Source organism: Escherichia sp. AM3 (assembly GCF_032029835.1).
GTDB lineage: Bacteria > Pseudomonadota > Gammaproteobacteria > Enterobacterales > Enterobacteriaceae > Escherichia > Escherichia coli.
The window spans coordinates 1-50,903 of record NZ_JAVUPQ010000025.1 but is presented as its reverse complement, the minus strand read 5'-3'; the positions used below and the strand labels follow the sequence as shown (position 1 = coordinate 50,903).

The following is a 50,903-nucleotide window of genomic DNA, read 5'->3' as shown; positions in this document are numbered from 1 at the left end:
CTGATAAGACGCGCCAGCGTCGCATCAGGCAACCGGCTTGGGCGTTAGATGTCGGATGCGGCGTAACCGCCTTATCCGACCTACGGGGTGGAGCACTTCACAGCGGTGTAGGCCTGATAAGACGCGTCAGCGTCGCATCAGGCAACCGGCTCGGGCGTTGGATGTCGGATGCGGCGTGACCGCCTTGTCTGACCTACGGGGTGCCGCACTTCACGGCAGTTTAGCGAACTACCGCGTTGTCAATTTTCTCTTCCGCCTTCCAGACGCGGTACTTCACATCTACATTGTCTGGCGTATACACCACGATCGGCAGCTTGCTGTTGTAACGCAGCATTCCAGCATCGCCCAGATACGCGGTGACAAATTTCTTCTCTTTCTTGCCATCCGGGCAGGCCATCATCGTCGAAACCGGGGAACTGACTTTATCAAAGACATAATAATCATAGCCCCAGCCTTCCAGCGTTTTGTTTTCCAGCTTCCCGCCGAGACGATGCAAATTGCAATCGACTTCCAGCGTCTGACCGATTAACAGTTCTACTTTCAGGGTAGATTCATCTTCTTGCGGGGTTAACTGAATCACCTGACGCTTCATCCCTTTTTCAGCTTGTGGATAAGGCGCGATTTTTTCCAGTGGCTGGACGCTTTCTGCCGCCCAGGCGGAAGTGGTAGCGAAAGCGGCAAACAATACTGCAGGTAGAATGGTCTTCATTTTTTTGCTTTCCTTCTTCATTTATAGGTTTTCACCGATGATGTCGCTGAAGGTTAACATATTCATCAGATTTATTAATTTGCTTTATGAATAACTTAAAGAACATTCAGACAATTTTACCTGCTCTTTTAGTGTTAAATTCTAATGAGAGAGCAAACCAGCAGAAATATCTCTGGTGAATTAATCGCTATATAAATATATTTATAACCATTTGAAATGTGAGCAAAAGCCCGTTTTTGCCACGCTTCCCGCCACTCTTTTGATCCTGCTACAGGTTTTACCCCGATCGGGGTATGCATCTTTGACACATCCTTTAATATCTTAGCGGCTATAAAAATGGCTTATTAATTATGCGGTTTATTTGGTCGCTCTCAATTTTCAGAGCGCGTTAATGATGGAAGGTCAATGTGAAGATTGATGCATCCCGTCGGGGCATACTCACTGGTCGCTGGCGCAAAGCCAGTAACGGTATCCGTCCGCCCTGGTCCGGTGATGAATCTCATTTTCTGACCCATTGCACCCGCTGCGACGCCTGTATTAATGCTTGTGAAAACAACATTCTGCAACGCGGCGCGGGCGGCTATCCGAGCGTTAATTTCAAAAATAACGAGTGCAGCTTCTGTTACGACTGCGCGCAGGCTTGCCCCGAATCGCTATTTTCTCCGCGCCACACCAGGGCCTGGGATTTGCAGTTCACCATTGGGGACGCGTGCCTGGCGTATCAGTCTGTTGAATGCCGCCGCTGTCAGGATAGCTGTGAGCCAATGGCAATTATCTTTCGCCCGACGCTCTCCGGGATCTACCAGCCGCAACTTAATAGCCAACTTTGCAACGGATGTGGAGCATGTGCAGCCAGCTGTCCGGTATCAGCCATAACTGCGGAGTATCTCCATGCACACTAACTGGCAAGTTTGCAGCCTGGTCGTGCAGGCCAAAAGCGAACGAATTTCAGACATCAGCACCCAACTGAACGCCTTTCCCGGCTGTGAAGTTGCTGTCAGCGACGCGCCGAGCGGTCAGTTGATTGTGGTGGTGGAAGCAGAAGACAGCGAAACGCTGATCCAAACCATTGAGTCAGTACGCAACGTAGAGGGCGTGCTGGCGGTGTCGCTGGTTTATCACCAGCAGGAAGAGCAAGGTGAGGAAACACCATGAAACTCAGTCGTCGTAGCTTTATGAAAGCTAACGCCGTTGCGGCCGCTGCGGCGGCTGCCGGTCTCAGCGTGCCGGGCGTTGCCCGCGCCGTTGTTGGTCAGCAGGAAGCCATCAAATGGGATAAAGCGCCGTGCCGTTTCTGCGGTACTGGTTGCGGCGTTCTGGTCGGAACGCAGCAGGGACGTGTGGTGGCCTGTCAGGGCGACCCGGACGCACCGGTTAACCGTGGCCTGAACTGCATTAAGGGCTATTTCCTGCCCAAGATCATGTACGGTAAAGACCGTTTGACGCAGCCGCTGCTGCGTATGAAAAACGGTAAATATGACAAAGAAGGCGAATTTACCCCAATCACCTGGGATCAGGCCTTCGATGTGATGGAAGAGAAATTCAAAACCGCCCTGAAAGAAAAAGGACCGGAATCGATCGGTATGTTCGGTTCTGGTCAGTGGACTATCTGGGAAGGTTATGCCGCGTCCAAGCTGTTCAAAGCGGGCTTCCGTTCGAACAACATCGACCCGAACGCACGTCACTGTATGGCGTCGGCAGTAGTTGGCTTTATGCGTACCTTTGGTATGGATGAGCCGATGGGCTGCTATGACGACATCGAGCAGGCTGACGCGTTTGTGCTGTGGGGCGCTAACATGGCGGAGATGCACCCGATCCTCTGGTCACGCATCACTAACCGTCGTCTCTCTAACCAGAACGTCACCGTGGCGGTGCTTTCTACCTACCAGCATCGTAGCTTCGAGCTGGCGGATAACGGCATCATCTTTACGCCGCAATCTGACCTGGTGATCCTGAACTACATCGCCAACTATATCATTCAAAACAATGCGATAAATCAGGACTTCTTCAGCAAGCACGTTAACCTGCGCAAAGGGGCGACGGACATCGGCTACGGTTTACGTCCGACCCATCCGCTGGAAAAAGCAGCGAAGAATCCGGGTTCTGACGCCTCCGAACCGATGAGCTTTGAAGATTACAAAGCCTTCGTTGCCGAGTATACGCTGGAAAAAACTGCCGAAATGACCGGCGTGCCGAAAGACCAGTTAGAACAACTGGCGCAGCTGTATGCCGATCCGAACAAGAAAGTCATCTCCTACTGGACGATGGGCTTCAACCAGCATACTCGTGGCGTGTGGGCCAACAACCTGGTCTACAACCTGCACCTGCTGACCGGCAAAATTTCCCAGCCGGGTTGCGGTCCGTTCTCCCTGACCGGGCAGCCTTCCGCGTGTGGTACTGCGCGTGAAGTGGGCACCTTTGCTCACCGTCTGCCTGCGGACATGGTGGTGACTAACGAGAAACACCGTGATATTTGCGAGAAGAAGTGGAATATCCCGAGCGGCACCATTCCGGCGAAAATCGGTCTGCACGCGGTGGCACAAGACCGTGCACTGAAAGACGGCAAGCTGAATGTTTACTGGACCATGTGTACCAACAACATACAGGCCGGGCCGAACATTAATGAAGAGCGTATGCCGGGCTGGCGCGATCCGCGCAACTTCATCATCGTCTCCGATCCGTATCCGACAGTCAGTGCGCTGGCAGCCGACTTGATCCTGCCGACCGCAATGTGGGTAGAGAAAGAGGGCGCTTACGGTAACGCCGAACGCCGTACTCAGTTCTGGCGTCAGCAGGTACAGGCGCCAGGCGAAGCGAAATCGGATCTCTGGCAGTTAGTCCAGTTCTCCCGCCGCTTCAAAACTGAAGAAGTATGGCCGGAAGAGCTGCTGGCGAAGAAACCGGAACTGCGTGGCAAAACGCTGTACGAAGTTCTGTATGCCACCCCCGAAGTGAGCAAATTCCCGGTATCCGAACTGGCGGAAGATCAGCTGAACGATGAATCCCGCGAGCTGGGCTTCTATCTGCAAAAAGGGCTGTTCGAAGAGTACGCATGGTTTGGTCGCGGTCACGGTCACGATCTGGCACCGTTCGATGACTACCACAAAGCGCGCGGTCTGCGCTGGCCGGTGGTGAACGGTAAAGAAACGCAGTGGCGTTACAGCGAAGGTAACGACCCGTACGTGAAAGCGGGCGAAGGCTACAAGTTCTACGGTAAACCGGATGGCAAAGCGGTGATCTTCGCGCTGCCGTTCGAACCGGCGGCGGAAGCACCGGATGAAGAGTACGACCTGTGGCTCTCTACCGGACGCGTCCTGGAGCACTGGCACACCGGCAGTATGACTCGCCGTGTGCCGGAACTGCACCGCGCCTTCCCGGAAGCGGTCCTGTTTATTCACCCGCTGGATGCGAAAGCGCGCGATCTGCGCCGTGGCGACAAAGTGAAAGTGGTTTCTCGCCGTGGCGAAGTGATCTCGATTGTTGAAACGCGCGGTCGTAACCGTCCGCCACAGGGCCTGGTGTACATGCCGTTCTTCGACGCCGCACAGCTGGTTAACAAACTGACGCTGGATGCGACCGATCCGCTCTCGAAAGAGACGGACTTCAAGAAGTGCGCGGTCAAACTGGAGAAGGTGTAAGCCATTATGTCCCGGTCAGCGAAACCTCAAAATGGTCGCCGCCGCTTTCTGCGCGATGTTGTTCGCACAGCAGGCGGGCTGGCTGCCGTGGGTGTGGCGCTGGGGTTACAACAGCAAACCGCACGCGCATCTGGCGTGCGGTTGCGCCCGCCCGGAGCCATAAACGAGAACGCCTTTGCCAGTGCCTGTGTGCGTTGCGGTCAGTGTGTTCAGGCTTGCCCTTACGACACCTTAAAACTGGCGACGCTGGCCTCTGGTCTGTCGGCGGGCACGCCATATTTTGTCGCACGGGATATTCCTTGCGAAATGTGTGAGGACATTCCGTGCGCCAAAGTGTGCCCGAGCGGTGCGCTGGATCGTGAGATCGAATCGATCGACGACGCGCGGATGGGGCTGGCGGTACTGGTGGACCAGGAAAACTGTCTCAACTTTCAGGGGCTGCGCTGCGATGTTTGTTATCGCGAATGCCCGAAAATTGATGAGGCCATCACCCTGGAGCTGGAGCGCAACACGCGTACCGGTAAGCACGCCCGCTTTCTGCCGACGGTTCACAGCGACGCCTGTACCGGTTGCGGTAAGTGCGAAAAAGTATGCGTGCTGGAACAACCGGCAATCAAGGTGTTACCGCTGTCACTGGCGAAAGGGGAGTTAGGTCACCATTACCGCTTCGGCTGGCTGGAGGGGAACAATGGCAAATCGTAAACGTGACGCCGGGCGCGAGGCGCTGGAGAAAAAAGGCTGGTGGCGCAGTCACCGTTGGCTGGTGTTACGTCGCCTTTGTCAGTTCTTCGTGCTGGGGATGTTTTTGAGCGGTCCATGGTTTGGTGTGTGGATCTTGCACGGCAACTACAGCAGTAGCCTGTTATTCGACACCGTTCCGCTGACCGATCCGCTGATGACGCTGCAAAGTCTTGCCAGTGGTCATCTGCCTGCCACGGTGGCGTTGACCGGTGCGGTGATTATCACCGTGCTCTACGCCCTGGCGGGAAAGCGATTATTTTGCAGCTGGGTCTGCCCGCTGAACCCGATTACCGACTTAGCGAACTGGTTACGCAGGCGCTTTGACCTCAATCAGTCTGCGACGATCCCTCGCCACATTCGCTACGTGCTGTTGGTGGTCATTCTGGTGGGATCAGCCTTAACTGGCACGCTCATTTGGGAATGGATCAACCCCGTTTCTCTGATGGGGCGTAGCCTGGTAATGGGCTTCGGCAGCGGCGCGCTGCTTATTCTCGCGCTGTTTTTATTTGATCTACTGGTCGTTGAACACGGCTGGTGCGGGCACATTTGTCCGGTTGGCGCGCTGTATGGCGTGCTGGGTAGCAAAGGTGTGATTACCGTTGCGGCCACCGATCGGCAGAAATGTAACCGCTGTATGGATTGTTTTCATGTTTGCCCGGAACCGCATGTGCTACGTGCCCCGGTGCTGGATGAACAAAGCCCGGTGCAGGTCACCAGCCGCGATTGCATGACGTGCGGTCGCTGCGTGGATGTCTGTTCTGAGGATGTATTTACAATAACTACACGATGGAGTTCGGGAGCGAAATCATGAAAAGCCATGACCTGAAGAAAGCGCTGTGTCAATGGACGGCGATGCTGGCCCTGGTGGTAAGCGGCGCGGTTTGGGCGGCTAATGGCGTCGATTTTAGCCAGTCGCCGGAAGTATCCGGGACACAGGAAGGGGCCATTCGGATGCCAAAAGAGCAGGAACGGATGCCGCTGAACTATGTGAATCAGCCGCCAATGATCCCGCATAGCGTTGAAGGTTATCAGGTAACGACCAATACCAACCGCTGCTTGCAGTGCCACGGTGTCGAAAGCTATCGCACCACTGGCGCGCCGCGTATCAGCCCTACTCACTTTATGGACAGCGACGGCAAAGTGGGCGCGGAAGTGGCTCCGCGTCGTTATTTCTGTCTGCAATGTCACGTACCGCAGGCCGATACCGCGCCAATCGTGGGGAATACCTTTACCCCATCAAAAGGTTACGGGAAATAAGAGGTTATTATGGGAAATTCTGACCGTAAGCCTGGTCTGATTAAGCGCCTGTGGAAATGGTGGCGTACCCCCAGCCGTCTGGCGCTGGGGACGCTGCTGTTGATCGGTTTTGTTGGCGGCATCGTCTTCTGGGGTGGCTTTAACACCGGGATGGAAAAAGCCAATACCGAAGAGTTCTGCATTAGCTGCCACGAAATGCGCAACACGGTGTATCAGGAATACATGGATTCCGTGCACTACAACAACCGTAGCGGCGTCCGTGCGACCTGTCCGGATTGTCACGTTCCGCACGAGTTTGTGCCGAAGATGATACGCAAGCTCAAAGCAAGTAAAGAGCTGTATGGTAAAATTTTTGGCGTTATTGACACGCCGCAGAAATTTGAAGCTCATCGTCTGACGATGGCACAGAATGAGTGGCGGCGCATGAAGGACAATAACTCGCAGGAGTGCCGTAACTGTCACAACTTCGAGTATATGGATACAACCGCCCAGAAATCGGTTGCCGCGAAGATGCATGACCAGGCGGTGAAAGATGGGCAAACCTGTATTGATTGCCATAAAGGGATAGCGCACAAGCTGCCCGATATGCGTGAAGTCGAGCCAGGTTTTTAACAGGGTTATTGCGTGGGTATGCTTGAAGCCAGAGAGTTACTTTGTGAGCGGGATGAACGAACCTTATTTAGTGGCTTGTCATTTACGCTGAACGCAGGAGAGTGGGTACAAATCACCGGTAGCAACGGCGCGGGGAAGACAACGCTTCTCCGTTTGCTGACGGGGTTGTCTCGCCCTGACGCAGGCGAGGTTCTCTGGCAAGGGCAGCCCTTGCATCAGGTACGCGACAGCTACCATCAAAACCTGTTATGGATAGGCCATCAGCCGGGGATCAAAACCCGGCTGACGGCGTTAGAAAATCTGCACTTTTATCATCGCGATGGCGATACCGCACAATGTCTGGAAGCCCTGGCGCAGGCCGGGCTTGCCGGATTCGAAGATATTCCTGTAAATCAGCTCTCGGCCGGGCAACAACGCCGCGTCGCTTTAGCGCGTCTGTGGCTGACCCGTGCCACGTTATGGATCCTCGACGAGCCTTTTACCGCGATTGACGTTAACGGCGTCGATCGTCTGACCCAGCGTATGGCGCAGCATACGGAGCAGGGGGGGATTGTGATTCTGACTACCCACCAGCCGCTCAACGTTGCTGAAAGTAAAATTCGCCGCATTTCACTGACGCAAACGAGGGCCGCATGATGTTCTGGCGCATTTTCCGTCTTGAGCTGCGTGTAGCGTTTCGCCATAGCGCCGAAATCGCCAACCCGCTGTGGTTCTTCCTGATTGTAATTACCCTTTTTCCGCTCAGTATCGGTCCGGAGCCGCAACTGCTGGCGCGTATTGCACCGGGCATTATCTGGGTTGCTGCGCTGCTTTCATCCTTGCTGGCGCTGGAACGACTGTTCCGTGACGATTTGCAGGACGGCAGTCTTGAACAATTGATGTTGTTGCCGTTACCCTTGCCCGCCGTTGTGCTGGCGAAGGTGATGGCGCACTGGATGGTAACCGGTCTGCCGTTACTCATCCTTTCGCCACTGGTAGCAATGCTACTGGGAATGGATGTTTATGGCTGGCAAGTGATGGCGCTGACGCTGCTGCTGGGAACGCCTACGCTTGGCTTTCTCGGTGCACCGGGTGTGGCGTTGACAGTGGGACTTAAGCGCGGTGGTGTGCTGCTCAGCATACTGGTGTTACCGCTGACTATCCCATTACTCATCTTTGCCACCGCCGCGATGGACGCGGCTTCCATGCATTTGCCCGTTGACGGGTATCTGGCAATTTTAGGCGCGTTGCTGGCAGGCACCGCGACATTAAGTCCTTTTGCGACGGCGGCAGCGTTACGAATCAGCATTCAATAACGCTGGATTACTGATTTTTGTTCGAGTCTGGTATCGAAACTATGTGGAAAACACTGCATCAACTGGCGATCCCACCACGGCTGTATCAAATCTGTGGCTGGTTTATACCGTGGCTGGCAATTGCCAGTGTGGTCGTGCTTACCGTCGGCTGGATCTGGGGATTCGGCTTTGCTCCGGCTGATTATCAGCAGGGAAATAGCTACCGCATTATCTACCTGCATGTGCCTGCGGCGATCTGGTCGATGGGCATTTATGCATCAATGGCAGTGGCAGCGTTTATTGGCCTTGTCTGGCAGATGAAAATGGCCAACCTGGCGGTGGCGGCGATGGCCCCCATTGGTGCCGTGTTTACCTTTATTGCCCTGGTTACCGGCTCTGCATGGGGAAAACCGATGTGGGGCACCTGGTGGGTATGGGATGCACGTCTGACTTCTGAACTGGTGCTGCTGTTTTTGTATGTGGGTGTGATTGCCCTGTGGCACGCCTTCGACGACCGCCGTCTGGCGGGCCGTGCGGCAGGTATCCTGGTGCTGATTGGCGTGGTGAATCTGCCGATTATTCATTACTCCGTGGAGTGGTGGAACACCCTGCATCAGGGATCAACGCGGATGCAGCAAAGTATCGATCCGGCGATGCGTTCGCCGCTGCGCTGGTCGATTTTTGGCTTCCTGCTCCTGTCTGCCACGCTGACGCTGATGCGGATGCGTAATTTGATTTTGCTGATGGAAAAACGCCGTCCGTGGGTGAGTGAACTGATACTGAAAAGAGGCCGTAAATGACCCCTGCATTTGCTTCCTGGAATGAATTTTTCGCAATGGGCGGTTACGCCTTTTTTGTCTGGCTGGCGGTGGTGATGACCGTTATTCCGCTGGTGGTTTTGGTCGTGCACTCGGTGATGCAACATCGCGCAATTCTGCGTGGTGTGGCGCAACAGCGGGCGCGTGAGGCGCGTTTACGTGCTGCGCAACAGCAGGAGGCTGCATGAATATTCGCCGTAAAAACCGCTTGTGGATTGCCTGTGCCGTGTTGGCAGGGCTGGCGCTGACTATCGGTCTGGTGCTATATGCGCTGCGCTCGAATATCGATCTCTTTTATACGCCGGGGGAAATTCTCTACGGCAAGCGTGAAACTCAGCAAATGCCGGAAGTCGGTCAGCGTCTGCGCGTTGGCGGGATGGTGATGCCGGGTAGCGTGCAGCGCGATCCCAATTCGCTAAAAGTAACTTTCACCATTTACGACGCTGAAGGTTCAGTAGATGTCTCTTACGAAGGCATTTTGCCGGATCTGTTCCGTGAAGGGCAGGGCGTTGTGGTGCAGGGCGAACTGGAAAAAGGCAATCATATCCTCGCAAAAGAAGTGCTGGCGAAACACGACGAAAACTACACGCCGCCAGAAGTTGAGAAAGCGATGGAAGCCAATCACCGTCGCCCGGCGAGTGTTTATAAGGACCCAGCATCATGATGCCGGAAATTGGTAACGGGCTGCTGTGTCTGGCGCTAGGAATTGCGCTGCTGCTGTCCGTGTATCCGCTATGGGGCGTAGCGCGCGGAGATGCGCGCATGATGGCGTCTTCCCGCTTGTTTGCCTGGCTGCTGTTTATGTCTGTGGCTGGCGCATTTCTGGTACTGGTCAATGCCTTCGTGGTCAACGACTTCACCGTCACCTATGTTGCCAGCAACTCCAATACCCAGCTTCCGGTGTGGTATCGCGTGGCGGCTACCTGGGGCGCGCATGAAGGCTCGCTCCTGCTGTGGGTGCTGCTGATGAGCGGCTGGACCTTTGCGGTAGCGATTTTTAGTCAGCGTATTCCGCTGGATATTGTGGCCCGCGTACTGGCGATAATGGGGATGGTCAGCGTCGGCTTTTTGCTGTTCATTCTCTTTACCTCTAACCCGTTCTCACGCACGTTGCCGAACTTCCCGATTGAAGGGCGCGATCTTAACCCGCTGTTACAGGATCCGGGGCTGATCTTCCATCCGCCTCTGCTCTATATGGGGTACGTGGGGTTCTCGGTGGCGTTTGCTTTTGCCATTGCTTCTTTGCTGAGCGGGCGTCTGGACAGCACTTATGCGCGTTTTACTCGCCCGTGGACGCTGGCGGCGTGGATTTTCCTGACGCTCGGCATTGTGCTCGGTTCCGCATGGGCCTATTACGAACTCGGCTGGGGCGGCTGGTGGTTCTGGGATCCGGTAGAAAACGCCTCGTTTATGCCGTGGCTGGTGGGGACTGCGCTGATGCACTCACTGGCGGTCACTGAACAACGCGCCAGTTTCAAAGCGTGGACATTACTGCTGGCAATCAGTGCCTTCTCGTTGTGTCTGCTGGGGACCTTCCTCGTGCGTTCCGGCGTGCTGGTATCGGTACACGCGTTTGCGTCTGATCCGGCGCGCGGTATGTTTATCCTCGCCTTTATGGTGCTGGTGATTGGCGGTTCGCTGCTGCTGTTTGCCGCGCGTGGACACAAAGTTCGCTCACGCGTAAACAATGCGCTGTGGTCGCGGGAATCTTTGCTGTTAGCGAACAATGTTTTGCTGGTCGCTGCGATGCTGGTGGTGTTGCTGGGGACGCTGCTGCCGTTGGTGCATAAGCAACTGGGACTGGGCAGTATTTCGATTGGCGAACCGTTCTTCAACACCATGTTTACCTGGCTGATGGTGCCGTTTGCGCTACTGCTTGGTGTCGGTCCTCTGGTGCGCTGGGGGCGGGATCGCCCACGTAAGATCCGCAATTTATTGATTATCGCCTTCATCTCTACGCTGGTGCTGTCGCTGCTGTTGCCGTGGCTGTTCGAAAGCAAAGTTGTGGCGATGACGGTGCTCGGCCTGGCAATGGCCTGCTGGATTGCGGTGCTGGCAATTGCGGAAGCTGCGCTACGTATTTCACGCGGCACGAAAACCACCTTCAGTTATTGGGGGATGGTGGCGGCTCACCTTGGGCTGGCAGTGACAATTGTTGGCATTGCCTTTAGCCAGAACTATAGCGTTGAGCGTGATGTGCGCATGAAGTCCGGCGATAGCGTCGATATTCATGAATATCGCTTCACCTTCCGTGATGTCAAAGAGGTGACTGGCCCGAACTGGCGTGGCGGTGTGGCGACTATCGGCGTAACGCGCGATGGCAAGCCGGAAACGGTGCTGTATGCGGAAAAACGTTATTACAACACTGCCGGGTCGATGATGACCGAAGCGGCAATTGACGGCGGCATCACGCGTGACCTGTACGCCGCGCTCGGTGAAGAGCTGGAAAACGGCGCGTGGGCCGTGCGTCTTTACTACAAACCATTTGTTCGCTGGATTTGGGCGGGCGGGCTGATGATGGTGTTGGGCGGACTGCTGTGTCTGTTTGATCCTCGCTATCGTAAGCGCGTGAGTCCGCAAAAAACTGCGCCGGAGGCCGTATGAAGCGCAAAGTATTGTTAATTCCGTTGATTATCTTCCTGGCGATTGCCGCGGCGCTGCTGTGGCAGCTGGCGCGTAATGCCGAAGGGGATGATCCGACCAATCTGGAATCGGCGCTCATTGGCAAGCCTGTGCCGAAGTTTCGTCTCGAATCACTGGACAATCCGGGGCAGTTTTATCAGGCGGATGTGCTGACTCAGGGCAAACCAGTACTGCTTAACGTCTGGGCGACCTGGTGTCCGACCTGCCGTGCGGAACATCAATATCTGAATCAGCTTTCAGCGCAGGGCATTCGCGTGGTCGGCATGAACTATAAAGACGATCGCCAGAAGGCAATCAGCTGGCTGAAAGAGCTGGGCAATCCTTACGCGCTAAGCCTGTTTGATGGCGACGGCATGTTAGGGCTGGATCTCGGTGTCTATGGCGCGCCAGAAACCTTCCTTATTGACGGCAACGGTATCATTCGCTATCGCCATGCGGGCGATCTCAATCCTCGCGTCTGGGAAGAAGAGATCAAGCCGCTGTGGGAGAAATACAGTAAGGAGGCCGCACAATGAGGTTTTTATTGGGCGTGCTGATGCTGATGATCTCCGGCTCAGCACTGGCGACCATCGACGTGTTGCAGTTTAAAGATGAAGCACAGGAACAACAGTTCCGTCAGCTCACTGAAGAACTGCGCTGCCCGAAATGCCAGAACAACAGCATTGCCGATTCCAACTCGATGATTGCCACCGACCTGCGTCAGAAAGTGTATGAACTGATGCAGGAAGGTAAAAGTAAAAAAGAGATTGTCGATTATATGGTGGCGCGTTACGGCAACTTCGTCACTTACGATCCGCCGTTAACGCCGCTGACCGTGCTGCTGTGGGTGCTTCCGGTAGTGGCTATTGGCATTGGCGGTTGGGTCATATACGCCCGCTCGCGGCGTCGGGTACGCGTAGTGCCGGAAGCGTTTCCTGAACAAAGCGTGCAGGAAGGTAAGCGTGCCGGATATATTGTTTATCTGCCGGGTATTGTGGTGGCGTTAATTGTGGCTGGCGTCAGCTACTACCAGACTGGCAATTATCAGCAGGTGAAAATCTGGCAGCAGGCCACGGCACAGGCTCCGGCGTTGCTGGACAGGGCGCTGGATCCGAAAACCGATCCGCTCAACGAAGAAGAGATGTCGCGTCTTGCGCTGGGGATGCGTACTCAACTGCAAAAAAATCCGGGAGATATAGAAGGCTGGATTATGTTGGGCCGTGTTGGCATGGCGCTGGGTAACGCTAGTATCGCCACCGATGCATACGCTACTGCGTATCGCCTCGATCCGAAAAACAGCGATGCCGCACTGGGTTATGCTGAAGCGTTGACACGTTCATCTGATCCCAACGACAACCGCCTCGGTGGTGAACTGCTGCGCCAGTTGGTGAGAAGCGACCACAGCAATATCCGTGTGTTAAGCATGTATGCGTTTAATGCCTTTGAGCAGCAGCGATTTGGCGAAGCCGTTGCCGCGTGGGAGATGATGTTGAAACTCTTACCTGCCAACGATACTCGCCGTGCGGTGATTGAACGTAGTATCGCGCAGGCGATGCAACATTTGTCGCCGCAGGAGAGTAAATAAAAAGAGGCCCGATGGTGATGCCATCGGGCTAGACTGTTGACAAAGTGCGCTTAGTTTATGCCGGATGCGGCGTGAACGCCTTATCCGGCCTACAAAATTGTGTAAATTCAATAAATTGATCGATCCACGTAGGCCTGATAAGCGTAGCGCATCAGGCAGTTTTGCGTTTGTCATAAATCTCAGCCCGATGATAAATCCATCGGGCTATTTTTATTGTGCCCCGCGTTGTTGCAGGAACAGAATGGTGGCCGCCACGCGTGAGCGGACATTGAGTTTGCGCAGCAGATTGCGAATATGTACTTTTACTGTCTGCTCTGAAATATTCAACACCGAGGCAATCTGTTTATTTGACAGCCCCTGTGCCAGCTCGTGCAGAACATCCAGCTCGCGCTCCGTCAGCACGCTGAAGGGATCTTCTTCCGCGCCAAACATTTCACGTTCACGTAAGTACTGATTGACGCGTTCGCTAAAGACTTTGCTGCCTTTCGCTCCAGCACGAATTGCTTCCAGCAATACTTCCGGGTCGCTGTCTTTCAACAGATAACCGTCTGCGCCTGCGTCTATCAGCGCAAAGACATCGCTGGAGGCATCTGATACGGTCAGGATAATAATTTGCGCGGTAACGCCATCCCTGCGCAAGGCATTGAGGGTATCCAGGCCACTCATACCTTTCATATTGAGATCCAGCAAGATCACGTCGATATCCAGTCTATTCGCCAGATCGATCGCGCTCGCGCCGTCGCCCGCTTCGGCGACCACTTCAAAGCCAGGATCAAGCTCCAGTAACTGACGAACACCGCGTCGCATAAGTGGATGATCATCCACAATCATCACCTGAAAAGGCGTTGCTTCAGGCATAGTAGTCTCCTGAGGTTTTATTAGAATCATTATGTTTGAGCGTAGCGTTGGTAACGCTACCAGGCGCGTGAATGTTACCCCATTTTATGTATGGACATGTAGTGAAAACTACAACCTTGTCGTTCGCTTTGGCATCATTTTCATTATAAAGACGGAATTTTGCATCAGCTTCTCATCAAGAAAAACAACTAAAAAATCAATCACAATACTTGTGCATTTCTTTAAACAGTTTTTAAAAACTGACTCCGGGTATGGAGCTATGGGTATTTTCTGTACCCAATGCTTTTAACTGCAATTAATTTCATAGGATGAAAGCTCAATGCATCAATCTGGTTCTGTTTCTCTTTGTCGTTCCGCAATATCTGTTCTGGTGGCTACAGCGTTATATTCACCCATAGCATTGGCATCAACAGTTGAGTATGGTGAGACAGTTGATGGTGTTGTCCTGGAAAAAGATATCCAGCTGGTTTATGGGACCGCCAATAATACGAAAATCAATCCTGGCGGAGAACAGCATATAAAAGAATTTGGTGTAAGTAATAATACTGAAATTAACGGAGGGTATCAGTACATTGAAATGAATGGCGCCGCAGAATACTCAGTATTAAATGACGGTTATCAAATTGTTCAAATGGGTGGCGCGGCAAACCAGACTACGCTCAATAATGGTGTGCTACAGGTTTATGGCGCAGCGAATGATACCACGATTAAAGGCGGGCGCTTAATCGTTGAAAAAGATGGGGGGGCCGTCTTTGTCGCTATCGAAAAGGGAGGACTACTGGAGGTTAAAGAGGGGGGATTTGCATTTGCGGTAGATCAGAAAGCAGGCGGTGCTATTAAAACAACCACGCGGGCCATGGAGGTATTCGGAACAAACCGTCTCGGTCAGTTCGATATCAAGAATGGTATTGCTAATAATATGTTGTTGGAAAACGGCGGAAGTTTGCGAGTTGAAGAAAATGACTTCGCTTATAATACCACTGTAGATAGTGGCGGCTTACTGGAGGTTATGGATGGCGGGACTGTAACTGGCGTTGATAAAAAAGCAGGCGGAAAATTAATTGTCTCAACGAATGCGCTGGAAGTGAGTGGTCCAAACAGTAAAGGCCAATTTAGTATAAAAGATGGTGTGTCAAAAAATTATGAACTGGATGATGGTTCCGGGCTCATTGTTATGGAGGACACGCAGGCCATTGATACTATCCTTGATAAGCATGCCACTATGCAATCGCTGGGAAAGGATACTGGTACGAAAGTGCAGGCAAATGCGGTATATGATCTCGGTCGATCATATCAGAATGGAAGTATCACGTATTCCTCAAAAGCCATCTCTGAAAATATGGTTATCAACAATGGCCGCGCTAACGTCTGGGCTGGCACAATGGTTAACGTTTCAGTCAGAGGGAATGATGGCATTCTTGAGGTCATGAAGCCGCAAATAAATTATGCACACGCAATGTTGGTGGGTAAGGTAGTGGTTTCTGAGGGCGCTTCTTTTAGAACGCATGGTGCCGTGGATACCAGCAAAGCGGACGTTTCGCTCGAAAATAGCGTATGGACCATCATTGCCGATATCACTACGACGAACCAAAACACCCTCCTCAACTTAGCCAACCTTGCGATGTCTGACGCAAATGTGATTATGATGGATGAGCCAGTGACTCGTTCATCAGTGACGGCAAGTGCGGAAAATTTCATTACGTTGACCACCAATACCCTGTCGGGAAACGGCAATTTTTATATGCGTACCGATATGGCTAATCATCAGAGCGATCAGCTCAACGTCACCGGTCAGGCAACAGGTGATTTCAAAATATTCGTGACGGACACCGGTGCCAGCCCGGCAGCAGGAGATAGCCTTACACTGGTAACAACGGGCGGCGGTGATGCTGCATTTACGTTGGGCAATGCCGGAGGCGTTGTTGATATCGGTACGTATGAATATACCTTGCTGGATAATGGCAACCATAGCTGGAGTCTGGCAGAGAATCGCGCGCAAATTACCCCTTCAACCACTGATGTGCTGAATATGGCGGCCGCACAACCGCTGGTATTTGATGCAGAACTGGACACCGTGCGTGAGCGTCTTGGTAGCGTAAAAGGCGTTAGTTACGATACGGCGATGTGGAGTTCGGCAATTAACACCCGCAACAACGTGACCACTGATGCGGGAGCTGGTTTTGAGCAAACATTGACGGGCCTGACGCTCGGTATCGATAGCCGTTTCTCCCGTGAAGAAAGCAGTACAATTCGCGGCTTGATCTTTGGTTACTCTCATTCTGATATTGGTTTTGATCGCGGCGGCAAAGGTAATATCGATAGCTATACCCTGGGGGCTTATGCCGGTTGGGAGCATCAGAACGGTGCCTATGTTGATGGGGTGGTGAAAGTTGACCGTTTTGCCAACACCATCCATGGCAAGATGAGTAATGGGGCAACAGCGTTTGGCGATTACAATAGTAACGGCGCGGGTGCTCATGTTGAGAGCGGGTTCCGTTGGGTTGACGGATTGTGGAGTGTTAGACCCTATCTGGCCTTTACCGGCTTTACCACAGATGGTCAGGACTACACGTTATCAAACGGCATGCGCGCGGATGTGGGAAATACCCGGATATTACGCGCTGAAGCGGGAACGGCGGTAAGCTATCACATGGACCTGCAAAACGGTACGACGCTGGAACCCTGGCTGAAAGCGGCCGTGCGTCAGGAATACGCCGATTCTAACCAGGTGAAAGTTAATGACGATGGCAAATTTAATAATGATGTGGCTGGAACCAGTGGCGTTTATCAGGCTGGGATAAGGTCATCGTTTACCCCGACGTTAAGCGGTCATTTGTCAGTCAGCTATGGCAATGGCGCAGGGGTAGAATCGCCGTGGAATACTCAGGCGGGTGTGGTCTGGACGTTCTGATAACAGAAAATAAACAGGCTGTGATGTGTCACGGTCTGTTTATCGAATTAATTGCAGATATAAAAAAACCAACCGTAAGGGTTGGTTTTTTCTTGGGATTTTTGGTCGGCACGAGAGGATTTGAACCTCCGACCCCCGACACCCCATGACGGTGCGCTACCAGGCTGCGCTACGTGCCGACTCGTGGCTGCTAATACTACCGTTTTCCACACCGATTGCAAGTAAGATATTTCGCTAACTGATTTATAATTAATCAGTTAGCGATAAAACGCTTCTCGTCTGTCAGCACTTGCAATAACAAACTTAACTGTGGTTTTTCATCTTTCACTCTTTCACCACGTAAGTTGTAAGTGCGGTATTTACCGTTATTGTTCAGCACCAGCGTCTTTTTCGGGGTGGTAATTGCCAGCGTATCGTTATCCGCTGCGGTAACCCAGTAATGACGGCGTTGAGGGTTGAACAAATCCTGACCTTGCGAATATTCGCTGGCAGGTGTGCTGACATGTAGCAGGCGTTGCATCAGCGTCGTCATCAGATCGGTATGATCCGTCAGAGCATTAATACGCTGCGCCGGCGTGCCTGGCCAGTGAATCACTAATGGTACCTGCAGATGACCGTGGGACCAGTCAAAGGTTTCTTCCTCTTCGCTCAGTGGAATACCCCGACCGGCAGTGATAATCACTACCGTATTGTCCAGTTTGCCAGAATCACGCAGTGCATTGAGCACGCGGTTGATCTGGTCATCGACATTGCCTGCCGCCCGGCTATATTTCCGTGCAAATGCCTGCTGATTGCTGTCGTCAATGTTAGTACCATTGAAAGAAACCCACGAGAACCAGCGGTTATCTTCTTGTGCGTAGCGTCCCAGCCAGTTGATCCACTGCGTGGCGGTCTGCTCGTCGGATTGGGTGCGTACGCTCGGCATCGAGAAATCTGACAACAATGCCTGGCGATACAGCGGGCTGGTAAAGCCATCTGATGAGAATAACCCCAGCTGATAGCCTTGCTGATTAAGCGCAGTAATTAATGCCGCAGGCGTACGGGTCGACAGAATGCCGTCCATATAGCTCGGCGAGATGCCATAGAACAGGCCAAAGATGCCGTTGTCTGTAGTGTTGCCGGAGCTCATATGGCGCGTGAACGAAATATTTTGCTCAGCAAAACCTGCCAGCGCAGGCATCTGCTTCTCGAAGCGTGAGTAGTTCAGGCCATCGACAGTAATCAACAGCACATTCTGCCCGGTGCCCATATCGCGATAGCGCAGTTCGCTTAACGGATACTGAACGGAAACGGCGTCTGGATTACCTTGCTCAATAAGACGGCGTTGATACTCCTGCGCATCAAGCAGACCATGCTTCTCAAGAAAACGTCGCGCCGTCATCGGGTACGAAAGCGGCAGGTTAGCGCGCTGCATGGTGATCGGGCGATAGAAGTTGGCATCGGCCCAGATATACACCACATGCGAGGCGATAAAGGCGATAAATAAGAATGCGGCCAGCGGGCGCGCGAAGCGTCGACGACGCGTCAGGCTGCGCAGCTTTTGCCAGCTCCACGTCGCAAACACCAGTTCAAGCAATAAAATAACCGGCACGCTGATGAACATCAGCTGCCAGTCGCGCGCCATCTCATTTTCGTCTGGGTTGATAACCAGTTGCCAGACGATGGGATTAAGATGGAGATGGAAACGAGTAAAGACTTCGCTATCGATCAGTAATAGCGTCATTCCCGCCGTTGCCAGAATGACGGACAAAAACCTCATCAGCCTCTGGGAGCCGACGATAAAGGTCAGCGGGAAGAGGATCAGCAAGTAGGTGGCGAACACCAGGAAGCTGAAATGGCCGATAATGCTTACGTAGGAATAAATGCGACCAGCAAGCGTTGTCGGCCAGTCGGCGATAAACAGGTAACGGCTGCCAATGACGAGCGAAAGCAGAATATTGAACAGTGCAAACCAGTGCCCCCAACTGACCATCTGGGAGACTTTTTCACGGTAGCGCTGACGATGAGTTACCATAACCTGTTATCTGTTTCCCTTAGTGCGCTTTGTCTTCGTTGATAGAGGACTGTAAGGCGCGGGCAAAAGAGTTGGCAATTGCCTGGCGTTGGGCCGGGGCAATGCTGGTGTTGATAAGGTTAGTGACCATGTTGCCTAACACCATCAGGGAAAGGTCGGTCGGAGCCTTATGTTTTTCCAGTACGTTGAGCAGCTCTGCGAGCAATTGTTCAACCTGTTCATCACTGTAGCGGGAAATTTGTGGCATAAATCGAAATCAGTTAGTTGATGAAAGGGCAACATATTACCGTAGCAACGGTTTTTTTTCTGCTTTTTTATGCGTTAAATCATTCTCGTTACGCTGCCTTCTGTAAAATGACCGCCATCTTTTATTGCGTCGCTTAACCGGCGGTGGTTGAATACCGCCCGGTCTTAAAGGAGAGTTTATCATGAGTCTGGATATCAACCAGATTGCTCTGCACCAGCTTATCAAGCGTGATGAGCAGAACCTTGAGCTGGTGTTGCGCGATTCATTGCTGGAACCGACAGAAACCGTCGTTGAGATGGTGGCAGAACTGCATCGGGTCTATAGCGCCAAAAATAAAGCTTACGGCTTGTTTAGCGAAGAGAGTGAACTGGCGCAGACGCTGCGCTTACAGCGTCAGGGCGAAGAGGACTTCCTGGCATTTAGCCGCGCGGCAACCGGCCGCCTGCGTGACGAATTAGCGAAATATCCTTTTGCTGACGGTGGATTCGTGCTGTTTTGCCACTATCGCTATCTGGCGGTGGAGTATTTGCTGGTGGCAGTTCTGAGCAACCTGAGCAGTATGCGCGTTAACGAAAATCTCGACATCAACCCAACCCATTATCTTGATATCAATCATGCGGATATTGTTGCGCGTATCGATTTAACCGAATGGGAAACCAATCCAGAGTCCACCCGCTATCTCACTTTCCTGAAAGGGCGAGTAGGGCGCAAAGTGGCGGATTTCTTTATGGATTTCCTCGGGGCCAGCGAAGGGTTAAACGCGAAAGCGCAAAACCGTGGGCTGTTGCAAGCGGTTGATGATTTCACTGCCGAAGCACAACTGGATAAAGCAGAGCGACAGAACGTGCGCCAGCAGGTTTATAGCTACTGTAATGAGCAGCTGCAGGCAGGCGAAGAGATCGAACTGAAATCGCTGTCGAAAGAGCTGGCAGGCGTAAGCGAAGTGAGCTTCACGGAGTTTGCGGCTGAAAAAGGCTACGAACTGGAAGAGAGCTTCCCGGCAGACCGTAGCACACTGCGTCAGTTGACGAAGTTTGCCGGTAGCGGCGGTGGCTTGACTATTAACTTTGATGCGATGCTGTTAGGTGAACGCATCTTCTGGGATCCAGCAACCGATACCTTGACCATTAAAGGCACGCCGCCGAATTTGCGCGACCAATTGCAGCGCCGGACGTCTGGCGGCAATTAATCGGTTTTGTGTTCTGAATGCCAGATGCGGCGTGAACGCCTTATCTGGCCTGCAAAAAATAGCAATACCGTAATCAGGCATAATCTGCAGATACAAAAAACCCCGCCGGAGCGGGGTTTTTTACAACTTATTCAGCAATTAAGCGCGAACGAAGTCGATGTGCTGCAGCTTCGGTTTGTACGGGTGACGCTGTACGTCCTGAGCTTTAACTTTGATTTCTTTACCGTCAACAACGATGGTCAGAACTTCGCTGTAGAATTCAGCTTTAGCTTGCATGTTCATGACTTTGTCGTGATCCAGCTCGATAGCCAGCGGCGCTTCTTTGCCACCGTAGATGATTGCCGGGAACTTGTTAGCGGCACGCAGGCGGCGGCTCGCACCCTTACCCTGCTCTTTACGTACTTCTGCGTTGATAGTAAACATTTCTTTCTCTCTTAAATTAATCCTGCTACAGGCGACCCAGCAACAGGTAAGTGATCTGCTTTGCGTATGCAAAAGCGGGCGAGATTCTATACTCAATCGCCTTATACATCAATCAAAACTACCATTAACCGCGTAATTCGTGCGCCAGACGAAAACGACCTTCGTAATCGAACACTTTTTCACGCACCTGCCAGTACTGGCCTTTCATGCGGGCGACGACAAAATCCGGGTGTCGCAATAAGGCTTGCTGGGCGAGGATATCGGCGGCGGTGATCCAGCGCAGCGGGATGCCCGGTGTGCGCGTATGCGGGCGGATAAAAAGCTGCTCGAAGGCGGTACGCTGGGCAGGTGTTTGCAGACGGAAACGCTCACTCACATCCGCGCCGTCTTCATCGTAATAGGTGATTTTCAACCATTCGCCTTTCTCGTCGTGCCCATGTTGCAAAGACATGCCGCTACAGCGTAATACCAGCGCGTCTTTCAGTCGTAGCGCCGCTTTTAACATATCGTCCGGATCAACCAGTACGGTGTCACATTCGCGGCAGCGGCGGGCGGCAATATCGTTTTCCGCGTTACATTGCGGGCAATTTTTAAAACGGAAACGGAAGTCACATTGTTCGCGATGACCGTCGTCATCTTCAAACCATCCCTGACAGCGACGACCAAAGTGTTCAATCAATGTCCCGTCGGCGGTCGTTTTCCCCCAAAAGGTGTTGGCAAAACCGCAGGCAGGGCAGAAAACCTGTACCGGAACGTTGTCACTTTTGCCTTTTGGTGTACCAACTTCCGGCGCGTAGAGATCGTGAGGATTACCCGCATAATCAAGAATTAAGCAATCAGTCTTGCCCGGAGCGAGACGCAGACCGCGCCCGACAATTTGTTGGTAAAGACTCACTGATTCGGTAGGGCGCAGAATGGCGATAAGATCGACGTGCGGGGCGTCAAATCCGGTGGTCAGTACCGCGACGTTGACCAGATAGCGAAAACGCTGGGCTTTAAAATTTTCAATTAACACATCGCGCTCAGCGCCGGGGGTGTCGCCAGTAATCAGTGCTGCATCTTCGGCAGGCAGTAATCCCACAATCTCTTTTGCGTGTTCAACCGTCGCGGCAAAAATCATCACCCCTTTGCGCGTTGCAGCAAACTCCATAATCTGGCTGATGATGTGCGGGGTAATACGTTGTTGTTTTTTCAGCTCACGGTTGAGATCGGCTTCGCTGAACAGCCCGTTACTCTGTGCCTGCAAGCGGCTGAAATCGTATTGCACTACTGGCATATCCAGTCGTTCTGGCGGCGTCAGATAGCCGTGTTTAATCATATAACGCAGCGGCAGCTCATAAATGCAGTCACGGAAAAGGGCTTTCTCATCGCCGCGTACCATGCCGTGATAATGAAACTGGTAGATCCAGCCTTTGCCCAATCGAAAAGGCGTGGCAGTCAGCCCCAGCAGGCGTAAGTGGGGATTCACTTTTGTCAGGTGAGTGAGGATTTGCTGATACTGGCTCTCTTCATCGTCACCAATACGGTGACATTCATCGACAATCAACAGCGAAAATTCACCCTGAAAGGCATCAAGATTACGGGCGACAGACTGCACGCTGCCAAATACCACTTTACCGTGGCTCTCTTTGCGCTTTAGCCCGGCGGCAAAAATATCGGCTTCCAGCCCCAGCGCCTGATACTTTGCATGGTTTTGCGCCACCAGTTCTTTAACGTGTGCCAGCACCAGCACGCGACCACGAGCCAGCCGTGCCAGTTCCGCTATCACCAGGCTTTTACCTGCGCCGGTGGGCAGCACGATAACGGCAGGGGTTTTATGACGACGAAAATGGTTGAGCGTGGCATCCACGGCTTCTTGCTGATATGGGCGAAGTGTAAAAATCATGGTCTCGCGTAGGTAGATTATTCTGCTAATAGTATGCCATGGATCTTTTTCCCTTGAGGGATGTTATTAGACCGCTATACTGGGCAGACAACAGTTCAGATTTTCGGGTCAATGCCCGACCTCCGTTTTTACAGGCAAAATCACACACATGCGACTTGATAAATTTATCGCACAGCAACTCGGCGTTAGCCGTGCTATTGCCGGGCGTGAAATCCGCGGCAATCGTGTCACCGTCGATGGCGAAATCGTCCGTAATGCAGCGTTCAAACTGCTTCCTGAACATGATGTCGCTTACGATGGCAACCCGCTGGCGCAGCAACACGGTCCACGTTACTTCATGCTCAATAAGCCTCAGGGCTATGTTTGCTCCACGGACGACCCTGATCACCCAACGGTGCTCTATTTTCTTGATGAACCGGTAGCGTGGAAACTGCATGCGGCGGGGCGGTTGGATATTGATACCACCGGTCTGGTGCTGATGACTGATGATGGTCAGTGGTCGCACCGCATTACTTCTCCGCGCCATCATTGCGAGAAGACCTATCTGGTGACACTGGAATCACCTGTAGCTGACGATACGGCAGAGCAATTTGCTAAAGGCGTGCAGCTGCATAACGAAAAAGATCTCACTAAGCCTGCGGTGCTGGAAGTGATTACCCCAACGCAGGTTCGTCTGACCATCAGCGAAGGGCGTTATCATCAGGTGAAACGCATGTTCGCCGCCGTGGGTAACCACGTGGTTGAGCTGCATCGTGAACGTATTGGCGGTATTACGCTGGATGCTGATTTAGCCCCCGGTGAATATCGTCCGTTAACTGAAGAAGAAATTGCCAGCGTCGTCTAACTTTTCAATGACTTTCAGGAGCCCGTTGTGACCACCCGACAGCATTCGTCGTTTGCTATTGTTTTTATCCTTGGCCTGCTGGCCATGTTGATGCCGCTGTCGATTGATATGTATCTGCCCGCGCTACCGGTAATTTCAGCGCAGTTTGGCGTACCGGCGGGCAGTACGCAGATGACCCTCAGTACTTATATTCTGGGCTTTGCGTTGGGGCAGTTAATCTACGGGCCGATGGCAGACAGCTTCGGGCGTAAGCCGGTGGTGCTCGGCGGTACGCTGGTGTTTGCCGCCGCCGCGGTGGCGTGTGCGTTGGCAAACACCATCGATCAGCTGATTGTGATGCGTTTCTTCCACGGGCTGGCTGCGGCTGCGGCCAGCGTGGTCATTAACGCCCTGATGCGCGATATTTACCCGAAAGAAGAGTTCTCGCGGATGATGTCGTTTGTCATGCTGGTGACAACCATTGCACCGCTGATGGCACCGATAGTTGGCGGCTGGGTGCTGGTGTGGCTGAGCTGGCATTACATCTTCTGGATCCTGGCATTAGCGGCGATTCTGGCTTCGGCAATGATTTTCTTCCTGATTAAAGAAACCTTACCACCGGAGCGTCGTCAGCCATTTCACATTCGTACCACTATTGGTAACTTTGCGGCGCTGTTCCGCCATAAACGTGTCCTGAGCTACATGCTTGCCAGTGGTTTCAGCTTTGCCGGGATGTTCTCATTCTTAAGCGCCGGACCGTTTGTTTATATTGAAATTAACCACGTCGCGCCGGAAAACTTTGGTTATTACTTTGCGCTAAACATTGTTTTTCTGTTCGTGATGACCATCTTTAACAGCCGCTTCGTCCGCCGCATTGGCGCGTTAAATATGTTCCGCTCGGGGTTGTGGATACAATTTATTATGGCAGCGTGGATGGTCATCAGTGCGCTGCTGGGGCTGGGATTTTGGTCGCTGGTGGTTGGCGTTGCGGCGTTTGTGGGCTGCGTGTCGATGGTGTCATCCAATGCGATGGCGGTCATTCTTGATGAGTTTCCCCATATGGCGGGAACGGCATCTTCGCTGGCAGGAACCTTCCGTTTTGGCATAGGGGCAATTGTTGGCGCATTGCTTTCTCTTGCGACCTTTAACTCTGCATGGCCGATGATTTGGTCAATTGCATTCTGCGCAACCAGCTCCATTCTCTTCTGTCTGTACGCCAGTCGGCCGAAAAAACGGTGATCTATTGCACAACGAGGAAGCTAAAAGGCTTCCTTTGTTGATGCATGTCAACCACAAATCTATCATTCCCCCGATATATGTTTATTTTATGTAAAATCAATTTATGTAAAAAGTCACATCATTGTAGTTAAAAAGGTTGAGTTAGATCGCAGAAACGGGTACATATAGCCCCGCAAACGTGACCACGCCCGCAGATATTACTTAAATCAGAGCCATAGAGGCCACGCAGGCGAGGCATCAATCTTTACGATCTGTATAAAGACGGATTGTTGATGATGTGTTAAAATTGATGTAAACAAATTGTGAAGTGAATGTGCTTCCGGGGAAAATAAGTGACTTCATTACAACTCTCAATCGTCCATCGACTGCCGCAGAACTATCGCTGGTCTGCTGGTTTCGCAGGTTCGAAGGTTGAACCGATTCCGCAAAATGGACCGTGCGGTGACAACAGCCTGGTGGCGCTTAAATTGCTTAGCCCGGATGGTGATAATGCATGGTCGGTGATGTATAAACTAAGCCAGGCGTTAAGCGACATCGAAGTTCCATGTTCGGTGCTGGAGTGTGAAGGTGAGCCGTGCCTGTTTGTAAATCGCCAGGACGAGTTTGCTGCAACATGCCGATTGAAAAATTTTGGTGTGGCAATTGCCGAACCCTTTTCAAACTACAATCCTTTTTAAGCGTCAGCTCAACGCCAGTAGCTGACGCGTATACTCCTGCTGCGGTGTGGCAAACACGCGCGCGCACGGTCCTTGTTCCACTACTTCCCCTTGTCGCAGTATGATAACCTGATGACATAACGCGCGGACAACGTGCAAATCGTGGCTGATAAACAAATAGGCCAGTTGATGCTTTTGTTGCAATGATTTCAATAGCGTCAATATTTGCGCCTGTACCGTTTTGTCGAGTGATGATGTCGGTTCATCAAGTATGATCAGCGAGGGCTTAAGAATTAATGCCCTGGCAATCGCAATACGTTGTCGCTGACCACCAGAGAACTCCGCCGGATAACGGTGGCGTGTTTCAGGATCTAATCCCACTTCATGCATCACGGCTATCACTTGTTGTTCGCGTTGTGCGGCAGAAAGCGTCGGCTGGTGAACCCGTAAGCCTTCCTCAATAATCTGCAAAACGTTGAGTCGTGGGTTGAGCGAGGAGTTTGGATCCTGAAATACCACCTGAATGCGATGACGAATAGGTAACAGCTGGCGGCGATTTAAATTTTGCAGTGGCTGACCGTCAAAGATGATGCTGCCCTGAGAATTAATCAGTCGCAGCAGCGCCAGTCCCGTCGTACTTTTCCCGGAACCGGACTCGCCCACTAAACCCAGTGTTTCACCCGCTCGTAGCGTAAAACTGATGTTTTTCACCACCACATTATGATCCACAATGCGCTTCAAAATCCCTTTGCGAATGGGGAAGGCAACCTGAAGCTGTTCAACATCCAGCAACGTTGAGGCAGGTTCTGGCAACGGCACTGGATCGCCTGACGGTTCACTGTTGAGTAGCTTTTGTGTGTAAGGATGAGTGGGTGATGCAAATAGCGTAGCGGCGTAATTTTGCTCGACACAGCGACCGTTTTGCATTACCGCCACGCGGTGGGCCAGTTTTCTGACAATGCTGAGGTTATGAGTAATAAACAGCATGCCCATATTCAGCTCGCCTTGCAGTTCGCGCAACAGCTGTAAAATCTGCGCCTGGACAGAGACGTCCAGTGCGGTGGTCGGTTCATCGGCAATTAATAATTCCGGTCGCGTTAACAGCGCCATCGCAATCATCACCCGCTGCCGTTCGCCGCCGGAGAGCTGATGCGGATAATCTGTCAGCCGTTTTGCCGCCTGGCGGATACCAACGCGATCAAGGCAGTTAAGAATTTCGCCACGAGCCGCTTCCCGACGCATCCCGCGGTGGAGTGAAAGCACTTCATAAAGCTGTTTTTCCAGGGTATGCAATGGATTTAACGACACCATCGGTTCCTGAAAAATCATGGCGATCTTATTACCGCGTACACCGCGCAACGTTTGATCGCTGGCGTGAAGCAGCGATTCGCCATGAAAACGAATATCGCCGGAGAGATATTCAACCGGCGGGGAAGGGAGCAGGTGTAAAATTGACAGCGCGGTAACGCTTTTGCCTGAACCTGACTCACCCACCAGCGCCAGCGTTTCGCCAGCCTCAATCTGTAGTGAAACATCATTGACTACTGTACGTACGGTTTGCTGATGGCGAAAACCCACCGACAAATTTTCAATCGCTAACAGAGTTTGCGTCATGCTACACCGCCTTATTAGGATCAAATGCGTCGCGGACGGCTTCACCAATAAAGATCAGCAAAGACAATAATATCGCCACCGACAAGAAGGCGGTGATCCCAAGCCACGGGGCCTGAAGGTTATTTTTCCCTTGTAACAGCAGTTCACCGAGTGACGGTGAACCGAGCGGTAGACCGAAGCCGAGGAAATCGAGCGAGGTCAGGGTGGTTATCGAACTACATAAAATAAACGGTAAAAAGGTGAGGGTCGCGACCATGGCATTAGGCAACATATGACGCAGGATGATACTGCGATCGCTGACGCCAAGCGCCTGTGCCGCACGAATGTAGTCGAAATTACGAGTACGTAAAAACTCCGCCCGCACCACGCCGACCAGACTCATCCAGCCAAACAAGACAGTAATTGCCAGCAGCCACCAGAAGTTAGGCTGTACGACGCTGGAAAGTAAAATAATCAAAAACAGCGTCGGCATCCCCGACCATACTTCAATAAAGCGTTGTCCCCAGAGATCGACTTTACCGCCGTAATAGCCTTGTAGCGCCCCCGCCAGCACGCCCATCACGCTGGAACAGAGAGTCAGCATCAGGCCAAACAGAACCGAGATCCGCGTGCCATAGAGAATGCGTGCCAGCACATCGCCGCCGTTGGCATCCGTTCCCAGCCAGTTTTGCCGGGAGGGTGGAGAAGGGAAGGGCTTATCGGTAGCAAAGTTGATACTGGTAGCACCAAAGCGAATCGGTGCCCACAGTACCCAGCCGTTATTTTCCAGCCGTTGTTTCAGCCACGGGTCCTGATAATCAGCCTGACTTGCCAGCGGGCCGCCAAAATCGCTTTCGCTGTAGTTTTTCAATAACGGGAAATACCAACTGCCGTCATAACGCACCAGCAACGGTTTATCGTTGGCGATAAGTTCAGAACACAAACTCAAACCAAACAAGACGAGGAAAATCCATAACGACCAGTAGCCGCGACGGTTATGACGAAAACGCGCCCAACGGGCCTGATTGACGGGGCTGAGTCGCGACATTAACGTCCCTCAAAATCAATACGCGGATCAACCAGCGTATAGCTGATATCACTGACAATATTCAGCAGCAGGCCAATCAGGGTGAAAATATACAAGGTACCAAACATTACAGGATAATCGCGCGAGACGGTCGCTTCGTAGCCCAGTAAGCCCAGACCATTGAGTGAAAACATCACCTCAATCAGCAGCGAGCCGGTAAAAAACATGCTGATAAACGTCGCCGGAAAACCGGCAATCACCAGCAGCATGGCGTTGCGGAACACATGTTTCCAGAGAATATTTTTTTCACTTACCCCTTTCGCACGCGCGGTCACCACGTATTGCTTGCGCACTTCATCAAGGAATGAGTTTTTTGTCAGCATGGTCAGCGCCGCAAAGCCACCAATCACTGTCGCCAGCACCGGCAGCGTGATATGCCACAGATAATCGGTGATTTTCTGATACCACGGCAGCGAATCAAAGTTAGCGGAAACCAGGCCGCGTAGAGGGAACAGGTCGAAATAGCTGCCGCCCGCGAAGAAGACAATCAGCAGGATGGCAAACAAAAAGGCCGGAATGGCGTAGCCGATGATGATAAATGCGCTACTCCAGACGTCAAAGCGGCTCCCATTATAAACAGCTTTGCGAATGCCTAACGGAATCGACACCAGATAGATAATCAGCGTGCTCCACAATCCGAGGGTGATGGAAACCGGCAGACTGTCTTTAATCAGCGTCAGCACCGAGGCGCTGCGAAACAGGCTATCGCCAAAATCAAAGCGGATGTAGTCCCAGAGCATTTTGAAGTAACGTTCGTGGATCGGCTTATCAAAACCGTAGCGATGAGTGATCTCAGCGATCACTTCTGGATCTAATCCGCGTCCGCCACGGTAATTACTGTCGCTGATATTGCCGACACCCGTTTGCGCATGGCTGGCACGAACACCTTCACCGCCTGCGCCGGGTAATACTCCGGCATTACCAAACTCAATGGCGGCGATGGCCTGGTCGACCGGACCGCCAGGCGCAATTTGCACGATGAAAAAGTTGATGGTGATAATCGCCCATAATGTTGGGATCACCAGCAACAGACGGCGAATCAGGTAAGCGCCCATCTACTCTCCCTGTTTGCTGGCGGACGGCAGTTTGGCCGCTTTATTGACGTCATACCACCAGGTATCGATACCGAGGCTATAGATGGGGCGCACGGCCGGCTGGGAGAATTTATCCCACCAGGCGAGACGGTCTTCCGCCATGTACCACATTGGCAGCATGTAATAATTCCACGTTAATACGCGATCCAGTGCTCGCCCCAACGGCAGTAATTTTTCTTTATTTCCCTGCGCGGCAATAATTTGGTTGATCAGCGAGTCGATAACCGGGCTTTGCACGCCGGGGGCATTATAAGTGGAATTGATATATTCCGATGACCAGGAAATCTGTAAATCGGAACTGGGCCACGGCATCGCCCGCCATACGCGCGGCATCATGTCATAGTCGCGACTGCGCATGCGGTTAGTGATTTGCGAGTTATCCACCTTGCGAATGTCCATGTTGATACCCAGCCGTTGCAGGCTGTGCTGGAACGGCAATACCCACTGACTATTGCTGCTTGCGGGAAGCAATAATTCAAAGCTGAGTGGCTGACCCGTTGTGGCATTAACGCGTTGCTGACCCTTCAGCACCCAGCCCGCTTCGTTGAGAAGTTTGTCGGCTTTTAACAGGTTGTCACGATCGTAGCCATCGCCTTTGGATACCGGCGGCTGGTAGATTTGTGTGAAGACTTCTGACGGTAGATCTTTTTTCATTGGTGCCAGAAGCACCAGCTCCGCGGCGTCGGGGTAATTTCTGGCCGCGTATTCGGTATTCTGAAAATAACTGTTCGTGCGACTCCAGGCATTGTAAAACAACGCCTTGTTCATCCATTCAAAGTCAAAGGCGAGAGTGATAGCTTCCCGGACCCGGCGATCGCTGAATACCGGACGTTGGATATTAAACGCCAGCCAACGCGTATCCTGGGCTGATTCGTTCTTTTGCTCATCTTTGATGATGTATTTTTTATCGAAATTTTTACCGGTATAACGCGTGGCCCAGTTTTTGGCGTCGTTTTCCATACGCAAATCAAAGGCACCTGCTTTAAACGCTTCAAAGGCGACATTATCATCGAGGTAATAATCGTAGCGAATGGTGTCGAAATTCCAGCGTCCACGGTTTACCGGTAAGTTTGCTGCCCAGTAATCTTTCACACGGGAATAGACAATATTTTGCCCCATTTTCCAGGACGTAACGCGGTACGGACCACTGGCAAGCGGAGGCGTGGCGAGCGGGTCGCTAAGTTTGTGATCCTTCCAGTACTTTTCTGGAAATACCGGCAGCGAAAACAGACTCAGCATATCTTCTTTGCCGGGTTTAGCTAACTCAATGCGCACGGTTAACGGTGCAATGGCTTTGACGGTGGTGCCTTTGTAGACCAGACGAAATTGCGGCACGCCTTCGGTCATAAATTTTTGAAAAGTAAACTCTACATCGCGGGCAGTAATGGGCGAACCATCATGAAAACGGGCGCGCGGATTAATAGCGACCTCCACCCAGGAATAATCGTCAGCATAGCGTGCACTTTCAGCAATCAGCGGGTAATAACTGCCTGGTTCGTCATCGGAAGTCGTAAATAGCGTGTCGTACAACTGCTCGGTGCGTGCGCCCGGGTTGCCGCGCAGTGCATAGCGGTTGAAATTATCGAAGGTGCCGAGGGCTGACAACGTTATCTGCCCACCTTTTGGCGCGGCGGGGTTCACATAATCAAAATGGTTGAAATTAAATGCGTACCGGGGTTCGCCCAGCACGGCAAAGGCATAGCTTTCCTTGATAGCCTGCGCCTGCGCACCGAAGGTGAACAGGGCGATAAACAGCAGCAGTATGCGCACAATCATCTGCAACGGATTTCCTTTTACTCATCATTAGCCGCAATCCGGCATGCTTTCACTATGAATAATAAGGGACGTAAGCACACCTTACCACTGCGGCGTATACGGTTTCTTCAGCCAGCGAACAAAATCGTCCAGCGGTAACGGGCGACTAATCCAGTAGCCTTGCATGAAATTAACGCCGCGTTCGCTTAGCCATCGCGCCTGTTCCGGCGTTTCGACCCCTTCAGCAACCGTCAGCATATTGAGGCGTTTCGCCAGCGTCAGCACCGCGTCAAGTACGGGTGAAGTGATCGTTTCCGTACCGATGGCGTTGATAAATCCACGGTCAATTTTCAGATAATCGAGCGTAAAACGCTCAAGATAGATAAGCGCGCTGTGCCCGGTGCCGAAGTCATCAATAGCAATTTCTACGCCGACCGAGTGCAGCCAGGCGAAGAGTTGTGTGGCTTCTTGCTCTTTCAACATATCGCGCTCGGTAATTTCCAGCACAATCTGGAAATGGTGTGCGGGCAGGGAAGTGAGCAGTTTCTGGATATCTGCTTTAAAGCTTTCGCTGTGCAGATGGTCCGGCGCAATGTTAATACCAAATTTGACGCCTACCGGCAGCACTTTTTCTAATTCTGCGGCATCGCGGGCAATTAACTCAAACAGGTGCTGAGTCAGCGGCACAATCATCTTTTGCGATTCGGCAAAGTTAATGAAGGCATCCGGGGGAATTTCTCCCGCGACAGGATGCCGCCAGCGTAGCAGTACTTCCAGGCCCGTTACTCGCAAAGCTTGTGTATCCACCACCGGTTGATACGCCACGTAAAATTGTTCGCGCTTGATGGCGGTCATGATTTCTCTGCCGGGGCGCATACGTACGCTCATCAGGTAATAGCAGAGCAGGCCAACGACAGTTCCACTCATGCCGCCCAGTAAAAATGCGTACCACACATCGTTCCATGTCCAGTCATCTGCATAAAGCCGAACGGTCAGAGGAATGCCCGCAATTTTAGTTTCACGGACTGGCATGTCGGTTAATTCGTTAACGTTCATCAAACGTGAAGAAAAGGTAGATAGCGCAGTATTGCCAATAATGAGGGCGACGCCATCGTAATCTTCCTGCCGTGAACTATAAAAGAGTGAAGGCGTCAGGTTGAGATTCAGAGCGGCAAAGACGCCGCTATTTTTCAGCAAAGGGTTGCGATACCAGATGACGATTGCGGGTTTGTTCGGCACCATCGGCGTGCCGGGTAAGATCGCCATATCGACGTTTTTATTAATGTCGAGCGCCGGAATCAATTCATTGAGTGGAATGTCCATCTCACCGGTCGCAGATGAACAGAATGTTTTTTTATCTTTCACCAGCACAAACGTTCGGACATTCATGCTAAACGCTGCGCGGGCGGTCAGTTCGGGGTTAGCTTGCTGGCAGGTATCTAAGGTCAGCGGCTGGAGCCGGTCAGTAGTGGATTTCAGGTCGGCAAAATAGGTATCGAGATACTTTTGTACGTCGGTAATCAGTGTGTCGTATTTGACTTCGTGCTTATGCCAGGCCACTAAAAACTGAAGGCAACTCACCAGTATCGCAATCATTACGCCTGCAACAATGCAGGTAAGCAGGAGCTTACGTCCAAAATTGGGAGCGCGTATGAACATGATTCCGTTAATTTCCTGAAATTACGACAACATTTAAAAGATAACAATGACCGGACTATAGCCTGGATCAAGACGCGGAAACATCATTTTCTCTGATGAATGAAAACAAAAAAGCACTGCCTAAGCAGTGCTTTCAGTTAACTCGTCAGGATAGCCAAGGGATTGCATCCAAACGGTTTATTAGCTGCGGCTGAGAACCCGGCGTGCTTCGTTGTAACGCTTCTTCCAGTACGGTTCATTCATGCTGGAAATAATAACACCACTGCTGGTGGAAGCATGGACAAACTGATTGTTGCCGATATAAATACCGACATGGCGTCCCGTTGAACCGGCACGGAACAGAACTAAATCACCCGTACGCAAATTACTGCGGGAAACAGATTTACCCATTTCCTGCTGTTCGTAAGTCGAACGCGGAAGTTCTAAGCCAAATTGCTCACGGAATGTACGCTGTACGAAACCAGAACAATCGATACCTTTTTTAGTGCTGCCGCCCAGACGATAACGTACGCCTTTCCAGTCAGCATACTGATCCATAATTCGCGATTTTACGTCGACATTACGAACCAGGTTTTCAAATTCATCCTGAGAAGCTTGCAGTGATGATGTTTCACTACCCACTGCACGTGTCTCAGGATGCATATTCTTTGCGGTGTTATTTGCACTACATGCAGAAAGCAGAACCGCTACTGCAATCGCGGGAATCCCGCGCAAGATATATCTCAAAATCGGTTGAGATTTGACCATGTTGTTTGTTTTCCCTTGAAGTCCTTAACGACAAATATCGTTATAAAAAAATGCCAAGCGACACGAGACTAATTACCTGGGCATGTTGAAACAATTCCTTAAGGCCAAATCTGTGGACTAACGCACAAAATTATATGCTGTGAGGATAATCTACCGCCGAGGCAAAACGAGTTCGAGATTACCCGATTGATGCGGTCTTGGCGAGCGGTTTTGCATGATTTTTTATAAGAAAAAGTGATACAGAAAGTTAATAAGCGGGATTGGTCAATTAAAGTACGATTGAGTGAAACGCATGCAATCCATTCATTTACTTAGAGAATGATTTTTGCGCGCGATGGATGAAAGCACGGTGCGCATCATCAGGATTATCCTCACTATAAAAATAAGCCTGATGATGTTAATTACTGTGAGTTATTTGTTTTGGAAATGTTTGTTTTTTCCCGGTAGTGATTTGTCAAAAAAGGTGATTAATCGATCACTTAATGGCGTCAGCAACACCCAGGGCAAACCGATCAATATCACGGTCATCGAACCGACAATGATGTCAGTAAACCAGTGTGCGCCAATCATTACTCTGGGAAATGCAAAAACCACAAAAATAATAAGGGCGATAAGGCCTGCAACTTTGCCGAAATAACGCCACATGAATGCCGAAAAAATAAGCAGCATCATGCCGTGATCGCCGGGAAAGCTATCTCGTGAGGCATCTTTCGTGGGAACAGAGAGCAGTTCGCTGACGCGGTTAATATCGGTAAAAGTCAATGTTGGGCTGGCCCGTTTTACAGGAATTAATGCCTGACCCAGCTGGTTTAATACCACTGCAGTTAATAGCATGACCAGACCCATAATCACGATACGTCGTCTGCCAGGGGCGTTTTCTTTCAGCCAGAAACCCAGCATCAACATTCCCATCGCCAGCAGAGAACAACCGTCGAAAGCGCGATTGTTGGTCAATGCAACCAGCCACAAAAAGGCCTTACTTTCGACCAGTTTCTGATTAAAGAAATAAAAAATATCCGCATCAATCGGCAACCAGAATCCATGATTAACGGGAATATACCAGGAAAGAAACAGCGCGAGGCCGACAATATTCAACAACACTATTTGCGGCAAATTTTTAATCATATTTTCTCTAATTATCTTACTGAAAAACGCAGGCAACCTTACGCGGTAGTCGCTAAACGAAGCTTCAACAGCGCGCTCTGTAAGGCATTCCAGTCAGCTTCGCTGCTGGAAATCAGCTCAATACGGCTGTCCGGTGGCGCAACGTTTTGCGTTTCAATGTGCAGGTCATCGCCCTGACGGTTGATTCGTACCAGCCCTTCGGGAATACGCAGCACGCCTTTGACGCGTTCCACCGGTGCAAGTCGCGCCCATTCCAGAATGCCAATGGTGTCGAATACCGTATCAGCGTCGAATATCCAGCCGCAGGCCTGATATCCTTGCCCGCTGTTCAGACTGCGACGCCAGCGTTGATGCTCTGGCAGGCTTAACGCTGCTAACCCTTTTTTCACGACATGCTGATGAGAATGCGCGGCGCTGGCGGGCAACTCGGCTAAATTGCGACGCGGCAAATCCAGAAGATGACCGTCAACTTTCCCATGCTCACTGTGAATTAATTGTCGATCGCCACCATTTTGCTGCCACCAACGCTGTAGCGCTTGCTCACTTTCGGGCGTCGCACGGTCGGATTTATTGGCGACAATGATGTCTGCGGCAGCCAGCTGGTCACGGAAGTTTTCATTGCTGGCGCTTTTTTCGTCCAGCAGCAGGCGTGGATCGAGAATGCACAAGGTGGCGCGCAGATCTATCCACGGTTCATAGACTGGTGCGGTTAACAGATCGAGGATCTGTTTCGGATGGCCCAGCCCGGTCGGCTCTATCAACAAGCGGTCTGGTTTTCCCTGACGCAGTAAGGTATTCAACCCTACCTGCATGGGTAAACCATTAACGCAGCACATGCAGCCGCCGGGGATCTCTTTCAGCAATGCGCCGCTATCGGCGAGCAAAGCACCATCAATTCCGACTTCCCCAAATTCATTAACCAGTACCGCCCATTTTTCGTTGGGATCTTTATGGGCTAACAGATGAAGAATCGACGTGGTTTTCCCGCTGCCGAGAAAACCGGTGATGAGGTTGGTCCTGGTCACAACGGCTCCGCAATACTCTGGTAAGTTAACTGAGCGTTAATCCTGGCTAAAAAAGGCAGAAAAGAGAAGGGGAGAGCGGACGAAGGTGAGCTTCATCCGCTTTAACCGCAGAAATCGTTAAATTTTGAGGGTGTTTAATAGCGCCTGATGTGCGCCGAATTGTACGATTTGTTGCCAGGCTTGTTCGATGGCCTGCACAAAATGCGGGTTATCTGGCAGATCATCACCGAAAACTTCACGCAGGGAAAGCAGGGCGGTTACGCGTTGTTCACTGCTGCTGCCCGCAACAAGTTCGCGAATTTTATCGCTAAGCGGATCGCGAACATCAATGGCATTTCCGGCATCATCAACGCCGCTGACGTAACGCATCCAGCCTGCAACGCCTAATGCCAGCAACGACCAGTCCGTTTCGCGCCCCTGATGTATGCGAATACCTGCCAGCATGCGTTGCGGTAATTTCTGGCTGCCATCCATCGCGATTTGCCAGGTCTTATGTTTCAGCGCCGGATTAGCAAAACGTGCAATTAACTTATCCGCATATTGTGTTAAATCGACATCTTTAATTTGCAGTGTCGGCGCTTGCTCATCCAGCATTAATGTTCTGGCGGCATGGCGAAATGCGCGATCCTGCATGCAATCACTGATATGGGCGAATCCTGAGAGGTAACCCAGATAAGCGAGAAAAGAGTGGCTGCCATTAAGCATCCGCAGTTTCATCTCTTCCCATGGCAGGACATCATTCACCATTTGTACACCTGCGACTTCCCAGGCAGGACGCCCAGCGACGAAGTTATCTTCCACCACCCACTGGATAAACGGTTCGCAGCTAATCGCGCAGGGATCATTCACCCCCAGATGCTGGCTGATTTCCACCAGTGATTCGTCGGTTGCAGCCGGAACAATGCGGTCGACCATGGTTCCCGGAAAACTGACGTGCTCTTTTATCCACCCGGCGAGTTCTGGCGAACGTTTTTCTGCCATTCCCAGCACCGCGTTTTTCACCACATGACCATTGTCGGGAATATTGTCGCAGGAGAGCACGGTAAACGGTGTAAGGCCGCGCTCACGGCGGCGTTTCAGTGCTTCGACGAGAATACCCGGTGCGGAGTGAGGTTCTTCAGGGGTTTGTAGATCGTGAATAATCCGCGGATTACTGGTGTCGAGTGCACCGGTGGCCGGGTCAATACAATAGCCTTTTTCGGTAATCGTCAGGGAAACAATTGCCACCTGTGGCTCGCAAAATTTCTCAATAATTGCCGCTAAGGAATCCAGTTTTGCATTAAGGCATTCGTGAACGGCACCGACAATTATCACCTGATTGCCGTCCGCACCTTTCTCCAGCACGGTATATAAATGGTTCTGTGCGCGGAGCTGGCTCATCAGTTGATCACCGCTGAACAAGCTGATTTCACAGATCCCCCAGTCGCCGCCCTGGGCATTCAGCACACGATCGGTCAGTAACGCCTGATGAGCGCGGTGAAAGGCGCCAAAGCCAAAATGAACGATACGTGATTGCAACTGCTGGCGATCGTAGCGTGGAGCGTGTACATGATGCGGGAGCGTAACGGAGGCAATTGTCTTCATAGGAGTCACGTCTTAGTAACGATAAATTAACAATGACAGTGTAAAGTTATATGACAGCAATTGAAATTGGTCTGGATTGTTAATGCGATGAAGTGTGAGGGCGATCAATCAACGAGTGAAAATTGAGGGCGTAAGGTGTTCAGGAAGCGCAAAATAGAAGATTGGTATAATAAATTAAAAAAGGGACAGCCTGAGCTATCCCTTTTCTGCATGCGGCTGAAGTTAGTCAGCACGCCCCATATAACGGCGTTCTTCGATATGGATACGAATTTTTTCGCCCGGGCTTAAGTATTCTGGTACCTGAATCACCAGACCAGTGCTCAATGTCGCCGGTTTGTTACGGGCGCTGGCAGATGCCCCTTTGATGCCTGGTGCGGTTTCAACGATTTCCAGATCAACGGTCTGCGGCAGCTCAAGCGCCAGCAGTTGACCGTCCCAGGTCAGCACCTGCATGTCCGGCATGCCGCCCTCTGGCATAAACAGCAACTCTTCTTCAATCTGATCTTTGGTGAAGGTATACGGGGTATAGTCTTCTTTATCCATAAAGACATATTCGTTGCCATCGACATAGGAGAAGTCAACGTAACGGCGGGTCAGCGTCACGGTGTCAACGATATCATCACCTTTGAAACGCTCTTCTACTTTCAGCCCGGTACGGACATCAGAAAAACGCATTTTGTACAGCGTAGCGGCACCGCGGGCAGTGGGCGACTGAATATCAATATCCTTAACCAGCAGCAGTTTGCCGTTGTAATTCAGTACCATACCTTTTTTAATTTCGTTCGCTCTTGGCATCGAAAAATTCCTGTAGTCGAAAATGTCAAAAATATCGCGACAAAGTACTCGCGACGGGCCTTTCGGGCAAGTGGTATTCGCACTTTTGCTGGTGCAAAAAAGGTGGTACTGTGCGCGCTCATCAATCCGGTGGTTAACCTTAAGAGAACAACGTATGGAATGCCGTCCGGGTTGCGGGGCGTGTTGCACTGCCCCTTCAATTTCCAGCCCTATTCCCGGTATGCCAGATGGCAAGCCCGCCAATACGCCCTGCATTCAGCTTGATGAACAGCAACGCTGTAAAATTTTCACCTCGCCACTGCGACCGAAAGTCTGTGCAGGCTTACAAGCCAGTGCTGAAATGTGCGGTAACTCGCGTCAGCAGGCCATGACCTGGCTTATCGATCTGGAAATCCTGACCGCGCCTTAAACATCTTTAATCCGCAGTAAGCAAAACAGAGTGGCGATAATCATCACCATCGCAAACCAGAACACAGCGTGATAATTCCAGATCTCGGCGACGATGCCCGCCACTGATCCTGCGATGATCCAGCCCACGCGCGACGTGTTGGTATAGAGCGTGGTGGCTGAACCTGCCTGACCGGGCATCAAATCCTGAAAATAGAGCATCCCGATGCCACCCAGAATGCCAATAAAAATAGCATTTAGCAGCTGCAAGCCCAACAGAATGACAGGTGAATGCGCCATCAGCATTCCTGCGTAAAAACAGACGCCACCCACGGCAGCAACGCGCATTAAGAAACGCTTACCCAGACGTTTGGCGAAATATCCGGCAATCAACATGGTCGGGATTTCCAGCCCGGCGGCGGTCCCCATCATCACACCGGCCAGTTTCTCGGGAAGATGCAGTTCGTTGATAATAAATAGCGGCATGTTGATGATGTACAGGCTGTTCGAGCCCCACATCAATGTACAAATGACAAACAGCAGCAGCGTATCGCGACGGTTACGGCGCGGCGCTTCAATCGTGCCGGTCGCCAGCGGAAGCTCTTTTTGCATCGACGGTAAAAACAGCCACACCATCACGCCGCAAACAATAAACGCTACCGCTGCGCTCAGATACATTACCGTAAAGCTGAAACCCATCGCTAAGGCATAAGCCAGCGGTGGGCCAATGACCCATGCCAGTGAAACCTGAGCGCGTAAAAAAGAACTGAACATCACCGCCTCACGTCCGGTTTTGTCGGCATGTTCACGGGCAAGGGCAAACATTTGCGGGTTAGCGGTCGAGCCAAAGCTGCTAAGAAAGACGCCAACGAATAGCAAAACAAAGTAGTTGCGATTCCAGGCAAAAAGGGTGCAGGCCAGCACGCCTAACAGGCAGCAAAAGACAATCAGCGATTTGCGATCGCCGCGCTTATCAGAGCGCCCGGCGAGAAACTGACTTACCAGAATCCCAATGACAGCGCTGCCGGTAAAGAAGAATCCCACCATCGCCGGACGGGCATGTACTTCATCGGTAAGAAAAATACTGAGTGTCGGGGTTTGCAGAGCGCCCGCAATACCGGTGAGAAAGGCAACGATTAAAAACGCCGTCGAGGTCAGGTCAAACGATTTCGCGCTGGAGACTGCGGGGGAGTTATGCATGCTGGTCGATCACTGGAAGAGGAAGACGCGGAGTTTACGCTGCTTGTCAGAAAATAAACAGACAGCGAAATCAAAAGCGCCACGAATAATCAAAATGCCATTTCACTGTTGCTGATTGGCTGCTGACGCTGCTGAAATGAAATTGCTGATAACGGATTTTCCCATCAGCAATTAGGAAAAATGGCAAAAAATTGTGCAGCACATCAAACTTTTGCTCATAACTTTACGGCTTTCCTTGCGTGCTGAAACAGAAGTATTATGCTTTCTTGAAACGTTTCAGCGCGATCTTGTCTTTAACCCTAAGCCAGGTTGGCGCTTTTTTTCTCATAGAGGCTGAATCGTTTCAATTCAGCAAGAGAGGAGAACTATGTTCCAGTTATCCGTACAGGACATCCATCCGGGCGAAAAGGCCGGAGACAAAGAAGAGGCGATTCGCCAGGTCGCTGCGGCGCTGGTGCATGCCGGTAATGTAGCAGAAGGCTACGTCAATGGCATGCTGGCGCGCGAGCAGCAAACCTCAACGTTCCTCGGCAATGGTATTGCTATTCCACACGGCACCACCGACACCCGCGATCAGGTGCTGAAAACGGGCGTTCAGGTATTTCAGTTCCCGGAAGGCGTCACCTGGGGTGACGGTCAGGTAGCGTACGTGGCGATCGGTATTGCTGCCAGCTCGGATGAACATCTGGGCCTGCTACGCCAGCTGACCCACGTACTGAGCGATGATTCCGTTGCTGAACAACTGAAGTCAGCAACAACAGCAGAAGAACTTCGCGCATTGCTGATGGGCGAAAAGCAGAGTGAGCAGCTGAAGCTCGACAACGAAATGCTGACGCTGGATATCGTCGCCAGCGATCTGCTGACTCTTCAGGCGCTGAACGCTGCGCGTCTGAAAGAGGCGGGGGCAGTTGACGCCACTTTCGTCACCAAAGCCATCAATGAACAACCGCTGAACCTCGGACAGGGTATCTGGCTGAGCGATAGCGCCGAAGGCAATCTGCGTAGCGCGATTGCGGTAAGCCGTGCGGCAAATGCTTTTGATGTGGACGGCGAAACGGCAGCCATGCTGGTGAGTGTGGCGATGAATGACGATCAGCCCCTCGCGGTTCTTAAGCGTCTCGCTGATTTGTTGCTCGACAATAAAGCTGACCGCTTGCTGAAAGCGGATGCGGCAACGTTGCTGGCGCTGCTGACCAGCGATGATGCGCCGACCGACGACGTGTTAAGCGCGGAGTTTGTGGTGCGCAATGAACACGGCCTGCATGCTCGTCCAGGTACCATGCTGGTCAATACCATTAAACAATTTAACAGTGATATTACCGTGACAAACCTTGATGGCACCGGCAAACCGGCAAACGGACGTAGTCTGATGAAAGTTGTGGCACTTGGCGTTAAGAAAGGTCATCGCCTACGCTTTACCGCCCAGGGTGCAGATGCTGAACAGGCGCTGAAAGCAATCGGCGACGCTATCGCTGCTGGTCTTGGGGAGGGCGCATAATGAGCAGACGTGTTGCTACTATCACCCTTAATCCGGCTTATGACCTTGTTGGTTTCTGCCCGGAAATTGAACGCGGCGAAGTGAACCTGGTGAAAACCACCGGTCTGCATGCGGCGGGTAAAGGCATCAACGTGGCCAAAGTATTAAAAGACCTGGGAATTGATGTCACCGTTGGCGGCTTCCTCGGTAAAGACAATCAGGATGGTTTTCAGCAACTGTTCAGCGAGCTGGGCATTGCCAACCGTTTCCAGGTTGTACAGGGGCGCACTCGAATTAACGTTAAGCTGACGGAAAAAGACGGCGAAGTGACCGACTTCAACTTCTCGGGTTTTGAAGTCACCCCCGCCGACTGGGAACGCTTTGTGACTGATTCTCTGAGCTGGCTCGGTCAGTTCGATATGGTCTGTGTCAGCGGAAGCTTACCGTCAGGCGTCAGCCCGGAAGCGTTCACCGACTGGATGACTCGCCTGCGTAGTCAGTGTCCTTGCATTATCTTTGATAGTAGCCGTGAAGCGTTAGTAGCAGGTTTGAAAGCGGCACCGTGGCTGGTGAAACCTAACCGCCGCGAGCTGGAAATCTGGGCAGGCCGTAAACTGCCTGAAATGAAAGATGTGATTGAAGCTGCGCATGCGCTGCGTGAACAAGGTATCGCGCATGTTGTTATTTCACTGGGTGCCGAAGGCGCGCTTTGGGTTAATGCCTCCGGCGAATGGATCGCCAAACCACCGTCAGTCGATGTCGTAAGCACCGTTGGCGCAGGGGATTCTATGGTTGGTGGCCTGATTTATGGCTTGCTGATGCGTGAATCCAGTGAACACACACTGCGTCTGGCGACAGCTGTTGCAGCCCTGGCGGTAAGTCAAAGCAATGTGGGTATTACCGATCGTCCGCAGTTGGCCGCAATGATGGCGCGCGTCGACTTACAACCTTTTAACTGACAGCAGGAGAGGCATAATGAAAACGCTGCTGATTATTGACGCTAATCTCGGTCAGGCACGAGCCTATATGGCGAAGACCCTGCTGGGCGCGGCGGCGCGAAAAGCAAAACTGGAAATCATCGACAATCCGAACGACGCTGAAATGGCGATTGTTCTCGGTGATTCCATCCCGAATGACAGCGCGCTGAACGGTAAAAATGTCTGGCTGGGTGATATTTCCCGGGCAGTTGCGCACCCTGAGCTGTTCCTGAGTGAAGCCAAAGGCCATGCGAAACCTTACACTGCGCCGGTCACTGCGACAGCACCGGTTGCCGCCAGCGGTCCGAAACGCGTAGTTGCGGTGACTGCTTGCCCGACTGGCGTAGCACACACCTTTATGGCGGCTGAAGCCATTGAAACCGAAGCGAAAAAACGTGGCTGGTGGGTGAAAGTTGAAACCCGTGGTTCTGTTGGCGCGGGTAATGCAATCACTCCCGAGGAAGTAGCCGCAGCGGATCTGGTGATTGTGGCGGCAGATATCGAAGTGGATCTGGCGAAATTTGCTGGTAAACCGATGTATCGTACCTCTACCGGTCTGGCGCTGAAGAAAACCGCGCAGGAACTGGATAAAGCGGTTGCTGAAGCAACGCCGTATGAACCGGCGGGCAAAGCTCAAACGGCGACCACTGAAGGTAAGAAAGAGAGTGCAGGCGCTTATCGTCACTTGCTAACGGGCGTCTCTTACATGCTGCCGATGGTCGTTGCTGGTGGTCTGTGTATCGCGCTTTCTTTTGCTTTTGGTATCGAAGCGTTTAAAGAGCCGGGTACGTTGGCAGCGGCGCTGATGCAGATTGGTGGTGGTTCAGCCTTTGCGCTGATGGTGCCGGTACTGGCAGGTTATATTGCCTTTTCCATTGCCGATCGTCCGGGCCTCACGCCGGGTCTGATTGGCGGTATGCTGGCGGTCAGCACCGGTTCTGGCTTCATTGGCGGTATTATTGCGGGCTTCCTGGCTGGTTACATTGCGAAGTTAATCAGTACGCAACTGAAACTGCCACAGAGTATGGAGGCGCTGAAACCAATCCTGATCATTCCGCTAATTTCCAGTCTGGTGGTCGGTCTGGCGATGATCTACCTGATCGGTAAACCGGTTGCTGGCATTCTCGAAGGGCTGACTCACTGGCTGCAGACCATGGGGACTGCGAATGCGGTTCTGCTGGGGGCGATCCTCGGTGGCATGATGTGTACTGACATGGGCGGTCCGGTAAACAAAGCAGCGTACGCATTCGGTGTGGGTCTGCTGAGTACTCAAACCTATGGCCCGATGGCGGCGATTATGGCGGCAGGTATGGTGCCACCGCTGGCAATGGGTCTGGCAACAATGGTGGCGCGTCGCAAATTCGACAAAGCGCAGCAGGAAGGTGGCAAAGCCGCTCTGGTATTGGGACTGTGCTTCATTTCGGAAGGTGCAATTCCGTTTGCTGCTCGTGATCCGATGCGTGTGCTGCCGTGCTGTATCGTGGGTGGTGCGCTGACTGGCGCAATCTCAATGGCGATTGGTGCGAAACTGATGGCACCACACGGTGGTCTGTTTGTTCTGCTGATCCCTGGCGCTATTACGCCGGTACTGGGTTACCTGGTAGCAATTATTGCCGGTACGCTGGTGGCGGGTTTGGCCTATGCCTTCCTGAAACGTCCGGAAGTGGACGCAGTAGCGAAAGCAGCGTAATAAAAGGTGTGTTACAGGGCAGAAATTTCCTGCCCTGTATCATTGGATGAGCGCAAAGGGAATGACCAGCTTGTGAATGTAATTTTATGAATTTAAATGGTTTTATCTTTCAGTAGAAACTTGAAACGTTCATCAAACACTAAGGTTATTTCCTCAAGGGCAGATTATTTTCTGCCCTTTTTTATTGTTCCTGTTCTGTGCATCCCGTCACAAATTCCTCGCTTTTGTAATTCAGGCATTTAATCGCATTTTGTGAGCCTGCTCAAATCTGCCCATTTAGCCTCTCTGGCGGTAATTTACTTTACGTAAAACATGCATACTATGAGCACATGTTTAAATATGAACACATGTTTAAACCGTCTTTGCAGTATCTATATTCTTGTGGATTGACAGGGTTGGTAATTTTTTACCAGAGGACGTGCTATGCGCGAAAAGGATTATGTCGTAATTATAGGTTCGGCGAATATTGATGTCGCCGGATATTCACATGAATCATTAAATTATGCGGATTCAAATCCAGGTAAAATAAAATTTACGCCTGGTGGAGTAGGGCGCAATATTGCACAAAACCTGGCGTTGCTGGGTAACAAAGCCTGGCTACTGAGCGCAGTAGGCAGTGATTTTTATGGTCAATCGCTGCTAACGCAAACCAATCAATCTGGCGTTTATGTCGATAAATGCCTGATTGTGCCGGGAGAAAATACGTCTAGTTATTTATCATTACTCGATAATACCGGTGAAATGCTGGTTGCTATAAATGACATGAATATTAGCAACGCTATTACAGCTGAATATCTCGCACAGCACCGTGAATTTATTCAGAGGGCAAAGGTCATTGTTGCGGACTGTAATATCAGTGAAGAGGCACTGGCATGGATTCTGGATAATGCCGCCAACGTACCCGTATTTGTCGATCCGGTTTCCGCATGGAAATGTGTCAAAGTGCGCGACCGTCTAAATCAGATCCACACTCTGAAGCCAAACCGCCTTGAAGCGGAAACCCTGAGTGGGATTGCGCTGTCAGGGCGTGACGATGTGGCAAAAGTTGCTGCCTGGTTCCATCAACATGGCCTGAACCGACTGGTATTGAGCATGGGCGGCGACGGCGTTTATTACAGCGATATCAGAGGTGAAAATGGCTGGTCTGCGCCGATCAAAACCAATGTTATTAATGTTACCGGAGCGGGCGATGCCATGATGGCGGGACTTGCTTCGTGTTGGGTAGACGGAATGCCGTTTGCCGAATCTGTTCGTTTCGCACAGGGATGTTCGTCAATGGCGCTCTCCTGTGAATACACCAATAACCCCGATTTATCGATTGCCAACGTTATATCGTTAGTGGAGAACGCAGAATGTCTAAATTAAAAATTTCCCCTGAATTATTACAAATTTCCCCGGAAGTGCAGGAAGCTTTAAAAAACAAAAAACCGGTTGTGGCGCTGGAATCGACCATTATTTCTCACGGGATGCCGTTCCCACAAAATGCCCAGACCGCAATTGAAGTAGAAGAAACTATTCGTAAACAGGGCGCAGTACCTGCCACTATCGCCATTATTGGCGGCGTGATGAAAGTGGGTTTAAGTAAAGAAGAAATTGAATTACTGGGTCGTGAAGGGCATAACGTGACCAAAGTTAGTCGTCGCGATTTACCTTTTGTTGTTGCCGCCGGAAAAAATGGCGCAACCACTGTGGCTTCAACGATGATTATTGCGGCGCTTGCCGGAATTAAAGTATTTGCCACCGGGGGAATTGGTGGTGTGCATCGCGGGGCGGAACATACCTTCGATATTTCTGCCGATTTGCAAGAACTGGCAAATACTAATGTCACCGTTGTTTGTGCCGGGGCGAAATCTATTCTCGATTTAGGATTAACCACTGAGTATTTAGAAACCTTCGGTGTGCCGTTAATTGGCTATCAGACTAAAGCGCTGCCTGCGTTTTTCTGCCGTACCAGCTCGTTTGACGTCAGCATTCGTCTCGACAGCGCCAGTGAAATTGCCCGTGCAATGGCGGTGAAATGGCAAAGCGGGCTGAACGGTGGCCTCGTGGTAGCGAACCCGATCCCGGAACAGTTTGCGATGCCGGAGGAATCTATCAATGCAGCCATAGATCAAGCCGTCGCCGAAGCCGAAGAGCAGGGCGTTATTGGTAAAGAAAGTACACCGTTCCTGCTGGCGCGCGTTGCTGAACTGACCGGCGGTGACAGCCTGAAATCCAATATCCAGCTGGTGTTCAACAACGCCATTCTGGCGAGTGAAATTGCCAAAGAATACCAGCGTCTCGCGGGTTAATTTCTGACGGGCAGAAAGCCGTCGCCCGTACTCATCAAACATACCAAAACCTGGCGCTGACGCCGGGTTTACTGGCATGAAGGGAAAATCATTATGGACATAATGAGAAGTGTTGTGGGGATGGTGGTGTTACTGGCAATAGCATTTCTGTTGTCAGTGAATAAAAAGAGCATCAGTTTGCGTACGGTTGGAGCCGCACTGCTGCTGCAAATCGCTATTGGTGGCATCATGCTCTACTTCCCACCGGGAAAATGGGCAGTAGAACAGGCGGCATTAGGCGTTCATAAAGTGATGTCTTACAGTGATGCCGGTAGCGCCTTCATTTTTGGTTCGCTGGTTGGGCCGAAAATGGATGTCCTGTTTGACGGTGCGGGTTTTATCTTCGCCTTTCGCGTACTTCCGGCGATTATTTTCGTTACTGCGCTCATCAGTCTGCTGTACTACATTGGCGTGATGGGGCTGCTGATTCGCATCCTTGGCAGCATTTTCCAGAAAGCTCTTAACATCAGCAAAATCGAATCTTTTGTCGCAGTCACAACTATTTTCCTCGGGCAAAATGAGATCCCGGCGATCGTTAAACCGTTTATCGATCGCATGAATCGCAACGAGTTGTTTACCGCAATTTGTAGCGGGATGGCGTCCATTGCTGGTTCGATGATGATTGGTTATGCCGGAATGGGCGTACCAATTGACTACCTGTTAGCGGCATCGCTGATGGCGATCCCAGGTGGTATTTTGTTTGCACGTATTCTTAGCCCGGCCACCGAGCCTTCGCAGGTCACATTTGAAAATCTGGCGTTCAGCGAAACGCCGCCAAAAAGCTTTATCGAAGCGGCGGCGAGCGGTGCGATGACTGGGCTGAAAATCGCCGCTGGTGTAGCGACGGTGGTAATGGCGTTTGTCGCAATTATTGCGCTGATCAACGGCATTATCGGCGGAATTGGTGGCTGGTTTGGTTTCGCCAATGCCTCTCTGGAAAGTATTTTTGGCTATGTGCTGGCACCGCTGGCGTGGATCATGGGTGTGGACTGGAGTGATGCCAATCTTGCGGGTAGCCTGATTGGGCAGAAACTGGCGATTAACGAATTCGTCGCTTACCTGAGTTTCTCCCCATACCTGCAAACGGGCGGCACGCTGGAAGTGAAAACCATTGCGATTATCTCCTTTGCGCTTTGTGGTTTTGCTAACTTTGGTTCTATCGGTGTTGTCGTTGGCGCATTTTCGGCTATTTCGCCAAAACGTGCTCCAGAAATCGCCCAGCTTGGTTTACGGGCGCTGGCAGCAGCAACGCTTTCCAACCTGATGAGTGCGACTATTGCCGGGTTCTTTATTGGTCTGGCGTAATGCTCGATTTGTAGACCGGATAAAACGTATTAAGCGTTGCATCCGGCAATCGCGCTATTGCAAATAATTTTTACTGCATCATCCCGGAGAATTTATTCTCCGGGTCCATCTCCAGCGCCAGTCCCGACAACTGCTTTCTGTTTTTAATGAGATACCCTTTCTTGCTTTTAGTTAATAAACCGTCGTGAATGAATTGCGCGAGAACATATAAAAGATGTCGATAAGAAACGCCTAAATACTCTGCCGCTTGCGTATGCTTTTCGTGATAAAGATCACCTTCCTGCGAGAGTAATATAAAAGCTGCCAGGCGATTAACTAACGGAAATGATTGATTCTGAGTTAAAGAAACAATATTACGATAATTTTTATGACTTAAGGTGACGCAGAGTTTTCGTAAAAATAGCGTGTCGTTTAATAACAGCGGGCGGTAATGTTTCATAGAGAGCGCAAGGCACCAACACTCTTCAATAGCCTGCACCGCACGCGGTTCATGGTCTTTGTCGATTAACTCAATCTCACCAATAAAACAGGGGGCGGCAAAGAAATCGATTAGCGACACGCGACCATTAGCAAGCGTGGCGTAAAGCCTGGCGCGGCCTCGCGTCAGATAAAACAGCCAGGACGGCTGTTGCCCTTCCTGCACAATGTAGTCACGCGCTAAAAAATGAAACAGCCGCGTATCGGCTGAAACATCCGTTAAAAAGCAATCCTTAAACGCGGATTCACTCATCAATTGCTGCTTAAGATCATTATTGTGGATTTCTTTCACGATGTTTATCCGCTATGAGATTTCTCATATTTAGCATACGTACGCGGTTGGTAAGATTCAATCATCGGCCCGGTCGAATTTTCTTTGCTGTAGAAAAAATAACGCAACTGGAAACAGAGGAAATAAACAATGGAAAAGAGAAAAATTATTCTGGATTGTGATCCGGGTCATGATGATGCTATTGCAATGATGATGGCAGCGAAACATCCGGCAATAGATTTATTAGGCATCACTATTGTAGCGGGTAATCAGACGCTTGATAAAACATTAATTAATGGCCTGAATGTTTGCCAGAAACTGGAGATTAATGTTCCGGTTTATGCGGGGATGCCGCAACCCATTATGCGTAAACAAATCGTTGCCGATAATATTCACGGTGAAACCGGACTGGATGGCCCGGTATTCGAGCCGCTGACCCGCCAGGCAGAAAGTACCCACGCGGTGAAATACATCATTGATACCCTGATGGCAAGCGATGGCGATATCACTCTGGTGCCGGTTGGTCCGCTTTCAAATATCGCGGTGGCAATGCGTATGCAACCCGCGATCCTGCCCAAAATCCGTGAAATTGTGCTAATGGGCGGCGCTTACGGTACAGGCAACTTCACGCCATCTGCCGAGTTCAACATCTTTGCTGATCCGGAAGCAGCCCGCGTGGTGTTCACCTCCGGCGTTCCATTAGTGATGATGGGCCTCGATCTCACCAACCAGACCGTTTGCACCCCGGACGTGATTGCACGGATGGAAAGGGCAGGCGGCCCTGCCGGAGAGCTGTTCAGCGACATCATGAACTTCACTCTCAAAACGCAGTTCGAAAACTACGGCCTGGCTGGCGGCCCGGTGCACGACGCCACCTGCATCGGTTATCTGATTTACCCTGATGGCATTAAAACCCAGGAGATGTACGTCGAAGTGGACGTCAACAGTGGCCCTTGCTATGGGCGTACCGTCTGCGACGAGCTGGGCGTTCTTGGCAAGCCCGCTAATACCAAAGTCGGCATCACTATTGATACCGACTGGTTCTGGGGCTTAGTCGAAGAGTGCGTGCGCGGCTACATCAAAACCCATTAAGTGTTGATAACAAGCCGGGTCAGTATCGCAAGATCCAAGCCCGGCTATTTCTGATGGGCAGAAAGCCGTCGCCCAATATGACATGAAGAGATAATAACTATGGATGTCATGAGAAGTGTTCTGGGAATGGTGGTATTGCTGACGATTGCGTTTTTGCTGTCAGTAAACAAGAAGAAGATCAGCCTGCGTACCGTTGGCGCGGCGTTAGTGTTACAGGTCGTGATTGGCGGGATTATGCTTTGGTTACCGCCAGGGCGTTGGGTCGCTGAAAAAGTCGCTTTTGGCGTGCATAAAGTGATGGCGTACAGCGACGCGGGTAGCGCATTTATCTTCGGTTCGCTGGTCGGGCCGAAAATGGACACGCTGTTTGATGGCGCAGGATTTATCTTTGGTTTCAGGGTATTACCGGCAATTATCTTCGTCACTGCACTGGTGAGTATTCTCTACTACATCGGTGTGATGGGGATTTTAATTCGCATTCTCGGCGGTATATTCCAGAAAGCATTAAATATCAGCAAGATTGAGTCATTCGTCGCGGTCACCACCATTTTCCTCGGGCAAAACGAAATTCCGGCGATCGTCAAACCCTTTATCGATCGTCTGAATCGCAATGAATTATTTACAGCGATTTGTAGTGGCATGGCCTCGATTGCTGGTTCGACAATGATTGGTTACGCCGCCCTGGGCGTACCTGTGGAATATTTGCTGGCGGCATCGTTAATGGCGATCCCAGGCGGGATCTTGTTTGCCCGCCTGTTAAGCCCGGCTACGGAATCTTCGCAGGTTTCCTTTAATAACCTCTCTTTCACCGAAACACCGCCAAAAAGCATTATTGAAGCCGCTGCGACAGGGGCAATGACCGGGCTGAAAATCGCCGCCGGTGTAGCGACAGTTGTTATGGCATTTGTCGCCATCATTGCGTTAATTAATGGTATTATCGGCGGCGTTGGCGGCTGGTTTGGTTTTGCACATGCCTCGCTGGAGTCCATTTTAGGTTACCTGTTGGCCCCATTGGCGTGGGTGATGGGGGTTGACTGGAGTGATGCAAATCTTGCCGGGAGTTTGATTGGGCAGAAGCTGGCGATCAATGAATTTGTCGCTTATCTCAATTTCTCGCCATATCTGCAAACGGGTGGCACTCTGGATGCTAAAACCGTGGCGATTATTTCTTTCGCGTTGTGCGGTTTCGCTAACTTTGGTTCTATCGGGGTGGTGGTGGGGGCGTTTTCTGCGGTTGCGCCACACCGTGCGCCGGAAATCGCCCAACTTGGTTTACGCGCGCTGGCGGCGGCGACACTTTCTAACCTGATGAGTGCTACTATTGCAGGATTCTTTATTGGTTTAGCGTAGTGCGCAATTTATGAGCCGGATAAGATGCGGTCAAGCGTCGAATCCGGCAACATTGTTACACCATTGGCACTAATGAAAGCGCGTTATCGGCAGACAGGGTAGGGTTGTTTAAGCTGCCGCTGGCGCGCGAAATTGCCGCGCAGGCTACCGCAAAACGGGCGCTGTCGCGGAAACTGTATCCTTCAAGAAAGCTATATACCAGGCCCGCCATAAAACCATCGTCAGCACCAAAACTGTCTACTGTCGTATGCGCTGGCGCGGTCAGCAAAAATTGTTCTCCATCCTTTTCGCTGCAATAAACTGACTCGGTGATGCTGCCAACTTACTGATTTAGTGTATGATGGTGTTTTTGAGGTGCTCCAGTGGCTTCTGTTTCTATCAG

General features: G+C 51.5%; 48 protein-coding genes, 1 tRNA gene and 1 pseudogene. 29 read left to right on the top strand and 21 right to left on the bottom strand.

Annotated features, from left to right (window positions below; genetic code table 11):
• Positions 1 to 220 precede the first annotated feature (220 nt).
• Complete coding sequence (gene eco, locus RTW80_RS11815) at positions 221 to 730, bottom strand: serine protease inhibitor ecotin (RefSeq protein ID WP_000712249.1); 510 nt, start codon at positions 728 to 730, stop codon at positions 221 to 223.
• 113 nt (positions 731 to 843) lie between these two features.
• On the bottom strand, positions 844 to 1,008 hold the full coding sequence (gene yojO / locus RTW80_RS11810) for a protein YojO (protein ID WP_001298786.1): 165 nt from the start codon (positions 1,006 to 1,008) through the stop codon (positions 844 to 846).
• A 108-nt stretch (positions 1,009 to 1,116) separates the two neighbouring features.
• Here yojO and napF point away from each other — a divergent pair, with 108 nt between their 5' ends.
• From napF to ccmH, 15 genes are read left to right on the top strand one after another with little or no spacing between them, the layout of a single operon-like run.
• On the top strand, positions 1,117 to 1,611 hold the full coding sequence (gene napF, locus RTW80_RS11805) for a ferredoxin-type protein NapF (protein ID WP_000686735.1): 495 nt from the start codon (positions 1,117 to 1,119) through the stop codon (positions 1,609 to 1,611).
• A complete protein-coding gene (napD, locus tag RTW80_RS11800; RefSeq protein ID WP_000557378.1) occupies positions 1,601 to 1,864 on the top strand; it encodes a chaperone NapD in 264 nt (87 codons plus the stop codon). Before napF ends, napD begins: the two co-directional genes overlap by 11 nt.
• Complete coding sequence (gene napA, locus RTW80_RS11795) at positions 1,861 to 4,347, top strand: periplasmic nitrate reductase subunit alpha (RefSeq protein WP_032247338.1); 2,487 nt, start codon at positions 1,861 to 1,863, stop codon at positions 4,345 to 4,347. Before napD ends, napA begins: the two co-directional genes overlap by 4 nt.
• 6 nt (positions 4,348 to 4,353) lie before the next feature.
• A complete protein-coding gene (gene napG / locus RTW80_RS11790) occupies positions 4,354 to 5,049 on the top strand; it encodes a ferredoxin-type protein NapG (protein ID WP_000091291.1) in 696 nt (231 codons plus the stop codon).
• Positions 5,036 to 5,899, top strand: a complete 864-nt coding sequence (napH, locus tag RTW80_RS11785; protein ID WP_000013515.1) for a quinol dehydrogenase ferredoxin subunit NapH — start codon at positions 5,036 to 5,038, stop codon at positions 5,897 to 5,899. The genes napG and napH overlap by 14 nt, the downstream gene beginning before the upstream one ends.
• Entirely contained in the window at positions 5,896 to 6,345 is a 450-nt protein-coding gene (gene napB / locus RTW80_RS11780; RefSeq protein ID WP_000835177.1) for a nitrate reductase cytochrome c-type subunit, read from the top strand. The genes napH and napB overlap by 4 nt, the downstream gene beginning before the upstream one ends.
• Before the next feature lie 9 nt (positions 6,346 to 6,354).
• Positions 6,355 to 6,957, top strand: coding sequence for a cytochrome c-type protein NapC (gene napC / locus RTW80_RS11775; protein WP_000528376.1), 603 nt, complete (start codon positions 6,355 to 6,357; stop codon positions 6,955 to 6,957).
• Positions 6,958 to 6,969: 12 nt separating this feature from the next.
• The gene (gene ccmA / locus RTW80_RS11770) at positions 6,970 to 7,593 is read left to right on the top strand and encodes a cytochrome c biogenesis heme-transporting ATPase CcmA (protein ID WP_000525587.1); all 624 of its coding nucleotides are present in this window, start codon (positions 6,970 to 6,972) and stop codon (positions 7,591 to 7,593) included.
• A complete protein-coding gene (gene ccmB, locus RTW80_RS11765; protein WP_000971730.1) occupies positions 7,590 to 8,252 on the top strand; it encodes a heme exporter protein CcmB in 663 nt (220 codons plus the stop codon). The genes ccmA and ccmB overlap by 4 nt, the downstream gene beginning before the upstream one ends.
• 41 nt (positions 8,253 to 8,293) lie before the next feature.
• Positions 8,294 to 9,031 (top strand): heme exporter protein CcmC, encoded by a 738-nt coding sequence (ccmC, locus tag RTW80_RS11760; RefSeq protein ID WP_001295447.1) that lies wholly within the window; start codon positions 8,294 to 8,296, stop codon positions 9,029 to 9,031.
• A complete protein-coding gene (gene ccmD / locus RTW80_RS11755) occupies positions 9,028 to 9,237 on the top strand; it encodes a heme exporter protein CcmD (RefSeq protein WP_000186540.1) in 210 nt (69 codons plus the stop codon). Before ccmC ends, ccmD begins: the two co-directional genes overlap by 4 nt.
• Positions 9,234 to 9,713: a cytochrome c maturation protein CcmE gene (gene ccmE / locus RTW80_RS11750; RefSeq protein WP_001026418.1), complete on the top strand. Its 480-nt coding sequence runs from the start codon at positions 9,234 to 9,236 to the stop codon at positions 9,711 to 9,713. Before ccmD ends, ccmE begins: the two co-directional genes overlap by 4 nt.
• On the top strand, positions 9,710 to 11,653 hold the full coding sequence (gene ccmF / locus RTW80_RS11745; protein WP_032247339.1) for a cytochrome c-type biogenesis heme lyase CcmF: 1,944 nt from the start codon (positions 9,710 to 9,712) through the stop codon (positions 11,651 to 11,653). Before ccmE ends, ccmF begins: the two co-directional genes overlap by 4 nt.
• On the top strand, positions 11,650 to 12,207 hold the full coding sequence (dsbE, locus tag RTW80_RS11740) for a thiol:disulfide interchange protein DsbE (protein WP_000824439.1): 558 nt from the start codon (positions 11,650 to 11,652) through the stop codon (positions 12,205 to 12,207). The genes ccmF and dsbE overlap by 4 nt, the downstream gene beginning before the upstream one ends.
• Positions 12,204 to 13,256 (top strand): cytochrome c-type biogenesis thiol:disulfide oxidoreductase CcmH, encoded by a 1,053-nt coding sequence (gene ccmH, locus RTW80_RS11735; RefSeq protein WP_001211589.1) that lies wholly within the window; start codon positions 12,204 to 12,206, stop codon positions 13,254 to 13,256. Before dsbE ends, ccmH begins: the two co-directional genes overlap by 4 nt.
• Before the next feature lie 210 nt (positions 13,257 to 13,466).
• Here ccmH and narP read toward each other — a convergent pair whose 3' ends face one another.
• Positions 13,467 to 14,114, bottom strand: coding sequence for a nitrate/nitrite response regulator protein NarP (narP, locus tag RTW80_RS11730; protein ID WP_001113637.1), 648 nt, complete (start codon positions 14,112 to 14,114; stop codon positions 13,467 to 13,469).
• Between the two features lie 319 nt (positions 14,115 to 14,433).
• Between narP and yejO the strand changes: the two genes are divergently transcribed.
• Positions 14,434 to 17,025 (top strand): autotransporter YejO, encoded by a 2,592-nt coding sequence (gene yejO / locus RTW80_RS11725; protein ID WP_312719159.1) that lies wholly within the window; start codon positions 14,434 to 14,436, stop codon positions 17,023 to 17,025.
• A gap of 102 nt (positions 17,026 to 17,127) precedes the next feature.
• Here yejO and RTW80_RS11720 read toward each other — a convergent pair.
• The 3 genes from RTW80_RS11720 to RTW80_RS11710 all read right to left on the bottom strand — a co-directional run bounded on the left by RTW80_RS11720 (position 17,128) and on the right by RTW80_RS11710 (position 19,286).
• Positions 17,128 to 17,204: transfer RNA gene (locus tag RTW80_RS11720), tRNA-Pro, on the bottom strand.
• Between the two features lie 74 nt (positions 17,205 to 17,278).
• Positions 17,279 to 19,039, bottom strand: coding sequence for an LPS biosynthesis-modulating metalloenzyme YejM (yejM, locus tag RTW80_RS11715; RefSeq protein ID WP_000256203.1), 1,761 nt, complete (start codon positions 19,037 to 19,039; stop codon positions 17,279 to 17,281).
• A 19-nt stretch (positions 19,040 to 19,058) separates the two neighbouring features.
• Positions 19,059 to 19,286 (bottom strand): YejL family protein, encoded by a 228-nt coding sequence (locus RTW80_RS11710; RefSeq protein ID WP_001135667.1) that lies wholly within the window; start codon positions 19,284 to 19,286, stop codon positions 19,059 to 19,061.
• 181 nt (positions 19,287 to 19,467) lie between these two features.
• On the opposite strand from RTW80_RS11710, the gene yejK reads away from it, so the two are divergent.
• Complete coding sequence (gene yejK / locus RTW80_RS11705; protein WP_000050793.1) at positions 19,468 to 20,475, top strand: nucleoid-associated protein YejK; 1,008 nt, start codon at positions 19,468 to 19,470, stop codon at positions 20,473 to 20,475.
• Positions 20,476 to 20,613: 138 nt separating this feature from the next.
• On the opposite strand, the gene rplY is transcribed toward yejK, so the two are convergent.
• Both rplY and RTW80_RS11695 read right to left on the bottom strand, forming a co-directional pair.
• Positions 20,614 to 20,898 carry a 50S ribosomal protein L25 gene (rplY, locus tag RTW80_RS11700; protein WP_000494183.1) on the bottom strand — a complete coding sequence of 95 codons (285 nt, stop codon included), beginning with the start codon at positions 20,896 to 20,898 and terminating at the stop codon, positions 20,614 to 20,616.
• 124 nt (positions 20,899 to 21,022) lie between these two features.
• The gene (locus RTW80_RS11695) at positions 21,023 to 22,783 is read right to left on the bottom strand and encodes a DEAD/DEAH box helicase (protein WP_000578061.1); all 1,761 of its coding nucleotides are present in this window, start codon (positions 22,781 to 22,783) and stop codon (positions 21,023 to 21,025) included.
• 148 nt (positions 22,784 to 22,931) lie between these two features.
• Between RTW80_RS11695 and rsuA the strand changes: the two genes are divergently transcribed.
• The 3 genes from rsuA (at position 22,932) to RTW80_RS11680 (ending at position 25,522) form a co-directional block, all read left to right on the top strand.
• Positions 22,932 to 23,627, top strand: a complete 696-nt coding sequence (rsuA, locus tag RTW80_RS11690) for a 16S rRNA pseudouridine(516) synthase RsuA (RefSeq protein WP_001234850.1) — start codon at positions 22,932 to 22,934, stop codon at positions 23,625 to 23,627.
• Positions 23,628 to 23,654: 27 nt separating this feature from the next.
• On the top strand, positions 23,655 to 24,845 hold the full coding sequence (gene bcr / locus RTW80_RS11685) for a multidrug efflux MFS transporter Bcr (protein ID WP_000213361.1): 1,191 nt from the start codon (positions 23,655 to 23,657) through the stop codon (positions 24,843 to 24,845).
• Positions 24,846 to 25,177: 332 nt separating this feature from the next.
• Positions 25,178 to 25,522 carry a YejG family protein gene (locus RTW80_RS11680; RefSeq protein WP_000202798.1) on the top strand — a complete coding sequence of 115 codons (345 nt, stop codon included), beginning with the start codon at positions 25,178 to 25,180 and terminating at the stop codon, positions 25,520 to 25,522.
• Between the two features lie 3 nt (positions 25,523 to 25,525).
• Here the strand turns inward: RTW80_RS11680 and yejF are convergent, their stop codons facing one another.
• The 10 genes from yejF to yeiP all read right to left on the bottom strand — a co-directional run bounded on the left by yejF (position 25,526) and on the right by yeiP (position 37,965).
• Positions 25,526 to 27,115, bottom strand: coding sequence for a microcin C ABC transporter ATP-binding protein YejF (gene yejF / locus RTW80_RS11675; protein ID WP_000194898.1), 1,590 nt, complete (start codon positions 27,113 to 27,115; stop codon positions 25,526 to 25,528).
• Between the two features lies 1 nt (position 27,116).
• Positions 27,117 to 28,142 (bottom strand): ABC transporter permease, encoded by a 1,026-nt coding sequence (locus tag RTW80_RS11670; protein ID WP_000088916.1) that lies wholly within the window; start codon positions 28,140 to 28,142, stop codon positions 27,117 to 27,119.
• Positions 28,142 to 29,236, bottom strand: a complete 1,095-nt coding sequence (locus tag RTW80_RS11665) for a microcin C ABC transporter permease YejB (RefSeq protein WP_000501604.1) — start codon at positions 29,234 to 29,236, stop codon at positions 28,142 to 28,144. Before RTW80_RS11665 ends, RTW80_RS11670 begins: the two co-directional genes overlap by 1 nt.
• Positions 29,237 to 31,051: an extracellular solute-binding protein gene (locus RTW80_RS11660; protein WP_000637034.1), complete on the bottom strand. Its 1,815-nt coding sequence runs from the start codon at positions 31,049 to 31,051 to the stop codon at positions 29,237 to 29,239. It abuts the gene before it with no gap.
• 81 nt (positions 31,052 to 31,132) lie between these two features.
• Positions 31,133 to 32,689 (bottom strand): cyclic di-GMP phosphodiesterase, encoded by a 1,557-nt coding sequence (locus tag RTW80_RS11655; RefSeq protein WP_000470560.1) that lies wholly within the window; start codon positions 32,687 to 32,689, stop codon positions 31,133 to 31,135.
• A gap of 180 nt (positions 32,690 to 32,869) precedes the next feature.
• Entirely contained in the window at positions 32,870 to 33,436 is a 567-nt protein-coding gene (mepS, locus tag RTW80_RS11650) for a bifunctional murein DD-endopeptidase/murein LD-carboxypeptidase (protein ID WP_000241011.1), read from the bottom strand.
• A 411-nt stretch (positions 33,437 to 33,847) separates the two neighbouring features.
• Complete coding sequence (lpxT, locus tag RTW80_RS11645) at positions 33,848 to 34,561, bottom strand: Kdo(2)-lipid A phosphotransferase (RefSeq protein ID WP_001300998.1); 714 nt, start codon at positions 34,559 to 34,561, stop codon at positions 33,848 to 33,850.
• 38 nt (positions 34,562 to 34,599) lie between these two features.
• Entirely contained in the window at positions 34,600 to 35,586 is a 987-nt protein-coding gene (gene yeiR / locus RTW80_RS11640; RefSeq protein WP_000198822.1) for a zinc-binding GTPase YeiR, read from the bottom strand.
• Between the two features lie 117 nt (positions 35,587 to 35,703).
• Positions 35,704 to 37,170: a mannitol dehydrogenase family protein gene (locus tag RTW80_RS11635; RefSeq protein WP_000848223.1), complete on the bottom strand. Its 1,467-nt coding sequence runs from the start codon at positions 37,168 to 37,170 to the stop codon at positions 35,704 to 35,706.
• Between the two features lie 222 nt (positions 37,171 to 37,392).
• The gene (gene yeiP, locus RTW80_RS11630) at positions 37,393 to 37,965 is read right to left on the bottom strand and encodes an elongation factor P-like protein YeiP (protein WP_001136827.1); all 573 of its coding nucleotides are present in this window, start codon (positions 37,963 to 37,965) and stop codon (positions 37,393 to 37,395) included.
• Positions 37,966 to 38,119: 154 nt separating this feature from the next.
• Here yeiP and RTW80_RS11625 point away from each other — a divergent pair, with 154 nt between their 5' ends.
• Positions 38,120 to 38,374, top strand: a complete 255-nt coding sequence (locus RTW80_RS11625) for a YkgJ family cysteine cluster protein (RefSeq protein ID WP_001446648.1) — start codon at positions 38,120 to 38,122, stop codon at positions 38,372 to 38,374.
• On the opposite strand, the gene setB is transcribed toward RTW80_RS11625, so the two are convergent.
• Positions 38,371 to 39,552 (bottom strand): sugar efflux transporter SetB, encoded by a 1,182-nt coding sequence (gene setB / locus RTW80_RS11620; protein WP_000551969.1) that lies wholly within the window; start codon positions 39,550 to 39,552, stop codon positions 38,371 to 38,373. The genes RTW80_RS11625 and setB overlap by 4 nt on opposite strands.
• A gap of 367 nt (positions 39,553 to 39,919) precedes the next feature.
• On the opposite strand from setB, the gene fruB reads away from it, so the two are divergent.
• From fruB to RTW80_RS11590, 6 genes are all read left to right on the top strand, one after another.
• Positions 39,920 to 41,050: a fused PTS fructose transporter subunit IIA/HPr protein gene (fruB, locus tag RTW80_RS11615; RefSeq protein WP_000487232.1), complete on the top strand. Its 1,131-nt coding sequence runs from the start codon at positions 39,920 to 39,922 to the stop codon at positions 41,048 to 41,050.
• On the top strand, positions 41,050 to 41,988 hold the full coding sequence (gene fruK, locus RTW80_RS11610) for a 1-phosphofructokinase (RefSeq protein ID WP_000091263.1): 939 nt from the start codon (positions 41,050 to 41,052) through the stop codon (positions 41,986 to 41,988). Before fruB ends, fruK begins: the two co-directional genes overlap by 1 nt.
• Positions 41,989 to 42,004: 16 nt before the next feature.
• Positions 42,005 to 43,696 (top strand): PTS fructose transporter subunit IIBC, encoded by a 1,692-nt coding sequence (gene fruA, locus RTW80_RS11605; protein ID WP_000854467.1) that lies wholly within the window; start codon positions 42,005 to 42,007, stop codon positions 43,694 to 43,696.
• A gap of 423 nt (positions 43,697 to 44,119) precedes the next feature.
• Positions 44,120 to 45,061: a pseudouridine kinase gene (locus tag RTW80_RS11600; RefSeq protein ID WP_001208132.1), complete on the top strand. Its 942-nt coding sequence runs from the start codon at positions 44,120 to 44,122 to the stop codon at positions 45,059 to 45,061.
• The gene (gene psuG / locus RTW80_RS11595) at positions 45,049 to 45,987 is read left to right on the top strand and encodes a pseudouridine-5'-phosphate glycosidase (RefSeq protein WP_000040208.1); all 939 of its coding nucleotides are present in this window, start codon (positions 45,049 to 45,051) and stop codon (positions 45,985 to 45,987) included. Before RTW80_RS11600 ends, psuG begins: the two co-directional genes overlap by 13 nt.
• 93 nt (positions 45,988 to 46,080) lie before the next feature.
• Entirely contained in the window at positions 46,081 to 47,331 is a 1,251-nt protein-coding gene (locus tag RTW80_RS11590; RefSeq protein ID WP_032247685.1) for a NupC/NupG family nucleoside CNT transporter, read from the top strand.
• A gap of 70 nt (positions 47,332 to 47,401) precedes the next feature.
• Here the strand turns inward: RTW80_RS11590 and RTW80_RS11585 are convergent, their stop codons facing one another.
• On the bottom strand, positions 47,402 to 48,100 hold the full coding sequence (locus RTW80_RS11585) for a transcriptional regulator YeiL (protein WP_000658583.1): 699 nt from the start codon (positions 48,098 to 48,100) through the stop codon (positions 47,402 to 47,404).
• A gap of 129 nt (positions 48,101 to 48,229) precedes the next feature.
• Here RTW80_RS11585 and rihB point away from each other — a divergent pair, with 129 nt between their 5' ends.
• A complete protein-coding gene (gene rihB / locus RTW80_RS11580) occupies positions 48,230 to 49,171 on the top strand; it encodes a ribosylpyrimidine nucleosidase (protein ID WP_063119381.1) in 942 nt (313 codons plus the stop codon).
• 99 nt (positions 49,172 to 49,270) lie between these two features.
• Positions 49,271 to 50,521 carry a NupC/NupG family nucleoside CNT transporter gene (locus tag RTW80_RS11575; protein WP_000382964.1) on the top strand — a complete coding sequence of 417 codons (1,251 nt, stop codon included), beginning with the start codon at positions 49,271 to 49,273 and terminating at the stop codon, positions 50,519 to 50,521.
• Between the two features lie 55 nt (positions 50,522 to 50,576).
• On the opposite strand, the pseudogene RTW80_RS11570 reads toward RTW80_RS11575, so the two are convergent.
• Positions 50,577 to 50,828 (bottom strand): annotated as a pseudogene (locus tag RTW80_RS11570) (PfkB family carbohydrate kinase); the annotation flags it as partial.
• Between the last annotated feature and the right edge of the window lie 75 nt (positions 50,829 to 50,903).

Excerpts from the sequence above, each read along its gene's own strand:
- ccmB (WP_000971730.1), top strand. The coding sequence starts at position 7,590 with ATGATGTTCTGGCGCATTTTCCGTCTTGAGCTGCGTGTAGCGTTTCGC.
- RTW80_RS11590 (WP_032247685.1), top strand. The coding sequence starts at position 46,081 with ATGGACATAATGAGAAGTGTTGTGGGGATGGTGGTGTTACTGGCAATA.
- dsbE (WP_000824439.1), top strand. The coding sequence starts at position 11,650 with ATGAAGCGCAAAGTATTGTTAATTCCGTTGATTATCTTCCTGGCGATT.
- fruA (WP_000854467.1), top strand. The coding sequence starts at position 42,005 with ATGAAAACGCTGCTGATTATTGACGCTAATCTCGGTCAGGCACGAGCC.
- fruK (WP_000091263.1), top strand. The coding sequence starts at position 41,050 with ATGAGCAGACGTGTTGCTACTATCACCCTTAATCCGGCTTATGACCTT.
- yeiP (WP_001136827.1), bottom strand. The coding sequence starts at position 37,965 with ATGCCAAGAGCGAACGAAATTAAAAAAGGTATGGTACTGAATTACAAC.
- ccmH (WP_001211589.1), top strand. The coding sequence starts at position 12,204 with ATGAGGTTTTTATTGGGCGTGCTGATGCTGATGATCTCCGGCTCAGCA.
- eco (WP_000712249.1), bottom strand. The coding sequence starts at position 730 with ATGAAGAAGGAAAGCAAAAAAATGAAGACCATTCTACCTGCAGTATTG.
- napA (WP_032247338.1), top strand. The coding sequence starts at position 1,861 with ATGAAACTCAGTCGTCGTAGCTTTATGAAAGCTAACGCCGTTGCGGCC.
- RTW80_RS11655 (WP_000470560.1), bottom strand. The coding sequence starts at position 32,689 with ATGTTCATACGCGCTCCCAATTTTGGACGTAAGCTCCTGCTTACCTGC.
- napC (WP_000528376.1), top strand. The coding sequence starts at position 6,355 with ATGGGAAATTCTGACCGTAAGCCTGGTCTGATTAAGCGCCTGTGGAAA.
- RTW80_RS11625 (WP_001446648.1), top strand. The coding sequence starts at position 38,120 with ATGGAATGCCGTCCGGGTTGCGGGGCGTGTTGCACTGCCCCTTCAATT.
- fruB (WP_000487232.1), top strand. The coding sequence starts at position 39,920 with ATGTTCCAGTTATCCGTACAGGACATCCATCCGGGCGAAAAGGCCGGA.
- mepS (WP_000241011.1), bottom strand. The coding sequence starts at position 33,436 with ATGGTCAAATCTCAACCGATTTTGAGATATATCTTGCGCGGGATTCCC.
- napH (WP_000013515.1), top strand. The coding sequence starts at position 5,036 with ATGGCAAATCGTAAACGTGACGCCGGGCGCGAGGCGCTGGAGAAAAAA.
- yejM (WP_000256203.1), bottom strand. The coding sequence starts at position 19,039 with ATGGTAACTCATCGTCAGCGCTACCGTGAAAAAGTCTCCCAGATGGTC.
- setB (WP_000551969.1), bottom strand. The coding sequence starts at position 39,552 with ATGCATAACTCCCCCGCAGTCTCCAGCGCGAAATCGTTTGACCTGACC.
- yojO (WP_001298786.1), bottom strand. The coding sequence starts at position 1,008 with ATGCATACCCCGATCGGGGTAAAACCTGTAGCAGGATCAAAAGAGTGG.
- napD (WP_000557378.1), top strand. The coding sequence starts at position 1,601 with ATGCACACTAACTGGCAAGTTTGCAGCCTGGTCGTGCAGGCCAAAAGC.
- RTW80_RS11600 (WP_001208132.1), top strand. The coding sequence starts at position 44,120 with ATGCGCGAAAAGGATTATGTCGTAATTATAGGTTCGGCGAATATTGAT.
- yejK (WP_000050793.1), top strand. The coding sequence starts at position 19,468 with ATGAGTCTGGATATCAACCAGATTGCTCTGCACCAGCTTATCAAGCGT.
- RTW80_RS11665 (WP_000501604.1), bottom strand. The coding sequence starts at position 29,236 with ATGGGCGCTTACCTGATTCGCCGTCTGTTGCTGGTGATCCCAACATTA.
- rplY (WP_000494183.1), bottom strand. The coding sequence starts at position 20,898 with ATGTTTACTATCAACGCAGAAGTACGTAAAGAGCAGGGTAAGGGTGCG.
- lpxT (WP_001300998.1), bottom strand. The coding sequence starts at position 34,561 with ATGATTAAAAATTTGCCGCAAATAGTGTTGTTGAATATTGTCGGCCTC.
- napG (WP_000091291.1), top strand. The coding sequence starts at position 4,354 with ATGTCCCGGTCAGCGAAACCTCAAAATGGTCGCCGCCGCTTTCTGCGC.
- RTW80_RS11670 (WP_000088916.1), bottom strand. The coding sequence starts at position 28,142 with ATGTCGCGACTCAGCCCCGTCAATCAGGCCCGTTGGGCGCGTTTTCGT.
- rsuA (WP_001234850.1), top strand. The coding sequence starts at position 22,932 with ATGCGACTTGATAAATTTATCGCACAGCAACTCGGCGTTAGCCGTGCT.
- ccmD (WP_000186540.1), top strand. The coding sequence starts at position 9,028 with ATGACCCCTGCATTTGCTTCCTGGAATGAATTTTTCGCAATGGGCGGT.
- RTW80_RS11575 (WP_000382964.1), top strand. The coding sequence starts at position 49,271 with ATGGATGTCATGAGAAGTGTTCTGGGAATGGTGGTATTGCTGACGATT.
- ccmC (WP_001295447.1), top strand. The coding sequence starts at position 8,294 with ATGTGGAAAACACTGCATCAACTGGCGATCCCACCACGGCTGTATCAA.
- napB (WP_000835177.1), top strand. The coding sequence starts at position 5,896 with ATGAAAAGCCATGACCTGAAGAAAGCGCTGTGTCAATGGACGGCGATG.
- RTW80_RS11695 (WP_000578061.1), bottom strand. The coding sequence starts at position 22,783 with ATGATTTTTACACTTCGCCCATATCAGCAAGAAGCCGTGGATGCCACG.
- yejO (WP_312719159.1), top strand. The coding sequence starts at position 14,434 with ATGCATCAATCTGGTTCTGTTTCTCTTTGTCGTTCCGCAATATCTGTT.
- ccmF (WP_032247339.1), top strand. The coding sequence starts at position 9,710 with ATGATGCCGGAAATTGGTAACGGGCTGCTGTGTCTGGCGCTAGGAATT.
- RTW80_RS11660 (WP_000637034.1), bottom strand. The coding sequence starts at position 31,051 with ATGATTGTGCGCATACTGCTGCTGTTTATCGCCCTGTTCACCTTCGGT.
- narP (WP_001113637.1), bottom strand. The coding sequence starts at position 14,114 with ATGCCTGAAGCAACGCCTTTTCAGGTGATGATTGTGGATGATCATCCA.
- RTW80_RS11710 (WP_001135667.1), bottom strand. The coding sequence starts at position 19,286 with ATGCCACAAATTTCCCGCTACAGTGATGAACAGGTTGAACAATTGCTC.
- yejF (WP_000194898.1), bottom strand. The coding sequence starts at position 27,115 with ATGACGCAAACTCTGTTAGCGATTGAAAATTTGTCGGTGGGTTTTCGC.
- psuG (WP_000040208.1), top strand. The coding sequence starts at position 45,049 with ATGTCTAAATTAAAAATTTCCCCTGAATTATTACAAATTTCCCCGGAA.
- RTW80_RS11635 (WP_000848223.1), bottom strand. The coding sequence starts at position 37,170 with ATGAAGACAATTGCCTCCGTTACGCTCCCGCATCATGTACACGCTCCA.
- ccmE (WP_001026418.1), top strand. The coding sequence starts at position 9,234 with ATGAATATTCGCCGTAAAAACCGCTTGTGGATTGCCTGTGCCGTGTTG.
- rihB (WP_063119381.1), top strand. The coding sequence starts at position 48,230 with ATGGAAAAGAGAAAAATTATTCTGGATTGTGATCCGGGTCATGATGAT.